Source organism: Streptomyces sp. SP18BB07 (assembly GCF_036322545.1).
Taxonomy (GTDB): domain Bacteria; phylum Actinomycetota; class Actinomycetes; order Streptomycetales; family Streptomycetaceae; genus Streptomyces; species Streptomyces deccanensis.
Window position 1 is genome coordinate 113267 of sequence record NZ_JAQYWT010000284.1, and the last position, 57671, is coordinate 170937.

The 57671-nt window shown below is 72.3% G+C and carries 44 protein-coding genes and 2 pseudogenes (2 of these 46 running past the window's edge); 22 read left to right on the plus strand and 24 right to left on the minus strand.

Going from position 1 to position 57671, the window contains the following annotated elements:
* On the minus strand, positions 1 to 917 hold the 5' end (the start) of the coding sequence (locus tag PUR53_RS15740; RefSeq protein ID WP_329898048.1) for a SpoIIE family protein phosphatase. The gene continues 1498 nt to the left of window position 1, outside the view; 917 of the gene's 2415 nt are visible here — the first part of the coding sequence; its start codon is at positions 915 to 917; its stop codon lies off the left edge, out of view.
* A gap of 261 nt (positions 918 to 1178) precedes the next feature.
* Between PUR53_RS15740 and PUR53_RS15745 the strand changes: the two genes are divergently transcribed.
* The 5 genes from PUR53_RS15745 to PUR53_RS15765 all read left to right on the plus strand — a co-directional run bounded on the left by PUR53_RS15745 (position 1179) and on the right by PUR53_RS15765 (position 9875).
* On the plus strand, positions 1179 to 4268 hold the full coding sequence (locus tag PUR53_RS15745) for a glycoside hydrolase family 2 TIM barrel-domain containing protein (protein WP_329908639.1): 3090 nt from the start codon (positions 1179 to 1181) through the stop codon (positions 4266 to 4268).
* Positions 4269 to 4468: 200 nt separating this feature from the next.
* A complete protein-coding gene (locus tag PUR53_RS15750; protein WP_329908641.1) occupies positions 4469 to 6712 on the plus strand; it encodes a glycoside hydrolase family 9 protein in 2244 nt (747 codons plus the stop codon).
* Between the two features lie 136 nt (positions 6713 to 6848).
* A complete protein-coding gene (locus PUR53_RS15755) occupies positions 6849 to 7094 on the plus strand; it encodes a hypothetical protein (protein WP_329898051.1) in 246 nt (81 codons plus the stop codon).
* A gap of 3 nt (positions 7095 to 7097) precedes the next feature.
* Entirely contained in the window at positions 7098 to 7475 is a 378-nt protein-coding gene (locus PUR53_RS15760; RefSeq protein WP_329898052.1) for a toxin Doc, read from the plus strand.
* Positions 7476 to 8027: 552 nt separating this feature from the next.
* A complete protein-coding gene (locus tag PUR53_RS15765; RefSeq protein WP_329908642.1) occupies positions 8028 to 9875 on the plus strand; it encodes an RICIN domain-containing protein in 1848 nt (615 codons plus the stop codon).
* A gap of 236 nt (positions 9876 to 10111) precedes the next feature.
* On the opposite strand, the gene PUR53_RS15770 is transcribed toward PUR53_RS15765, so the two are convergent.
* Positions 10112 to 11281 carry a lactate 2-monooxygenase gene (locus PUR53_RS15770; RefSeq protein WP_329898161.1) on the minus strand — a complete coding sequence of 390 codons (1170 nt, stop codon included), beginning with the start codon at positions 11279 to 11281 and terminating at the stop codon, positions 10112 to 10114.
* Between the two features lie 143 nt (positions 11282 to 11424).
* Positions 11425 to 12195 (minus strand): carbonic anhydrase, encoded by a 771-nt coding sequence (locus tag PUR53_RS15775; RefSeq protein ID WP_329898054.1) that lies wholly within the window; start codon positions 12193 to 12195, stop codon positions 11425 to 11427.
* A 541-nt stretch (positions 12196 to 12736) separates the two neighbouring features.
* Between PUR53_RS15775 and PUR53_RS15780 the strand changes: the two genes are divergently transcribed.
* Entirely contained in the window at positions 12737 to 13180 is a 444-nt protein-coding gene (locus tag PUR53_RS15780; RefSeq protein ID WP_329898055.1) for a protease inhibitor, read from the plus strand.
* 194 nt (positions 13181 to 13374) lie between these two features.
* Here PUR53_RS15780 and PUR53_RS15785 read toward each other — a convergent pair whose 3' ends face one another.
* From PUR53_RS15785 to PUR53_RS15800, 4 genes are all read right to left on the minus strand, one after another.
* Positions 13375 to 13566, minus strand: a complete 192-nt coding sequence (locus PUR53_RS15785; protein WP_329898162.1) for a hypothetical protein — start codon at positions 13564 to 13566, stop codon at positions 13375 to 13377.
* A gap of 98 nt (positions 13567 to 13664) precedes the next feature.
* Positions 13665 to 14108: an STAS domain-containing protein gene (locus PUR53_RS15790; RefSeq protein WP_329908643.1), complete on the minus strand. Its 444-nt coding sequence runs from the start codon at positions 14106 to 14108 to the stop codon at positions 13665 to 13667.
* A gap of 174 nt (positions 14109 to 14282) precedes the next feature.
* Complete coding sequence (locus PUR53_RS15795; protein ID WP_329908645.1) at positions 14283 to 14486, minus strand: hypothetical protein; 204 nt, start codon at positions 14484 to 14486, stop codon at positions 14283 to 14285.
* A 90-nt stretch (positions 14487 to 14576) separates the two neighbouring features.
* On the minus strand, positions 14577 to 15599 hold the full coding sequence (locus PUR53_RS15800) for a Ppx/GppA phosphatase family protein (protein ID WP_329898058.1): 1023 nt from the start codon (positions 15597 to 15599) through the stop codon (positions 14577 to 14579).
* A gap of 168 nt (positions 15600 to 15767) precedes the next feature.
* On the opposite strand from PUR53_RS15800, the gene PUR53_RS15805 reads away from it, so the two are divergent.
* From PUR53_RS15805 to PUR53_RS15825, 5 genes and pseudogenes are all read left to right on the plus strand, one after another.
* Positions 15768 to 16322 carry a GNAT family N-acetyltransferase gene (locus tag PUR53_RS15805; RefSeq protein WP_329908646.1) on the plus strand — a complete coding sequence of 185 codons (555 nt, stop codon included), beginning with the start codon at positions 15768 to 15770 and terminating at the stop codon, positions 16320 to 16322.
* Between the two features lie 79 nt (positions 16323 to 16401).
* Positions 16402 to 17893, plus strand: a pseudogene (locus PUR53_RS15810) (ABC transporter substrate-binding protein).
* Positions 17894 to 18192: 299 nt separating this feature from the next.
* Positions 18193 to 19662: an ABC transporter permease subunit gene (locus PUR53_RS15815; protein ID WP_329908667.1), complete on the plus strand. Its 1470-nt coding sequence runs from the start codon at positions 18193 to 18195 to the stop codon at positions 19660 to 19662.
* Positions 19659 to 21059, plus strand: coding sequence for an MDR family MFS transporter (locus PUR53_RS15820; RefSeq protein ID WP_329908647.1), 1401 nt, complete (start codon positions 19659 to 19661; stop codon positions 21057 to 21059). The genes PUR53_RS15815 and PUR53_RS15820 overlap by 4 nt, the downstream gene beginning before the upstream one ends.
* 9 nt (positions 21060 to 21068) lie before the next feature.
* Positions 21069 to 21563, plus strand: a complete 495-nt coding sequence (locus tag PUR53_RS15825) for a GNAT family N-acetyltransferase (RefSeq protein WP_329908649.1) — start codon at positions 21069 to 21071, stop codon at positions 21561 to 21563.
* A gap of 91 nt (positions 21564 to 21654) precedes the next feature.
* Here the strand turns inward: PUR53_RS15825 and PUR53_RS15830 are convergent, their stop codons facing one another.
* The 4 genes from PUR53_RS15830 to PUR53_RS15845 form a co-directional block, all read right to left on the minus strand.
* Entirely contained in the window at positions 21655 to 24501 is a 2847-nt protein-coding gene (locus PUR53_RS15830) for an NHLP bacteriocin export ABC transporter permease/ATPase subunit (protein ID WP_329908651.1), read from the minus strand.
* Between the two features lies 1 nt (position 24502).
* Positions 24503 to 26740: an NHLP family bacteriocin export ABC transporter peptidase/permease/ATPase subunit gene (locus tag PUR53_RS15835; RefSeq protein ID WP_329898064.1), complete on the minus strand. Its 2238-nt coding sequence runs from the start codon at positions 26738 to 26740 to the stop codon at positions 24503 to 24505.
* Entirely contained in the window at positions 26737 to 27543 is an 807-nt protein-coding gene (locus PUR53_RS15840) for an HlyD family efflux transporter periplasmic adaptor subunit (RefSeq protein WP_329908653.1), read from the minus strand. Before PUR53_RS15840 ends, PUR53_RS15835 begins: the two co-directional genes overlap by 4 nt.
* Before the next feature lie 116 nt (positions 27544 to 27659).
* On the minus strand, positions 27660 to 27875 hold the full coding sequence (locus PUR53_RS15845; RefSeq protein ID WP_033528587.1) for a hypothetical protein: 216 nt from the start codon (positions 27873 to 27875) through the stop codon (positions 27660 to 27662).
* Between the two features lie 708 nt (positions 27876 to 28583).
* Here PUR53_RS15845 and PUR53_RS15850 point away from each other — a divergent pair.
* Positions 28584 to 30062 (plus strand): S1 family peptidase, encoded by a 1479-nt coding sequence (locus PUR53_RS15850; RefSeq protein WP_329898066.1) that lies wholly within the window; start codon positions 28584 to 28586, stop codon positions 30060 to 30062.
* Positions 30063 to 30227: 165 nt separating this feature from the next.
* On the opposite strand, the gene PUR53_RS15855 is transcribed toward PUR53_RS15850, so the two are convergent.
* A complete protein-coding gene (locus tag PUR53_RS15855) occupies positions 30228 to 32372 on the minus strand; it encodes a SpoIIE family protein phosphatase (RefSeq protein WP_329908655.1) in 2145 nt (714 codons plus the stop codon).
* Between the two features lie 185 nt (positions 32373 to 32557).
* Between PUR53_RS15855 and PUR53_RS15860 the strand changes: the two are divergent.
* Positions 32558 to 33172 (plus strand): annotated as a pseudogene (locus PUR53_RS15860) (response regulator); the annotation flags it as partial.
* Here the strand turns inward: PUR53_RS15860 and PUR53_RS15865 are convergent.
* The 4 genes from PUR53_RS15865 to lanKC form a co-directional block, all read right to left on the minus strand.
* A complete protein-coding gene (locus tag PUR53_RS15865; protein WP_329898068.1) occupies positions 33095 to 34897 on the minus strand; it encodes an ABC transporter ATP-binding protein in 1803 nt (600 codons plus the stop codon). The pseudogene PUR53_RS15860 and the gene PUR53_RS15865 sit on opposite strands and share 78 nt — an antisense overlap.
* A gap of 326 nt (positions 34898 to 35223) precedes the next feature.
* Positions 35224 to 36993, minus strand: coding sequence for an ABC transporter ATP-binding protein (locus PUR53_RS15870; RefSeq protein WP_329908657.1), 1770 nt, complete (start codon positions 36991 to 36993; stop codon positions 35224 to 35226).
* 216 nt (positions 36994 to 37209) lie between these two features.
* Positions 37210 to 37326 carry a SapB/AmfS family lanthipeptide gene (locus PUR53_RS15875; RefSeq protein ID WP_005483995.1) on the minus strand — a complete coding sequence of 39 codons (117 nt, stop codon included), beginning with the start codon at positions 37324 to 37326 and terminating at the stop codon, positions 37210 to 37212.
* An 86-nt stretch (positions 37327 to 37412) separates the two neighbouring features.
* On the minus strand, positions 37413 to 40199 hold the full coding sequence (gene lanKC / locus PUR53_RS15880; RefSeq protein WP_329908658.1) for a class III lanthionine synthetase LanKC: 2787 nt from the start codon (positions 40197 to 40199) through the stop codon (positions 37413 to 37415).
* Between the two features lie 263 nt (positions 40200 to 40462).
* On the opposite strand from lanKC, the gene PUR53_RS15885 reads away from it, so the two are divergent.
* The gene (locus PUR53_RS15885) at positions 40463 to 42925 is read left to right on the plus strand and encodes a SpoIIE family protein phosphatase (RefSeq protein ID WP_329908659.1); all 2463 of its coding nucleotides are present in this window, start codon (positions 40463 to 40465) and stop codon (positions 42923 to 42925) included.
* 12 nt (positions 42926 to 42937) lie between these two features.
* Complete coding sequence (locus tag PUR53_RS15890) at positions 42938 to 43441, plus strand: metallophosphoesterase family protein (protein WP_329898072.1); 504 nt, start codon at positions 42938 to 42940, stop codon at positions 43439 to 43441.
* Positions 43442 to 43493: 52 nt separating this feature from the next.
* Here the strand turns inward: PUR53_RS15890 and PUR53_RS15895 are convergent, their stop codons facing one another.
* Positions 43494 to 44603, minus strand: a complete 1110-nt coding sequence (locus PUR53_RS15895) for an XdhC/CoxI family protein (RefSeq protein WP_329898073.1) — start codon at positions 44601 to 44603, stop codon at positions 43494 to 43496.
* A gap of 260 nt (positions 44604 to 44863) precedes the next feature.
* Between PUR53_RS15895 and PUR53_RS15900 the strand changes: the two genes are divergently transcribed.
* On the plus strand, positions 44864 to 45337 hold the full coding sequence (locus PUR53_RS15900; protein ID WP_329898074.1) for an allene oxide cyclase barrel-like domain-containing protein: 474 nt from the start codon (positions 44864 to 44866) through the stop codon (positions 45335 to 45337).
* 72 nt (positions 45338 to 45409) lie between these two features.
* Positions 45410 to 45913 (plus strand): hypothetical protein, encoded by a 504-nt coding sequence (locus PUR53_RS15905; protein WP_329898075.1) that lies wholly within the window; start codon positions 45410 to 45412, stop codon positions 45911 to 45913.
* 78 nt (positions 45914 to 45991) lie between these two features.
* Here PUR53_RS15905 and PUR53_RS15910 read toward each other — a convergent pair whose 3' ends face one another.
* Positions 45992 to 46555, minus strand: a complete 564-nt coding sequence (locus PUR53_RS15910) for a hypothetical protein (protein ID WP_329898076.1) — start codon at positions 46553 to 46555, stop codon at positions 45992 to 45994.
* 630 nt (positions 46556 to 47185) lie between these two features.
* On the opposite strand from PUR53_RS15910, the gene PUR53_RS15915 reads away from it, so the two are divergent.
* The gene (locus PUR53_RS15915) at positions 47186 to 49069 is read left to right on the plus strand and encodes a cellulase family glycosylhydrolase (RefSeq protein WP_329898077.1); all 1884 of its coding nucleotides are present in this window, start codon (positions 47186 to 47188) and stop codon (positions 49067 to 49069) included.
* Here PUR53_RS15915 and PUR53_RS15920 read toward each other — a convergent pair.
* Complete coding sequence (locus PUR53_RS15920) at positions 49062 to 50327, minus strand: YncE family protein (RefSeq protein ID WP_329898078.1); 1266 nt, start codon at positions 50325 to 50327, stop codon at positions 49062 to 49064. The two genes, PUR53_RS15915 and PUR53_RS15920, sit on opposite strands and share 8 nt — an antisense overlap.
* 174 nt (positions 50328 to 50501) lie before the next feature.
* Between PUR53_RS15920 and PUR53_RS15925 the strand changes: the two genes are divergently transcribed.
* A complete protein-coding gene (locus tag PUR53_RS15925; protein ID WP_329898079.1) occupies positions 50502 to 51179 on the plus strand; it encodes a TetR/AcrR family transcriptional regulator in 678 nt (225 codons plus the stop codon).
* A gap of 99 nt (positions 51180 to 51278) precedes the next feature.
* On the opposite strand, the gene PUR53_RS15930 is transcribed toward PUR53_RS15925, so the two are convergent.
* Positions 51279 to 52508, minus strand: coding sequence for a glycosyltransferase (locus tag PUR53_RS15930; protein WP_329898164.1), 1230 nt, complete (start codon positions 52506 to 52508; stop codon positions 51279 to 51281).
* A gap of 116 nt (positions 52509 to 52624) precedes the next feature.
* Positions 52625 to 52990, minus strand: a complete 366-nt coding sequence (locus PUR53_RS15935) for a nuclear transport factor 2 family protein (RefSeq protein WP_086801068.1) — start codon at positions 52988 to 52990, stop codon at positions 52625 to 52627.
* A 201-nt stretch (positions 52991 to 53191) separates the two neighbouring features.
* On the opposite strand from PUR53_RS15935, the gene PUR53_RS15940 reads away from it, so the two are divergent.
* Both PUR53_RS15940 and PUR53_RS15945 read left to right on the plus strand, forming a co-directional pair.
* Positions 53192 to 53488 carry a hypothetical protein gene (locus PUR53_RS15940; protein ID WP_329898080.1) on the plus strand — a complete coding sequence of 99 codons (297 nt, stop codon included), beginning with the start codon at positions 53192 to 53194 and terminating at the stop codon, positions 53486 to 53488.
* 184 nt (positions 53489 to 53672) lie between these two features.
* Positions 53673 to 55133, plus strand: a complete 1461-nt coding sequence (locus tag PUR53_RS15945) for an aldehyde dehydrogenase family protein (protein WP_329908661.1) — start codon at positions 53673 to 53675, stop codon at positions 55131 to 55133.
* Positions 55134 to 55163: 30 nt separating this feature from the next.
* On the opposite strand, the gene PUR53_RS15950 is transcribed toward PUR53_RS15945, so the two are convergent.
* The 3 genes from PUR53_RS15950 to PUR53_RS15960 form a co-directional block, all read right to left on the minus strand.
* Positions 55164 to 56924 (minus strand): ABC transporter ATP-binding protein, encoded by a 1761-nt coding sequence (locus PUR53_RS15950; RefSeq protein WP_329898082.1) that lies wholly within the window; start codon positions 56922 to 56924, stop codon positions 55164 to 55166.
* 87 nt (positions 56925 to 57011) lie between these two features.
* A complete protein-coding gene (locus PUR53_RS15955; RefSeq protein WP_329898083.1) occupies positions 57012 to 57140 on the minus strand; it encodes a hypothetical protein in 129 nt (42 codons plus the stop codon).
* Between the two features lie 48 nt (positions 57141 to 57188).
* Entirely contained in the window at positions 57189 to 57344 is a 156-nt protein-coding gene (locus PUR53_RS15960) for a hypothetical protein (protein WP_329898084.1), read from the minus strand.
* Positions 57345 to 57603: 259 nt separating this feature from the next.
* Between PUR53_RS15960 and PUR53_RS15965 the strand changes: the two genes are divergently transcribed.
* The coding region annotated (locus PUR53_RS15965) for an S-(hydroxymethyl)mycothiol dehydrogenase (protein WP_329908662.1) crosses the window boundary (this coding region is incomplete at its 3' end): on the plus strand, positions 57604 to 57671 show 68 of its 870 nt. 802 nt of the annotated region lie beyond the right edge of the window.

Sequence of the window (57671 nt, forward strand, 5' to 3'; positions counted from 1 at the left end):
AACGGCGCGGAGAGCGGGCCCTCGTGCGGTTCGTCGCCGTGGTCGAGGGACTGCATCAGGTCGACGCTGACGAAGTCGGCGAGGACCGGGACGCACACATCGGCCAGCTCCTGGGCCGTCCGCCGCACGTCGAGGGTGGTGCCGATGCGGATGCTCGCCTCGTTCACCAGCTGCAGCCGCTGCCGCGCCAGGTACTGCTCGGTGATGTCGTGCCCGGTGACGCAGACCCCGATCGGCACCCCGGACTCGTCCGTGAGCGGGGCGATCGCAGCCGACCAGGCGTGGGCGCGGTTCTCGTCGGCGGCCCGCAGGAAGGTCTGCACGTCCTTGCGCCGGCCCAGGGCCAGCACCTCGCGCAGGTCCTGCTCCAGCTTCTCGCCCTGGCGGCCGCCGATGATCTCGGACATGTGCAGGCCCCGGATGTTCTCCTCGGGCATCCCCACGGCGTCCGCCATCACGTCGTTGATGCCGCGCAGCCTGAGGCGGTCGTCGAAGACGGCCATGGCGCACGGTGACTGGACCATGACGGCCGCGGCGAGCGGATCGTCCCGCACCAGGGGGCCGGGATCGTCCAGCGGACAGAGAACCAGCCAGCTGCCGCCGCCGTCGGTGTTCTTCAGGCCCCGGTGGTGGGCGAGCAGCCACGCGGTCACCGTACGGCCGTCGCGGTGACGCAGCGCGAGCTTCCCGTTCCAGTTGCGGCTGCCCGCGGGGGGCGGCAGAAAGGCGCCGCCGGGGGCGAGCAGCTCCTCGGCGGGCCGGCCCACGACCTCCGTCGCGTGCCAGCCCAGCAGACGTCTGGCGCCCTCGTTCCACTCCACGATCGTGCCGTCGCCGTCCATGGCCGCCCGCGCGGTGGCGGCACCGTCCAGGGCGTACGCAGGGGTGTCACCGTGCGTAACCTTGCGGCTCCTCATCGTCGCGAGTTCCATTCCGCCGGACCGAACGGGCTTACGGGCGAATTCCAGCCTATGCGCTCCGCCGGAAAAGCGGACGGGAAACCGTACCTCCGCGCGATTTGCTGAACGGGTGTTCGCCAAGTGGCGCGAGGGGCCCTTGACGATCCTGGGGCGGGTCGTCAGATTCTGTTCGGTCACGATCGCATGTGATGGCTTGTGGGGTCTTGTGCTCCACGGCTCCCCGGAACGTCCACCCGCACGTTCGACGAAGGGAACACCATGACCGTCACCCGCAGATCCTTACTCGTCGCGGGCACCTCCGCCCCGATGGTGGGAGCTCTGACGGGCACCGCGACCGCCGCCCCCCGGTCGGGACCCGCCGCCACCCGCCGGACCGTCCCGCTCCGCGACGGTTGGCGCTTCGCCCTCGTCAACCCCGGCGGCATCACCGACCCCACCGGCGAGTACGCCGACGCCGCGCGCCCCGGGTACGACGACTCCGCCTGGCGGCAGGTCGCCGTCCCGCACGACTGGTCCATCGAACTCGCCCCGACCACCGAGCACGGCACCACCAGCGGCACCGGCTTCTTCCCCGGCGGCCTCGGCTGGTACCGCACGGCCTTCACCCTGCCGCCCTCCCTCGCGGGCAAGCGGATCTCGGTCGAGTTCGACGGCGTCTACATGGACTCGTACGTCCACTGCAACGGCACCGAGGTCGGCCGCCACCCCTACGGCTACACCGGCTTCGCCTTCGACCTCACCGACCTGCTGCACACCGACGGCACCACCGAGAACGTCATCGCGGTCAAGGTCCAGAACCGCCTGCCCAGCAGCCGCTGGTACTCCGGCAGCGGCATCTACCGCGAGGCCCGACTGGTCGTCACCGACCCCGTGCACGTGGCCCGTTGGGGCACGTACGTCACCACGCCGGACATCACCGCCAAGCGCGCCCTCGTCCGCGTCCGCACCTCCGTCGTGAACGCCTCCGGCGGCCCGGCGGACGTCGACGTCGTCTCCCGCGTCGTCGACGCCCGTGGCCGGACGGTCGCCCGTACTTCCTCCACGGTCGCCGTCACCGGCACCGCGACCGAGACCCACGAACTGACCGTCCGCGAGCCGAGGCTCTGGGACTTCGCGGACCCGCACCGCTACACCCTCACCACCGAACTCCGCGTCGGCGGCAGGACCACCGACACCCACCGCACCCCCTTCGGCATCCGCACCTTCCGCTTCGACCCCGACGAGGGCTTCCACCTCAACGGCACCCCGCACAAGATCAAGGGCGTCGACCTCCACCACGACCTCGGCGCGCTCGGCGCCGCCGTCCACGCCGACGCGATCCGCCGGCAGATGGCGATCATGAAGTCGATGGGTGTCAACGCGCTGCGCACCTCCCACAACCCGCCCTCGCCCGAGATGATCGAGGTCTGCGAGGACCTCGGCATCATGATGACGGTGGAGGCCTTCGACTGCTGGCGCAGCCCCAAGACCCGCTACGACTACGGCCGTTTCTTCGACGAGTGGGCCGACCGCGACATCACCGAGATGGTGCTCGCGGCCCGCAACTCGCCCGCCGTCCTGATGTGGTCGATCGGCAACGAGGTCTCCGAGTTCACCTCCACCTCCGGCCTCGCCATGGCGGACCGCCTGATCGCCGCCCTCAAGGCCTCCGACGACACCCGCCCCGTCGTCATCGGCTCCCACCGCCACCGCAGCGTCCCCGCCCCCGGCACCCCCGGCGACCTGATCCTCGCCAAGCTCGACGGCCTCGGCCTCAACTACAACACCGCCAAGTCGGTGGACGCCCTGCACGCCCGCTACCCGCACCTGTTCCTCTTCGAGTCCGAGTCGTCCTCGGAGACCTCCACGCGAGGCGTCTACCAGGAGCCCGAGCGCCTCAACACCGGCGAGAACCACACACCGGGCCGACGGGGCGTCTCCTCCTACGACAACAACCTCGCCTCCTGGACCATGAGCGGCGAGTACGGCCACAAGAAGGACCGCGACCGGAAGTGGTTCGCCGGGCAGTTCCTCTGGTCGGGCATCGACTACCTCGGCGAGCCCACGCCGTACGACGTCTTCCCGGTGAAGGCATCCTTCTTCGGCGCGGTCGACACGGCCGGCTTCCCCAAGGACATGTACCACCTCTTCCGGAGCCAGTGGACCAGCGAGCCCATGGTCCATCTGCTGCCGATGACCTGGAACCACCACGAGGGCGACACGGTCGAGGTGTGGGCCTACTCCAACGTCGCCACCGTCGAGCTGTTCCTCAACGGGAAGTCCCTCGGGACGCGGAGGTTCGACGAGAAGAAGACCGTCGACGGGCGGCCCTACCTGGAGACCACCGAACCCACCGGCGACGACAAGACCTTCACCGACGGCCCGTACCCGGGCAGTTACACCAGCCCCAACGGCAGCGCGGGAAAACTCCACCTCACCTGGAAGGTGCCGTACACCCCCGGTGAGTTGAAGGCGGTGGCACGGCGCGACGGCAGGATCGTCGCCACCGACGTCCTGCGCACGGCCGGTGAGCCGTACGCCGTCCGGCTCACCGCCGACCGCAAATCCCTGAAGGCGGACGGGCGTTCGCTGGCCTTCGTCACCGCGGAGATCGTCGACACCCGGGGCGTGGTGGTCCCCGACGCCGAGCACCTCATCAGCTTCGACGTCCGGGGAGGTTCCCTCGCGGGCCTCGACAACGGCCGCGAGGAGAGCGCGGAGCGCTACCAGGCATCCACCCGAACCGCCTTCGGTGGCAAGGCGCTCGCGATCGTCCGGTCGGGCGTCGAGGCGGGCGCGGTGCGGGTGACGGCACGGGTGGCGGGCCTGCGCACCGGGAAGGTGAGCCTGCGCGCCACGCCGGCGCGCGATAGGTCGACGACCCCGGCCGCCGCGTTCGGGCCCGACCATCCGGCTCCCGTCACCCACCCCCGCGCCGACGCGAGTTACTCCGGTCGCCCCGACACCCTGCCCGCCGCCATGCTCGACGGCGATCCCGCCACCGGCTGGTCCAACGCGTTCTTCAAGGCCGCCACCGCCCTGCTGCCCGCGTTCAGCGGGGCGCGGCCCGAGGACTGGGTCTCGGTCGACTGGGGGCGGCCCGGGACGCTCGACCGGGTCGAGGTCTCCTTCACCGTCGACGCCGGGCACACCCTGCCCGAGGCCGTCGGGGTCGAGGTGTGGGACGGCGGGCGGTACGTCCCCGTGGAGGGCGCGAAGATCGACTGGGCCGCCGTCTCCGACGCCCCGACAGCGATCACGTTCACCCCGGTGCGCGGCTCCCGCGTCCGGCTCACACTGACGAGCCGTCATCCGGGCGAGACGCGCGGCGCGATGCGGATCAGCAGGCTGGACGTGCTCGCGGTCTGACGCCCCGGCCTCGTCGGCGAGCCGCTCCGCTCCGGTCCGGACGGAAACCAGTCCCGTCCGGACCGTTGACGGGCTGTCATGTCTCTAACAGCATGGCCAAGGTCCGCATCTGGGAGCGCTCCCACGTCTCTGCCCGCACACGCGCCACCCGGTACCACCCGTCACCGACTGCGCCCCCACCTCCCCCGAGGAGCCCAGACGTGAAACGACGCAGAACCACCCTGCTCGCCCTGACGACCCTCCTCGCGGCAGCGCTCACCGCGCTGCCCACCGGCCCGGCCCAGGCCGAGGAGGTCGAACAGGTAAAGAACGGCACCTTCGACACCACCACCGCCCCCTGGTGGACCACCGGCAACGTCACCGCAGGCCTCACCGACGGCCGCCTCTGCGCCGAGATCCCCGGCGGCACCACCAACCGCTGGGACGCCGCCGTCGGCCAGAACGACATCACCCTGGTCAAGGGCGAGTCGTACCGCTTCAGCTTCTCCGCCTCCGGCACGCCCCAGGGCAACGTCCTGCGGGCCATCGTCGGCCTGTCGGTGGCTCCGTACGACACCTACTTCGAGGTCAGCCCGCAGCTGAACGTCTCGGGCGACTCCTACACGTACACCTTCACCTCGCCCGTCGACGCCACCCAGGCCCAGGTCGGCTTCCAAGTGGGCGGCAATGCGAACCCGTTCACGTTCTGCATGGACGACGTGTCGCTGCTCGGCGGGGTGCCGCCGGAGGTCTACGAGCCCGACACCGGGCCCCGGGTGCGGGTCAACCAGGTCGCCTATCTGCCCGCCGGGCCCAAGAACGCCACCCTGGTGACCGACGCGGCGGAGCGGCTGCCCTGGCAGCTGAAGAACGCCTCGGGCGCCGTGGTCGCCCAGGGGCGGAGCGCCCCGCGCGGTCTCGACGCCTCCTCCGGGCAGGACGTCCACTCGATCGACTTCGGCGCGTACCGGGGGCGCGGCACCGGCTTCACCCTGGTCGTCGACGGCGAGACCAGCCGCCCGTTCGACATCGACCCGGCCGCCTACGAGCGCCTCCGGCTGGACTCGCTGAAGTACTACTACACCCAGCGCAGCGGCACCCCGATCAGCGACGACCTGCGTCCCGGCTACGGCCGCGCCGCCGGCCACGTCGACGTGGCGCCCAACCAGGGCGACGGGAACGTGCCCTGCCAGCCCGGCGTCTGCGACTACCGGCTCGACGTCACCGGCGGCTGGTACGACGCCGGCGACCACGGCAAGTACGTCGTCAACGGCGGCATCTCCACCTGGGAGGTGCTGAGCACCTACGAACGCGCGCTGCACGCCCGTACCGGCAAGGCCGGCAAGCTCGGCGACGGCGCGCTGAACATCCCGGAGAGCGGCAACAAGGTGCCCGACCTGCTGGACGAGGTCCGCTGGGAGCTGGACTTCCTGTTGAAGATGCAGGTGCCGCAGGGCCAGCCGCTGGCGGGCATGGCCCACCACAAGATCCACGACGAGCAGTGGACCGGCCTGCCGCTGATGCCCGCCGACGACCCGCAGAAGCGTGAGCTGCACCCGCCGAGCACGGCGGCGACCCTCAACCTGGCGGCGACGGCCGCCCAGGCGGCCCGCCTGTACCGCCCCTACGACCGGGCCTTCGCCGCGAAGGCCCTCACCGCTGCCCGTACGGCGTGGGCGGCGGCCCTGGAGCACCCGGCCGTGTACGCCTCCGAGAGCGACGGCATCGGCGGGGGCACGTACGCCGACAACAACGTCACCGACGAGTTCTACTGGGCGGCCGCCCAGTTGTACCTGACCACCGGCGAGAAGGCCTTCCAGGACCACGTCCTCGCCTCGCCCGTGCACACCGCCGACATCTTCGGACCCATCGGCTTCGACTGGGCCCGCACGGCCGCCGCCGGCCGCCTCGACCTCGCGACCGTGCCGAACAAGCTGCCCGGCCGCGACAAGGTCCGCCAGTCCGTGGTCAAGGCCGCCGACCGCTACCTGGCCACGCTGAAGGCCCACCCGTACGGCATGCCGTACGCGCCCGAGAACAACCTCTACGACTGGGGCTCCAACCACCAGATCCTCAACAACGCGGTCGTCGTCGCCACGGCCTACGACATCAGCGGGGCGTCCAAGTACCGGGAGGGCGCGCTCCAGAGCATGGACTACCTCTTCGGCCGCAACGCCCTCAACATCTCCTACGTCACCGGCTACGGCGAGGTCGACGCCCGCAACCAGCACGCCCGTTGGTACGCCCACCAGCTCGACCCGGACCAGCCCAACCCGCCGGCCGGCACCCTCGCGGGCGGCCCCAACTCCTCCATCCAGGACCCCTTCGCGCAGAGTAAACTCCAGGGCTGCGTCGGCCAGTTCTGCTACATCGACGACATCCAGTCCTGGTCGACCAACGAACACACGATCAACTGGAACGCGGCGCTGGCCCGCATGGCCTCGTTCGTGGCGGACCAGATCTGACAGCTCACCCCACCTCACCTCGCATGCGTGCGGCCGATGCCCTCCGGGGCGTCGGCCGCCTTGCTTCGGTACCGCCCTGCCATAGCATTGACCTGCGATTATTTACGAGTAAGTACCCTCGCGGTACCGTGGGCGCATGCCAGCTCTGAATGTGGAGTTCAGTGACCGCGAGCTAGAGGACCTGCGGCAGATGGCCAGGGAACGCGGTACGTCGATGAAGGCGCTCGTGCGCGAGGCGGCCGCGGCCGACATCGTGCGACACCGGGCGCTGAAGGAGGGCGCGGAGGCCTTCCGGGAGTTCTTCAGCGCGCACGCCGACGAGTTCGCCGCCGCCTTCCCGGACGACGAACCCGCCGCCAAGGCGGGGGGACGGGCCGTCTGACCGATGGCTCCCGTCATCCACATCGACGTGCCGTGGCTGCTCCAGCGACACGAAGAGGTCATGCCCGAGCAGCCCACCGTCAGCGACTTCTCGGCACTCGTCGCCGCCGTGGCCCGGCATCGCGTCGACCCGCCGCGCCTCGGCGTCGACTCCGACCCGGCCTGGCGGGCCGCCGCGCTGCTGCACACCCTCGCCCTGCTCAAGCCCCTGCCGGCCGCCAACGCCCGTTTCGCCTGTGCCACGGCCGTGGCCTACATGTATGTCAGCGGCGTCGGAATCGACCCGCCCTACGGAGCCCTGGTGGATCTCGCGCGTGACCTGATCTCCGGGAAGACCGATGTCTACGGGGCGGCGGACCGGCTGAGGTCCTGGCAGATCTGAGCGGGCCGGAGAGGGCGGTCCCACCCCGGGGCCGCCGACCGAGGGCGGGAGGATCAAGGTCGGCGGCCCGTTTCGCGCGGGAGAGCCGCCGTTCCGCGCGGGGCCTTCCGAGGTGGCCGGCCTCAGTGAACAACGAACCACCGGCGCGGCGGGAGCGTGCGCGGACCACCGGGGTGTGCGTACGGTTCACACGGGGTGCTTGAAGCCTTGAGGATTTCGGGAACCGGAAGGGTTCGTTCTGCGAAGCGGAATCATTCGTACCGGTCATCTGACCTGCTTTTAGTGATGCGGATGTTGCACAAGTGCCTTGTTAGCCATGAGTAACTTGTGCAAGGGTGAACTTCCTGCGCAGGGGCAATGGCCCGGCCGGAAAGGCCATTTGGCTTTCGCCGGTCCCCGAAGGGCCCAAAAGGCTCAAGGAACACGGCCATCGTGCGGCTCGGTCCCCAGCCGCTTTCCCGGCGCCCGCCAAAAAGGTACGCACCAATCCAGGGCCCTTTTCGGCGGTCACCACTCCGTGTGCCATCTTGCGCCTTGGAAGGAACCCGCTCTGTGCACACCCCCCACCCTCCCCGCCCCACTTTTCCGCCCGCGCCCGGCCCGGTGCCCGGAGAGTCCGACGAGACTCTCGCCGCCCGGCTGAGGGGATGGCCGGAGGGCGGCGGTACCGGCGACCCCGTCGCCCTGTTGATGGCGCGGCACTGGCAGTCGGCCTATGACTACGCGGCCATTTGTCTCGCCACTCAGTCGCAGGTCGCCTCGATGGTCACCGCGACCGCCTTCCATCGGGTGCTCGACGGGCTGATGCGGGGCGAGTCGGGTGTCGCCCTGCGGCCCCGGTTGCTGGTGGCCGCGCGTGACACCGTCAAGGAGTGGTCCGCGGAAGGGGGTGTCTCCGGTGTGCTGCCGGATCTGCGCAAGCCCGCCGGAGGGCGCGGTATGCGGGCGGCGAAGTCCATGACACCCGAAAACCGCAAGCTCGTCGAGCGCTCATTCCAGGCGCTCCCGGCGGTCGCCCAGTGCCTGCTGTGGCACACCGAAGTAGAAGCCGAAACGATAACCATACCCACTGGTTTGCTGGGGCTGGACGCCGACAGCGCGGTCGCCACCCTGGAGCAGGCGCGGGACAAATTCCGTGAGGGCTGTGTCCGCGCCCACCGGGAACTCGCGCCGTCCAAGGATTGCCGCTTCTACAACCGCCTGCTGGACGTGCCCATTCGCCGCGGTGGCGCGCTGCTGCCGGACGTCCAGCAGCATCTGCTGGAGTGCCGCTACTGCCGTTACGCGGCCGAGCAACTCAGCCATTTCGAGGGCGGACTCGGCGGGGTCATCGCCGAAGCCGTACTCGGCTGGGGCGCCCGGCGCTACCTCGACTCCCGGCCCGGCCGGATGCCGCAGAAGGGCACGTCGAGACGTCCGGGGAGCGGCGGACGCCACCGACTGCTCTCCCAGATCCCCGCGCAGCGCCGCCGGATCACCTCCGGCGCACGCAACCCCCGGGCCCTGCTCACCGTCGGCGTCTCCTCCGGCGCGCTGCTCGCGGCCATCCTGGGTGCCGCGTTCCTCTCGGACGACGGCAGCGGCGCCGACCCCACCGCCTCCACCAGCGCCTCCGGGGGCGTCGCCACGGCGCCGGACACCGGCAACGAGGCCACCAGGGGCAGCGCTTCGCCGACCCCGCCGGCCTCGGACGGTCGGCCCACGGCACCCCAGCAGACCCGGCTGCGCAACCAGGCCGCCGACCTGTGCCTCGACATCGCCGGCGGCAAGGCCGTCAAGGGCGCCTCGACCGAACTCGCCGTGTGCGACTCGGGCTGGACGCAGAAGTGGTCCTACGAGGAGGACGGGTTGCTGCGCAGTGTCGCCAACCCCGAACTGTGCCTGGACTCCCAGGTGGACGCCGGGGTCGTCGTCCTCGGCAGCTGCGCGGGCGAACACTCCAAGCGAAGCGACGACGTCCGCTACGACTTCACCGGCCAGGGCGAGTTGCTGCCCCGGTGGGGCGAAGGGCTCGCCATGGCCCCCATCGACTCGGAGCCCAAGTCGGACGTCGTCGTCAAGGTCCGGGACGACTCCACCAAGCAGCGCTGGCTCACCGACGGGGTGACCGCGAGCCCCGAGTCCCTCTCCGTTTCCGGATCCGAGGCGCCCACGCCCGAGACCGAGCCGGTCTCCGAGGAACCGGAGGCGGATGACGCGTCCCCGGCGCCGGACCCGAAGAAGTCCGGCACACCGACGCCGAACGCCAGGCCAGAGGCCGAGGCCGGGCAGGGCGGGTCCGTCCTGTCGGTGGACGACGGGGAAGAGGACGGGGAAGAGGACGGCACGGGGTCGGTGACGCCCCTGACACCGCTGACTTCGGTGGACGTACCGACTCTGCTGACGGGTCTCGGGTTGTAGGGGCCAGGAGAGGTCGTCGTTCGGGTGCGGGTCCGGTGGGGGCTACTCGCGCAGTTCCCCGCGCCCCTGAAAGCTCCAGGCCCTGCGGGCCTGGAAAAAGCCGGGGCGCAGCCCCGCATTTTCCAGGGGCGCGGGGAACTGCGCGACCAGCCCCCACCGGACGGACGCCTGGGGGTCAAAGGGGCGCAGCCCCTTCAGGATGGGACGGGTAGGGGCGGCGGGGGCGAAAACCCGCGTCAGGAACCCCCACCCACCAGACTGCCGCCATCCACGGACCCCGGCCCCCGATGCCCCGCCAACGCCAGCGTGAGATCCAACTCGGCGAGCAGACAACGAACGACGTGCTCCACCCCCGCCTGCCCGTCCAGCGCCAGCCCGTACACATACGGCCGCCCCACCAGCACGGCCTCCGCCCCGAGCGCCAACGCCTTGAAGACGTCATCACCCGTACGCACCCCACTGTCGAAGAGCACCGTCACCCGATCACCCACCGCCCGGACCACCCCCGGCAGCGCGTCCGCCGCCCCCACACCCCCCGCCACCTGCCGCCCGCCGTGGTTGGACACGACCACCCCGTCCATCCCCGCGTCCGCGGCGAGCCGCGCGTCGTCCGGGTGGAGCACCCCCTTCAACACGATCGGCCCGTCCCAGTGTTCACGCAGGAACGCCAGGTCGGGCCAGGTCTTCCCGGGGTCGCCGAACATCCCCGCGAAGTGCAGCACGGCCGCGTTCGGATCCTCGTGGACCGGCTTGGCGAGCCCCGCCCGGAACGCCGGGTCGGAGAAGTAGTTGGCGGTGCCGACGCCGTGCAGGAACGGCAGGTACGCCCGCTCCAGATCACGGGGCCGCCAGCCGAGCAACGGCGTGTCGAGGGTGACGACGAGTACGGAGTACCCGGCGGCCTGCGCCCGTTCCAGGAAACTCCGGGTGACCTCACGGTCCTTCGCCCAGTACAGCTGGAACCAGCGCTCCGCGTCCCCCATGGCTTCCGCGACCTGCTCCATGGGTGTGCTGGACGCCGAGGACAGGATGTACGGCACGCCCTGCGCGGCGGCGGCCCGCGCCGCCGCCGGCTCCGCCTCCGGGTGCACGATCGACAGCACGCCCACCGGGGCGAGGGCCACCGGCGCCGGCAGCGCCCGGCCCAACACCTCGACGGACAGATCGCGTTCGCTCACGTCCCGCAGCAGCCGGGGCACGATACGGTGCCGCTCCAGTGCGTCCCGGTTGGCGCGGGCCGTACTGCCGTTGCCCGCGCTGCCCGCCACGTAGCCGACCGGACCGGCGCCGAGCCGGTGCTCGGCCAGCTCCTCCAGCCGGGTCAGGTCGGTGGGCAGCCGGGGTACGGCTCCGCCCATCCCGCCCAGGTAGATCTCGTACTGGAAGTCCGCCCAGTGCTTCGCCATCCGCCCGCCCTGCCTCTCACCGTCGAGAACACCCCGCATCGCCGACGATCCTGACGATCCAGCAGCCGACCGTCCACCACACCGCACGGCGTGGCCCAGGACGGTGCGGGCGTCCTGGGCCACGCCGGTCCCGCCGAGGGCGGTCAGGCGGAAGGGGCTCCTGTGAGGGTTTCCACGCGGCCCGTGTCGAGTGAGTAGTAGGCGCTGACCACGCTCAGGTCGCCCTTCTTCACCAGGGGAGCGAGGGAGGCGTTGGACCGCAGGTCGGCGGCGGTCCGGTTGGCGTGGGCGCGGATCATCGCGTCGACGGGGTCGGCGTGCTTGGCCTTGGCGATGTCCTGGTAGGCGGGGCGCAGGGCCTCGACGATCGACTGCAGGTTGCCCGGCAGGTCCTCGTCGTCCTTGATCGCCTTGTACGCCGCCTTGATGGCCCCGCAGTTCTGGTGCCCCAGCACGACGATGAGCGGGGACCCGGCGGTGAGGGGCCCGTACTCGACGGAGCCGACGACCACCGGCTGCACGACCTGCCCGCCGGTGCGTATCACGAACAGGTCGCCTATGCCGGTGTCGAAGACGAGCTCCGGCGGCACGCGGGAGTCGATGCAGGAGACGATCACGCCGTAGGGCTTCTGCTCGGGCGCGACCGCCGCGCGCCGCGCGGGGTCCTGGTCGGGGTGCTGCAGCTTGCCGCTCACCCAGCGCTTGTTGCCGTCCATCAGCCTGGCGTACGCCGTCCGCGCGGAGTCGGGGCGCGGAGCGGCCTTCGGGGCGGGGGACGCCGCTGCCAGGTTCGCCGCCTTCGCCGTACCGGCACCGCCGGACTGCGACGAACAGGCGGTGAGCAAGGCCGCGGAGGCAGCCGCGAGTCCTCCGGTGAGAATGGCCCTGCGTTGTGGCCGCACAGCGTTACCCATGAGTCTGTCCCTTACGTTCCTGAGCGGAATCCGCCCGGGAAGTCGGGAAGCGCGGGTACGCCGACACCGGCTCTCTGCTCCCGTTCTCCCAGGTGGAGTTGGTGATTCCACCCTCGCGGGAGGCCGGTTAGCGGCCGTCCAGCACTCATGCAGCGCAGGGCAAGCGCCCGTCCAAATCACGCGGTGCAGCAGGGCGGATCCGGTTGCGGAACCCCCTCATGCAGGGTCGCGTCGGGGGCCGTTCGGGCGGTCGTAGCGCGTCGAAGCGGAATGTTTCAGGCCGATTGCCCAGCCATGGAGATCCGGCCATTCATGATCATGGGGCGATCGCGAACCGCTCAGAATCGGGGTTTGCATGTTCGAACTCTGTGACTTCGAGCCACTGATTCAATACTCAAAGTTACCGAAACCTGTGGGGTCGATGTGTGTTCCGCCCCGGGACCCGGCAGACTCGCGCTCGCCGAACCGGCACCGTCCGGGCCGGCTTCGTACACGCGACCGATGTGACGGAGCCGTCCGGGCACACCCGCAGAGCGGAAGGATGCACACCATGCCGAAGACCGCGCGCCTGGCAGCGACTCTCACCCTGACGGCGGCCACCGTCTGCGGTCCCCTCGCGGGGCCCGCGCTCGCGGCCCCCGAGCCCGCCGCGAAGGGGCTGTACGCCCCGTCGGCCCTGGTGCTGACCATGGGCCACGGCGAGACCTCGGCCACCGTCACGCCCGAGCGGGCGGTCACCCTGAGCTGCGCGCCGAAGCCCGCCGGCACCCATCCGGCACCCGTCGACGCCTGTGCCGAACTCCGCGACAGCGGCGGCGACTTCGAGGCCCTGAGCGGCAGCGTCGGGGTGATGTGCACCAAGCAGTACGACCCGGTGATCGTCACCGTGCACGGTGTCTGGGAGGGCAAGCGCGTCGCGTACGAGCGCACCTTCGCCAACGAGTGTCTGAAGGACTCCGCCGCGAGCGTTCTCTACTCCTTCTGACCTCCCGTACGACACGGCCGCCGGACGGCGGCCGGAAGACCGGGGGTTGCGTGGCCCCGTGAGTGATGAGCGAGGGCCCGTGGCTGGGGAGCGCGAGCCCTGTCGCGGTGTGCCATGCGATCCCCGTCCGGGGGCCGGCCGAAGCGGAGTGGGGCCGCGGGCCGGCCCCCGGCATCATGCCGGGGCCCGGTGGGTCACTCGGACGTGACGGTCCAGCGGCCGACCTGCTGGTGACCGGAGTCGTACAGGGGCTGTGCGTCGCCGGGGCCGATCTCGCAGTGCCGGAGGTTACCGCCCCAGTAGCGCAGGATGCGCTCCAACTCCTGGACGGTGGTGCCCTCGTCCCAGTCCGTGCTGTCCAGGTCGACTTCGAGAAGGAACTTCACTTCGCGCGTCTCCACTTCTATGTCCTTCGGATTCCGCGCCGGTGTCCGCCGGAACGGTGTGTGCCTGCCGCAGGTCCTTCAATCGTTTCATTGAACTGCTACTTGAGACTTGGCCGTTGCGGCGGGGGCGGGGGCGGGGAAGACGCGGACGGGACGTCGGGTAACGGCGGGAAGCGGCCCAGCAGTCCGGCGGCGCGCAGCAGCCGGTGTATCCGGGGCTGGTCGGAGACGAGACGGAGCCGCCCGCCGCGTGACCTGGCCGTGGCCTCCGCTCTGCACAGCACGCGCAGCCCCGAGCAGTCGAAGAAGGCGACGTGACGCAGGTCGACGAGCACGTCCGGCGGGGCTGCCCCGGTGGCGGCGGCCGTCAGATGCTCGGCGAGGGAGCCGGCCGACGCCATGTCGATCTCGCCCGAGACCTCGATGACGACGAACGGCCCGACCTGACGGGTGCGGGCATACGGGTTGGCCACCACCGACCCGGACTCGGGGGCCGTGCCCCCGGGGCGAGGGGCGGCGCGGTCATGGGCATCCGGACTCATGGCGGCTCCACCTTGTCAGGGGTAGGGCGCATCGGATCCGGTTAGCTACCCCGGCGCGGAGCAGACCATCCCTTTCGCGCCCCGGCGCAAGATCTACGACACACGAAAAGGTGAATTGCCGCCCCGTGTATTGACTTTCGGCAACGTGCCGCCTGCCCCCGAGTCCCAGGCGCTCTAGTCGTGGTGGGACTCCTCCTGGGCCCGCTCATTGGGCGTGATCGCGTCGCCCGCCTCTCCACGGTGACGACGGCGCCCCTCGGAGTCGGTGACGTCCGTCTCGGCCCGCTCCGCCTCGCGCAGGACCTCGTCGAGGGCGGTGTCGCGCTTGTCGTCCGGGCTGTGCTTGTCCTTCGGGTTCCTCTTGTCCTGGTGAGTCATGGGGGGCTCCTTCCTGCCTGTGAGGTGCGGTGCGGTGAGATGGGGTGACCATGGGGTGAGTTGGAGGGAGATCGGGTCGACCGGGTGCGGTCAGCGGGCCGGTGCCGCGATCCGCAGCGGCACCGCCCCCGGCGTGCTCGAACCGGCCGACCCGGGGGCTTCGACGTCCCGGGTCACCTCCGACCACCACGCCGGGCCGTCCTCGATGTGCCGCAGCAGGACACCCTCGCGGATCGCCCAGGGGCAGATCGTCACGCTCTTCAGGCCGGAGAGCTTCATCGTGGTGTGCCCGACCAGCGCCCCGGCGAGGCTCTGTGTCGCCCGGGGCGCGGAGATGCCCGGCAGGGCGGCCCGCTGGGCCGCGGGCAGGGCGGCGAGACGGGTGATGGCCTCGCCGAGGTCCGCGCACCGCAACTCCCGTTCCACGAAGGGCCCATGACGGCCAGGCGCGGATCCGCACAGCCGGGAGAGCTGCTGGAACGTGCGTGAGGTGGCCACGGCCGTGCGCGGCCCCTCCCACCGGATGCGGGCCGAGACGTCCCGGAGTTGATGACGGACCTTGCGGCGCAGCGCCTTGATGCTCTCCAGCGACGGCGGGTCCTGCCCGTGGAAGAACTCGTGCGTCAGCCGGTTGGCGCCCAGCGGCAGCGAGGCCACGAAGTCCGGCAGCCGTCCCCGTCCGAAGGCCACCTCCAGCGAGCCGCCCCCGATGTCCAGCAGGGCCAGCGGCCCCGACCGCCAGCCCATCCACCGCCGCGCCCCGAGGAAGGTGAGTTCGGCCTCCACCTCGCCGGGCAGGGTACAGATCAGGACGCCGGTCTCCGCGCGCACGGTGCGCAGCACCTCCCGACAGTTCGGCGCCGACCGCACCACGGCGGTCGCGAACGCCAGTGGTGTCGACGCCCCCCATCTCTCCGCCGTCCGCGCCGCGGCTGTGACCGCCTGGCACAACCGCTCCACGGCCTCGTCGGGCACATCACCCCCGGGCGGCACCTGTTCGGACAGCCGCAGGCGCCACTTGGCGGTGTGCACCGGCAGCGGCACGCCCCCCTCGGCGTCCGCCACCACCAGCCGTACGGTGTTCGATCCCACATCCACCACACTCATCCGCATGACCTCCGGAGTACCCGGTCGTCGCCTCAACACGCGTGTCTTGTACGGCGAGCGGTGGCGCACGGTCGCATCCAGGCCGACCGCGCGCCGCGCAGTACCACCCCGCCGAGGGCGCGGCGATCCGAACCCCTGATCGGAATGATCAGACTTATTGCATATGATGTGCAGGTGCAGCACTACGACATCAGAGTGGCAGGGCCCGAGGACCTCGACGGTGCGCGGACGGTGATGCTCGACACCGTCTACCGGGACTTCGGGACGGGCTATGTGCCGCGCTGGCACGGCGACATCATCGATCTGCGGGGCGCGTACGTCGTTCCGGCTCGCCATGTGCTCCTGGTGGCGGTCGACGAGCGGGACGGCGCGGTCGTCGCCACGGGTGCGCTGGACTCCCGGGGGCCCGCGCATCCGCCCAACCCCCGTTGGCTGGCCGAGTGTTACCCGTCCGGGGAGACCGCGCAACTGCGTCGCGTGTACGTCCGCGCCGAGCATCGACGGCGAGGGCTGGCTCGGCGGTTGGTCGCCGCGCTGCTGGACTTCGCGGCGGCCGACGGCGGTTACCGCTCCGTGTACCTGCACACCGACCCCGGGGTGCCCGGCGCCGAGCACTTCTGGCGTTCGCAGGGGGTGGCCGTGTGCGACGAGCGCGAGACGACCGGGGAGCGGGTGGTGCACTTCGAGGTCCCGGTGCCCGCGACCGTCGCCCCCTCGCCGATTACATGAAAATCATTCTCATGTAGGCTGCGTCGCGCCCCCCTCGTTCTGTCCCCGCCGCCCCGTCCCCCACAGAGAACCAAGGACCATGCGCACTCCCCGTCGCCGTCGCGCCGTCGCCGGCCTGCTCCTCGCCCCCCTGCTGGCCGGCTGCTTCGCCTCGGACGGAGGGGCCACCGACGACGCCTCAGGCGACGGCTCCCGACTGCGCGTGGCCCTCGCCTTCCCGCCCGTCGAGAACTTCTCGCCGTACGGCGCCGACGCGACCCTCCTCAGCCGGCTCGGCGTCACCGAGGGCCTGACCAAGCTGGACGCCAACGGCGTCCCGGCCCCCGCGCTCGCCGAGTCCTGGACCCGCGAGAACGACCGGAACTGGCTCTTCTCCCTGCGCGAGGCCACCTTCCAGGACGGCACCGAGGTCACCCCGGCCACCGTCGCCACCGCCCTCACCCGGGCCACCGAGGCCGAACCGGTCACCCCCGCGCTCTCCGGCATCAGCCTCACCGCGAAGGCCGAGGGCGACCGCCAGGTGCGCGTCACCACCGAGGACCCGGACCCCGCCCTGCCGCTCAGGCTCACCAGCCCCGGCCTCGCGATCCTGTCCGCCAAGGCCTACGGCGCCGAGCGCGTGAACCCGGTCGGCACGGCCACCGGCCCGTTCGAGCTCACCAAGGTCACCGGCACCACCGCGGCCACCCTGGACCGCTTCGAGGAATGCTGGGGCGGCCGCGCCCAGGCCGGCGGCATCGACGCCAAGTTCATAGCCGACGGCTCCGCGCGCACCAACGCCCTGCGCACCGACCAGGTCGACATCGCCGAGGCCGTCCCCGTGTCGCAGGCCTACCCTCGACAAGGCCACCCGCCGCGAGACGGCCACCACCCGCACCACCAGCCTCCTGCTCAACACCAGGACCGGCGCGTTCAAGGACCCGAAGCTGCGGGCCGCCGCCCGCGAGGCCGTCGACGGCTCCGTCCTCGCCAAGGACGTGTACGAGGGACACGCGGACGCCGGAGTCGGCATCTTCGGCCCCGCCGTGACCTGGGCCGGCGGCAAGCGCGTCGCACCGGCCGGCCGCGCGAAGGCCGCCGACCCCGACGGCACCTCCGTCACCCTCGCCACCTACGACAACCGGCCCGAGCTGCCCGAGGTCGCCCAGGTGCTGCAACAGCAGCTCAGGGAGGCCGGGTTCGAGGTGAAGCTGGAGGTCCGCGAGTACTCGCGGCTGGAGAGCGACGCCCTCGCCGGCAAGTTCGACGCGTTTGTCGGCGCCCGCAACTCCCTCCTCGACACCGGCGACCCCGTCACCATCCTGGCCGGCGACTTCACCTGCGACGGCAGCTACAACCTCGCCCTGCTCTGCGACAAGAAGGTCGACCGGGCCGTCGCCGCCGCCGCGAAGGAGTCCGACACCGCCAAGCGGCAGCAGGCGGCGATGACCGCCGAGGCGGCGATCCTCGCCACCGACGCCACCGTCCCGCTCGTCCACCAGCGGATCATCACCGGCGTCAGCACCTCCGTGCGGGGCGTGATCCTGGACCCGTACGAGCGCACGCTGGTCGGAACGGGGACCCGGCGCTGATACGGGCACTCTGGCGGGCCCTGCTCGCCGCCGGTCTGCTGTGCGGGATCGGCCTGCTGCCGTGGCTGTCGCGCACCGATCCGGCGCTCACCGTCCTCAAGGCACGCTCCGCCGAACGCGACCCGACGCCGGAGGTCCTGGCGGCCGTACGCGACGAACTCGGGCTCGACGCCGGTCCCTTGAGACTCCTGGGGGAGTGGTTCGGCGGGCTGGCGCGCGGTGACGCGGGCCGGTCGTGGATCTCCGGCGCCGAGGTCACCCCGTCCGTCGCCCAGGCCCTCGGCGTCTCCCTGCTGCTGATGGCCGCCGCGCTTCTCGTCGCGGCGGCCACGGCCGCGGCGGTCTGCGCCCGCACCCTCTGGCTCGGCGCGCACCGCCGTCTCGACGACCGCCGGGGCGGCGGCAGCGGTGCCGCGATGCTCGCCGCGCTGCCCGAGTTCCTCACCGCGTCCGTGCTCGCCGTCGTCGTCGGGGTGCACCTCGGCTGGCTGCCCGCGCTCGGCTGGTACGGGCCGCGGTGGACGGTGCTGCCCGCCCTCGCCCTGGGCCTGCCCGCCGGCGCGCTGCTCGGCCGGATGCTCGGCGACCTGCTGCCCGGCGTCTTCGCGGAACCCTGGGCACTGGCCGCCGCCGCACGCGGCATACCCGGCCGGGCCACCGCCCGCCACGCCGTACGCCGCTGCGTACCCGCACTGCTGCCGAACCTCGGCCTGTTCGTGGTCGGCCTCACCGGCGGTGCCGTCGCCGTCGAGCAGGTCTTCGACATACCCGGCCTCGGCCGCACCACCCTCCAGGCCGCCCTCGCCCAGGACCTCCCCGTCCTCCAGGCAGGCACCCTCGCACTCGTCCTGCTGGCCGCCGTGGCCGGGACCCTCGCCCGCCTCGCCGCCCACCGCCTCGTCGGCCCCGCCCTCCGCGACGGCGCGCTGCACTCCCTGCACCGCCCCACGCCACCGGCCCCGAGCCGCGCCCCCCTGCTGCACGGCGCCCTCCTGCTGGCGGTCGTCGCGCTCGGCCTGATGCGCGACCCGCTCGCCCTCGACACCGGCGCCCGGCTCCAACCCCCTTCCTGGGCACACCCGTTGGGCACCGACGCACTCGGGCGCGACCTCCTCGCCCGCATCGGTCACGGCGCCTTCACGACCCTCGCCCTGGCGGTCGCGATCAGCGCAGCCGCGCTGCTGACGGGCGTCCTGCTCGGGCTGCTGCCCCGCTTCTCCGGCCCCCTCGTCGACACCGTCAACGCCGTGCCCGCGGTCCTCGCGGGGCTCCTTGTCGCCGGAGTGGTCGGCGGCGGCGCGGCGACGCCCGCGCTGGCCGTGGCCGCCGTCGCCTGGGTGCCCCTGGCCGCGCACACCACCGCCCTGCTCGAACAGGAGCGGGCCACGACGCACATCACGGCCACGAGGGGGTTGGGCGCCGACGACGCGTATCTGCTCCGCCGCGAACTGCTGCCCGCCGTGCTGCCGCCCGTCGCCCGACACGCCCTGCTGCGCCTGCCCGGCGTGGCCCTCGCCCTGACCACCCTGGGCTTCCTCGGCCTCGGCGCGCAACCCCCGGATCCGGAATGGGGCCTCCTCCTCGCCGAGAACCAGCCCTACGCCGAACGCGCCCCCTGGGCCGTCCTCGCCCCCGCCACCGCCCTCGCCCTCCTCGGCGCCCTCGCGGTCACGGCGGCGGGCGGGGTACGCCTGCCGCGCCGTCCGCTCGCCGGGGCCCCACAGCGACCGAAGCCCGCCGCCGCCCCCACCGTCGGAGAGACCGGATGACCGAGCCCGAACAGCCCCCGACCGCGCCCCTCACGGGGCGGACGACGGAGGAGGGAGCCGGGAGGCCCGGGAGCCGGGCCGCCGAGAACGAAGCGGCCGGGCGTGCGGTCGTCGGTGGTGCGGCGGCCGCAGGCGTGGCCGGCAAGGTGTCGCGGCGCGGGACGTGGGGGCGGCTCAACCCCCTTCTGCGGCTGCTGATTCTCACCCAGCTCGCCTTCAACGTCGGGTTCTTCGCGGTGTTGCCGTTCCTCGCCGAGCACCTCGGTACGGCGATAGGCATGGCCGGCTGGATGGTCGGGTTCGTGCTGGGGCTGCGCACCTTCAGCCAGCAGGGGTTGTTCGTGGTCGGCGGCGCGCTGGCCGACCGGTACGGCGTACGGCCCGTCGTGCTGGCCGGGTGCGCCCTGCGGATCGCCGGCTTCGCGTGGCTCGGGTACGCGGACGAGGACTGGTCGGTCATCGGGTCGGTGCTGCTGATCGGGTTCGCCGCCGCGCTGTTCTCCCCGGCCGTCGAGTCGGAGGTGGCCCGGCAGGCGGTGGTCTGGGAGGAGTCCGGCGGCGGACCCCGTACGAGCGTGCTCGCGCTGTTCACGGTGGCGGGGCAGGCCGGGGCGTTCGTCGGACCGCTCATCGGCGCGTTGTTGCTGGCCGTGGACTACCGGGTGGTCTGCCTCGCGGGCGCCGGAGTCTTCGTCCTGGTCCTCGCCGGGCACGTCCGGCTGCTGCCGCAGCACATCCCGGGGCGGGAGCGGGTCGAGATGCGGGGTGGTCTCGGCGGGCTGCTGCGCAACCGGCGGTTCCTCGCGCTGTGCTGCGCGTACGGCGCGTATCTGTTGGCCTACAACCAGCTGTACCTGCTCCTGCCCGACGAGGTGGAGCGGGCCACGGGGTCGCAGACGGCGCTGGCCTGGCTGTTCGGGCTGTCGTCGCTGCTGGTCGTGGCGGCGCAGTTGCCGGTGACGCGGTGGGCGGCCGGGCGGCTCGACCTGCGGCGGTCCATGACCGGTGGGTTGCTCCTGATCGCCTCGGGGTTCGGGGTGGTGGGCCTGGCGCGGCCCGCGCAGTGGACGGGCACGGCCGGGCTGCTGCCCGCCGCCGGGTTCGTGGTCCTCCTGACACTGGGGCAGATGCTGGTGGCTCCGGCGGCTCGCGCATGGGTGCCCGATCTCGCCGTGGAGGGGCGCCTGGGGCTCTACACCGGGGCGATGTCCTCCGTCTCCGGCCTGATCGTGCTGGTGGGAAGCGCGGGGGCGGGCGCCTTGATGGACGCGGACCTGCCGGCCGCCGTGCCCTGGCTGGCCCTCGCCGCGGTGCCGATCGCCTCGGTCCTGCTCATCCCGGGGCCGGCGCCCACCGCGCGAGAGAAATCAGAAGCCCTCAACGCCCCCTCCGACTAGGGTCGAGCGATGCCCGAGTTGCAACGACTGCGTGTCGAACATGCCGCCGCCGTCCTGGACTTCGAACTGGCGAACCGTGCCTACTTCGCCGCCTCGATCCCCGACCGGGGCGATGCGTTCTTCACGCAGTTCACCGACCGGTTCCACGCCCTGCTGGCCGAGCAGGACGCCGGCGTCTGCGCCTTCCACGTGCTCGTCGCCGAGGACGGCTCGGTGCTCGGCAGGTTCAACCTGGTCGACATCGAGGACGGTTCCGCGCACCTCGGCTATCGGGTCGCCCAACTCGTCGCCGCCCAGGGCGTGGCGACCGCGACCGTACGGAAGCTGTGCGGGTGGGCGGCGACCGAGCACGGCCTGCGCACCCTGCGGGCGGCCGTGGCCCACCACAACACCGCCTCCCGGAAGGTGCTGATCAAAGCCGGGTTCGTGCCCGCAGGTCCCGCCGACCCGGACGACCTCAGCGGTGAAACGGGCACCTGGTACGAGCGCGACCTGTCGCTCTGAACGGCGCGGGTCCGGCCCTTTCAGGGGCGCGGGGAACTGCGCGAACGGGGTCCGGGGCGAAGCCCCGATGACGGACGGGCAGCGGGGCCGGTCAGGCCATCTGGCGGCGGACCAGCTCGTGCAGCCGCCCCGCGGGGTTCGCCAGCAGCTCGCCCGGTGCTCCGACCTCCGCCACCTTGCCGTCCTCCATCACCACGACCCGGTCCGCGTCCATCACCGTGGACAGCCGGTGGGCGATCACGATCCGCGTGGCGTTCAGGGCCCGCGTGCTCTCGATGACCGTGCGCTGGGTCTCGTTGTCGAGGGCGCTCGTCGCCTCGTCGAAGAAGAGGATGCGGGGGCGGCGGATCAACGCCTGGGCGATCATCAGGCGTTGCCGCTGCCCGCCGGAGATCGCGCCGTTGCCCTGGACGATGGTGTGCAGGCCCATCGGCATGCGCTGGATGTCCTCCGCGAGGCCCGCCATCGCGGCCGCCGCCATCGCCTCCTCCGGCGTGAACGGCTCGGTGCCGCAGATGACGTCCAGGATCGACCCGGTGAACGGCTGGGCGTGCTGCAGCACGACCCCGCACTGACGGCGTACGGCGGACTGGTCCAGGGCGCCGAGGTCCTGACCGTCGTACAGGACGCTCCCGGAGACCGGCTTGTCGAAGCCGATGAGCAGACGCAGCAGCGTCGACTTCCCGCAGCCGCTGGGGCCGACGACCGCCACGAACTCCCCGGGGGCGACGGCGAAGGACACGTCGTCCAGCACCAGCGGACCGTCGTCCGCGTAGCGGAAGGAGAGACGGCGGGCCTCCAGCGCGCCGGACAGCACGCCCGGCCGGGTGCTCGCCGTGCGGACCTCCGGCGTTGCCTCCAGCACCGGCTTGATCTCCTCGAACAGCGGCAGCACCGCCACCGCCGACACGAACGCCCCCGTCAGCTGGGTCACCGACGTCAGCAGCATCGTCACCGAGGTGTTGAAGGTCAGGAACTCCGCCGCCGACATCGACCCCCGTGCCGGACCCGCCAGCAGCATGAACATCAGCAGGGTGCACAGCGGCAGATACACCGCGCCCAGTACCGTGTTGAGGTTCTTGATGCCGCCGACCTTCTGCTGGAGCTCCCGGCTGCGCGCGAACTCGCCCGCCCAAGCCGCGTAGGCGTAGTTCTCGGCGGCCGCCACCCGGAGCTTCGGCAGCCCCCGCAGGGTCTGGAAGGCCTGGTTGTTCAGCTTGTTGCCCAGCACCACCAGCCGGCGCTGCCAGCGGACCTGCCAGAGACCGAGGCCCAGGAACACCGCCGCCACGACCACCAGCATGCCGATCGCCGCCAGGGCCATCGGAACGCTGAACCAGAGCAGCAGGGCGAGGTTCACCGCGCCGACCGTCACCGACTGCGCGACCACCGGGCCGACGCCGGCCAGCGTGCGCCGGATCGCGCTGATACCCATGGCGGCGCTGGCCAGTTCGCCCGTGGACCGCGAGGTGAAGAACTTCGTCGGGAGCCGCAACAGACGGTCCCAGACCGCCGGTTGCAGCGTCGCCTCGATACGGCCCTCCAGCCGGAGGATCGTCAGGTTCTGCAGCAGCATGAACGCCGCCGACACCACGCTCGCCAGCATGATCGCCAGACAGACCTGCACGATCAGGTTCTCCTGGGCCTTCGGCACGTACTCGCCGAGGATCCGGCCCGTCGCGATGGGGACCAGCGAGCCGAGCACGACGGTCACCAGCCCGCTGAGCAGCAGGCCCGTCATGTCACCGCTCGTCCCGTGCAGGCTGAACCGCATCAGGCGCAGCGGGCTCAGCACCCGTTCGGGCAACGGGCGGTAGAACATCACGGCACGCGGCTCGAACTCGGCCGCGTTCGCCTTCTCGACCGGTGTCTCCCGGCCGGACGACGGCTGGACGGCCACATAGCCGCCGCGCCGCCACAGCAGCGCCACCGGCGCACCCGACAGCGCCCGGTGCCCGACCAGCGGGCCGACGTTCTCCCGCCACCAGCTCCCGGCGAGGCGCACGGCACGGACGCGGACCCGGGAGGCGAGCGCGATGCGCTCCACCGGGTCGAGCCGGTCGCTCTCGGTTCCGCTCTGCGCCGGCTCGGACAGCGAGATCCCCGCCGCCCGGGCGACGAGCCCGCAGGCCGCGTACGTGGCGTCCGCGTCGGCCGCCGTCGTACGCCGGTTCCCGGACGACTTGCCGATGGACGCGAGCAGGGTGCGGTCGGCCTGGGCGCGCACCGCCTCACCGGCCTTGATCCCGGCGGCCGTGCGGTCCTCGTGGGTGCGTTCCAGCTGCTCGATCCAGCGGTCCAGCGTGGCCAGCAGCCGGTACTGCTGGTCGACCATGCTCTGCCAGACCCCCGGGTCCATCAGCAGATCGGCCGCCGCCTCCGCGCCGTACAGCGAGCCGTACTGGACGCTGCCGGGCGGCACCCGCATCCAGAACACGTCGTCGTCGGTGGGCGCGGCGGCCTGCTCGGTGGCCATCGGCGCCTGGAAGAGGATGGACAGGCCACGGCCGACGCCCAGCGCGAGGGCGTATTCGAGGGGACTCGTCTGCGGGGGCACGAGCTGCGGGTTGCCCCACTCGTCGTACGACCAGGTCTCGGTGCCCGCCTGCTGGTACAGCTCCCGCAGGCCGATGCGCCGGACCACGCAGTCGCGCAGCGGGCGGGCGACCAGCGTGTGCTGGGGCCCGGCGACCGGGCCGAGCAGCAGCGCACCCGCTTCGAGGCGGCCCAGATGGTGCCAGTGGCCCTGCTGGTCCGCGTCGACCGCGAACAGGTCCAGGGCACCGGAGGCCACCAGCCACAGCGTCTGCGGCCCTTCGAGGTCCAGCCGGGTGTGGCCGGCGCAGTCGAGGGGCGTGCCCATCGCGCCGAGCGCACCGAGGACGAGGTCGCCGTCGTAGCCGCCCTGACCGCTCTGCCCCTCGTGCACGGCAGTCATCTCAACGCTCCCTGACCAGCTGGGCGTACGCGCCGCCGCGTGCCACCAGCTCCTCGTGCCGGCCGCGCTCCACGATCGTGCCGTGCTGCAGGACGACGATCTCGTCGCTGTCGCGGACCGTGGAGAGCCGGTGGGCGATCACCACGCAGGCGCAGCCGCGCTTGCGCAGGTTGTCCATGACGGTCAGCTCGGTCTCCGCGTCCAGCGCGCTGGTCACCTCGTCGAGGACCAGGATGCTCGGCCTGCGCACCAACGCCCGTGCTATCTCCAGGCGTTGGCGCTGCCCGCCGGAGAAGTTGCGGCCGTCCTGCTCGACCCTGCTGTTGATGCCACCCGGGCGACGCGTCACCACGTCGTACAGGGCCGCGTCCCGCAGCGCCTCCACCACCGCCTCCTCCGGGATCGAGGGGTCCCACAGGGCCACGTTGTCGCGGACGGTGCCCTCGAAGAGGAACACCTCCTGGTCGACGAAGGAGACGGAGGCGGCCAGAGCCCCCCTGGGGATGTCCTCCAGGCGCCGGCCGTCGATGCGGATCACGCCCTCCCACGGGGTGTAGAGCCCCGAGATCAGCCTCGACACCGTCGACTTGCCGCTGCCGGAGCCGCCGACCAGCGCCACCTGCTGCCCCGGGCCCACGGTGAGGTCGAAGCCGGTGAGCAGGGGCTTGTCGAGGGGGCTGTAGCCGAACGTGATGTTCTCCAGCTCGACGTGCCCGTTCAGCCGACGGGTGGACTCGGCGGCGTCCGGGCGGGCGTACAGCGGGTCGGCCTGGAAGTTCTCCACGTCCTTCAGCCGGGCCACGTCCGCCGCGAAGTCCTGGATCCGGCCCGCCACCCCGTTGAGGCGGGTCAGGGGCGCCGTGAACCGGGTGACCAGCGCCTGGAACGCGACCAGCAGGCCCACGGATATATGGCCCTCGACCGCCCGCATGCCGCCGATCCACAGGATGAGCGCGCTGTTGAGCGTGGCGAGGGTCGGGGCGACGACCCCCAGCCAGGCGCTCGGCACCCCGAGCCGCTGCTGCTCCTCCAGCGTCGTGGCGTGCTGCCCGGCCCACTTGCGGAAGTAGCCCTCCTCGCCGCCGGTCGCCTTCATCGTCTCGATCAGCTGGAGCCCGGTGTACGCCGTGTTGGTGAGCCGCGCGTTGTCCGCGCGCAGCTTCGCCGTACGCGTCGCGCGCAGCCGGATCACCACCCGCATCGCCACCACGTTCAGCAGCGCCACCCCGATGCCGACGAAGGTGAGTTGCGGGTCGTACGTGTAGAGGAGCACGGCGTAGAGGACGACCACGACCGCGTCCACACCGGCCGCCGCGAGATCCCGGGCCAGGGTCTCGGCGACCGCGTCGTTGGACTGGAGCCGCTGGACCAGGTCGGCGGGGCTGCGCTGGGAGAAGAAGGTGACCGGCAGCCGCAGCAGGTGCCGCAGGAAGCGGGCGCTGGAGAGGGTGGAGGAGATCAGCCGACCGCGCAGCAGGTTGGCCTGCTGCAGCCAGGTCAGCAGGACCGTCAGCAGGACGCACGCGCCCATCGACGTGAACAGCACACCCAGCAGGGAGGTCTGGCCGCCGATCAGGAACATGTCGATATAGGTGCGGCTCAGCGCGGGGACGGCCGCGCCGACCGCCACCAGCAGCAGGCTGGCGAGGACGGCGGCGGGCAGGGTGCCGGAGGTGCCGCGCATCCGGGCGGGCATGGCACCCAGGACACCGGGCCTGCGTCCGCCCTTCTCGAAGGCGTCGCCCGGTTCCATGACGAGGACGACACCGGTGAAGCTGGAGTCGAAGTCCTCCATGGGCACGAACCGGCGGCCTTTGCCGGGGTCGTTGATGTGGACGCCACGCCGGCCGAAGCGGCGGCCCATGCCGTCGTAGACGACGTAGTGGTTGAACTCCCAGAAGAGGACGGCCGGTGCCTTCACCTCGGCGAGGGCGGCCACGTCCATCTGCATGCCCTTGGCGGTCAGACCGTAACTGCGGGCCGCCTTCAGCAGGTTGCTGGCGCGCGAGCCGTCCCGGGAGACACCGCAGGCGATGCGCAGTTCCTCCAGCGGGACGTGCCGCCCGTAGTGGCCGAGCACCATGGCGAGGGACGCGGCGCCGCACTCCACGGCCTCCATCTGGAGGACGGTCGGCGTACGCACGGTCTTCTGCCTGCCCTTGGGCACGGGGCGCTTCGACGGGGCCGCCTTGCGTCTGCCGCGTGCGGGCGGCCGGGCGGTGTCCTGGGACGCGGTCACGGCAGCAGCCAATCGATGGGGCGCTCGTCGGCCATCCGGATCGACGCCGTGGCCATGGTCATGGAGGTCAGCTCGAACGGCGGTCCGTCCTGCGAGGACCATTGGTAGCCCGACTCGGTCGACGCCGCGCGGTCCAGCCGTACGGTGACGGCCACGGGCCGGCCCTTCTTGGTGAACTGCTCGCCCAGCTGGGTGTCACCGAGGAACGCGCCGATGGACTGGGGGGTCTGCGCGGTGCGGTCCACCTTCTTCACATGGCCGCGCAGCACGCCGTACCGCTGGGTGGGCGCCGACTGCACGGTCAGGTCCACCTCGGCGTCCTTCGGGATCGAGGCCGCGTTCTCGGCGGGCACGTACACCGTCGCGTAGAGCGGGTCGTCGGCGTCGGCGACCTTCTCGACGGCCGCGACGTTCGCGCCGGTCTGGATGATCTGCCCGATGGTGGCGGCGAGCGCGGAGACCCGGCCGGCCGCGACGGACCGTACGACTCTCTCGCCGTCGGCGGTGGCGACCTTCAGGACGGGAGCCCTGGCGGGCAGCCGTTCGCCCTGTTTCGCGAGGACGGCGGTGACCTGCCCGGCGACCGGGCTCTGGAGGACGTAACTGCCCTGCCCGTGGGTGAGGACGGCGGGCGCGCCGACCGTGGAGGCGACGGAACCCGTGACGGCCCACACGGAGGCGGCGGCCATCGCGACCACCGTCACGGACAGCACCAGCCAGCCCTGGGGGCGGGCGAAGCGCACCGGAAGGTCGAGTTCCTCCGGTGACTGGAGCTTGGCGAGGGCCTGTTGGCGGAACTGCACGGGACTTCCCTCACCTGCGTGACAGGAGACGACAGAAGACTGGACGACGTCCAGGGCACCCCGAGAGTCCCGGAACCGGTCAGGTGGTTCCGGGACTCAGCGGCGTGAGGGCTCGATCAGAGACCGGCGACCAGGCTCGTGACCGGGGCGGTGTTCAGGCCGGTCACACCCTCGACGGTGCCGACGGCCGTGTTGACCAGGCCGGAGACCGGGGCGATGCCGTCCACCAGGCCGGTGACGGTGCCGACGGCGTTGACCGAGAGGCCACCGGAGACAGCGTCGAGGGCGGCGTCCGAGATCTCGGCGGTCTCAACCTGGGGGGTGGAGTTCATGATGGAACTTCCCTTCGTATAGCTATTCATAAGGGGGGAGCGGCCCCCTTCTGGGGACAGAACGACGGCCGCGCACGTGGGTGCCCACTTCTCGATCCGGAGAGCTGGCTGCTCCCCACTCCGAGAGCTCGGCGGCCCCCGCGGTGCGATGGATATAAGCAGATCGCCGCCGCCCGCTTCCAATCAACATGGCCTCTCACCAGCACAGTTGGTGACCATGACGGTTCATTGGTGCAGGCGTGCGCACCGCTTGGGGTCAGCTTCTTCACACGGATCGCGGCATCGTCATACGCCCTTCATTGCCAGCCGGAAAACGAATGGGACAGTCCCGCCTCAAAGGCGCGGCACGCGAGCGGCGCCTGTGCAGAACTCCCACCGGCCGTGACTCCGCTGAGCATTCGGTGTGGAGATTCCCTGAAGCCGGTTTCCCGATCACCGGCGTCGACGGACCGCTACCGGGTGGTAGCCGAGTGTGTCGAAGAGGGGGTGGGTCGCCCGGTGACACAGGGACCCCACAGGGCCCGCGGGCGGGAAGTCGTGAAATGGCAGGCGAACAGGGCTCGTAGCGCGCTTTGCGAAATGGAAGATCGGAATCTTTTTGCGGAGCGTTGAACACCCCCTCGGAACCATCCGTACCAACTGGCAACCAGGCGCCCCCAGTTCACCCGCCGGACGGCGGTACGGACCCCGTCCCCAGGAGGTCAAGAGTTGAGTCACAAACGAGCCACCAAGCGCAAGGCGTTCATAGCCGCAGGCGGCGTGGCGGCGCTCGGCGCGGCAGCCCTCATCCTGCCGAACGCGATGGCGTCGCAGACGGACGCCAAGGGCGCCGCCCCGAAGACGCTCGCCGCGAGTGACGCCTCGGATCTCGCCTCCCAGCTGCAGGACCTGCTCGGTGACGCGTTCGCAGGCGCGTATTACGACTCGGGCGAGCAGCGCCTCATCATCAACGTCATCGACGGCCTCGAGATCGACGGCGACGACAACAACGTGATCATCCAGGCCCAGGAGGCCGGCGCGGAGGTCCGTGAGGTCGAGAACAGCTGGTCCGAGCTGCAGAAGGGCGCGGCCACGCTGAAGGAGGAGGCCACCGTCCCGGGCACCGCCTGGGCGATCGACCCCCGCACCAACAAGCTCCAGGTCACCGCCGACTCCACGGTCACGGGCGAGAACTGGGACACCATCGAGTCGACCGTCAAGTCGCTCGGCACGGGCATGGCGACCATCAAGAAGTCCGCCGGCACGTTCAAGCCCTTCCTCGAGGGCGGCGACGCCATCTTCGGCGGCGGCGCCCGCTGCTCGGCCGGCTTCAACGTCGTCAACGCCGAGGGCGCCCCGGCCTTCCTGACCGCCGGTCACTGCGGTGTCGCCGAGGCCGAGTGGTCCGAGGAGGAGGGCGGCGCGCCGGTCGGCACCGTCGACGCGGCGACCGCCACGTTCCCGGGCGCGGGCGACTTCGCCCTGGTCAACTACAACGACCCGGCGACCCAGGCGGCCAGCACGGTCGACCTCGGCAACGGCCAGACGGTCGACATCAACGCGGTCGGCGAGGCCGCGGTCGGCCTCCAGGTCTTCCGCATGGGCAGCACCACCGGGCTCGCCGACGGCCAGGTCACCGGCCTCGAAGCCACGGTCAACTACCCCGAGGGCACCGTCACCGGTCTCATCCAGACCGACGTCTGCGCCGAGCCCGGCGACAGCGGCGGCTCGCTCTTCACCGAGGACGGCCAGGCCATCGGTCTGACCTCCGGCGGCAGCGGCGACTGCACCGTCGGTGGCGAGACCTTCTTCCAGCCGGTCAGTACCGCCCTCGCGGCCACGGGTGCCACCCTCGGCGACGCGGGCGCGGGCGCCGGTGAGGAAGCCGACGGCGGTGCCGCCGCCGGTGCGGGTGAAGAGGCCGACGGTGGCGCCGCCGCCGGAGCCGGCGAGGAGGCCGACGGCGGTGCCGTGGCCGGTGCCGGTGAGGAAGAGGGCGCCGCCGCGGCGGGCGCGGGCGAGGAAGAGGGCGCCGCAGCCGCCGGTGCCGGCGACGCGGGTGCCGTGGCCGGTGCGGGCGAAGAGGCCGCAGCCGCCGGTGCGGGTGACGCCGGTGCCGCCGCCGGTGCGGGCCAGGACCATGAGCAGGGCGCCGACGAGCAGGGCGCCGACGAGCAGGGCGTCCACGAGCAGGGCGTCCAGCAGTAGGCGAACGCCACCGAGTACGTGGACGACGGTCCGGGGATCAGCGGCCACTGACCCCGGCCGTCGCCCCACGACCCACCCGTCGGCCCCACCACAGCGGTTCCGGCCGACAGGTGGCACGGTCCGGCCCTCCGGCGGGAGGGCCGGACCCATGTGCGTGGGGCGGTGTCACCCCGCGGAGCCGGTGGCCCGGAGCAGCAGCAGCGCCACGTCGTCCGCCCGCTCCTCCGCCGCCTCGGTCTCCCTCACCAGACTGTCGGCCAGCGCGTCCAACGGCCGCTCCCCGGCCGACGCCAACCGCTCCCCGAGATCCGCCAGCGCGTCCTCGATGTCGACGCCCGGCGACTCGATCAGCCCGTCCGTGTACAGGACCAGCACCGAACCCTCCGTCAGCGCCACCTCCGTCGTCGGGTACGTCGCCGCCGCGTCGATCCCCAGCAGCGGACCACCCGCTAGGTCGAGCACCCGCACCTTCCCGTCCGGCCGGCGCAGCAATGGCGGCGGATGCCCGGCCCGCGCCATGACGGCCGTCCCGTGCTCCGGGTCCAGCCGCAGATACAGACAGCTGGCGAACAGTTCCGACCCCAGGTCGATCAGCAGCCGGTTGGTACTGCTCATCACCTCCTCCGGCGTCTGCCCGACGGTCGTGTACGCGCGCACCGCCGTGCGGATCTGCCCCATCAGCCCCGCCGCCGTCACGTTGTGTCCCTGCACGTCGCCGATGACGGCCGAGGCCCTCCCATGGGAGAGGACCAGGTCGAAGAAGTCGCCGCCGATGTCCATGCCACGGGTGGCGGGCAGATAGCGCGAGGCGGACTCGATGCCCGGGATCGAGGGCAGCGAGTGCGGCAGCAGCGCCTTCTGGAGCCCGTGCGCCACCTGGTGCTTGGCGTCGTACAGCAGCGCCCGTTCCAGCGCCTGGGCGATGAGGCCGCTGAGGCTGGTCAGCACCGCGCGCTCGTCGGCCGGGAACGGATGCGGCTCCGCGTACCCGAGCACCCAGGTGCCCACCGGCCGCCCCGAGGCGATCAGCGGGATGTACGCCCACGCGCCCAGCCCGTCCGGGGTCTCCTGGCGCAGCGGATAGAGGTGCTCCAGCTGTTGCCGGGACTCGAAGAACGCGGGTACCCCGGTGGTCAGCGCGTGCGCCCCGGGCATCGCCGCGGTGAGCGGCATCCCGTCGAAGCGTTCCACGAGGTGCGGGTCGGCGTAGCCGCGGTGCCCGAGCACATGCAGGCGCCCCGCGCGGGAGCCGAGCATCACCAGGGCCTGGCTGCCGATGGCCGGGGCGATCTCGTCGGCGACCAGATCCACCACGTCCTGCACCCCGACCGCCTCCGTGAGCGCGCTCGCCAGCGCCAGCACATGGTGGATGGTCACCAGCCGGCCCGGCCCGTCGTGCTCCTCCCGCGCAGGGTGCTCGGCCTCCGCGACCGCGCGGGCCCGCGCGATCCGCACGCTCAGGCCGTTGGACCCCGGGTACAGCCGGAACGACAGCCAGTCGCTCGGCGGTCTCAGCGCCACGAACGAGGTCACGTGCTGGCTCATCAGGGCCGCCCGGTACCGGTCCTCGTACGCGGGATCGTTCAGCCACGGCACGGACACCCACAACTGGGTGCCCAGCAGCCCGCTCACCGGGATGCCGAGTAGTTCGGCCGTGGCCGCGTTGGCGAAGGTGATCCGCCCGTGCAGATCGAGCGCGCACATCCCGTACGGCAGCCGCGCCACCATCCGCGCCGCCTCCACCGTGCCGAGGGTCCCCGCGACCGTCGTCGTCGACGGCGCCGACAGGTCCGGCTCCGGCCGCACCGGCCGGCCCTCCTCCTCGGCGCGCCTGAGCCGCATCGCGAGCCGTTCGCAGGCCGAGGTCAGCTGGTCCCGTTCGCGCTCGCTCAGCTCCGGCGGGTGGGAGCCGGGCCAGGTCAGGAAGACGGCGCCGTAGGTGGTGTCGCGGGTCGCCACCGGCAGCGCGGCCAGGGCGAACGGGTAGGGCAGGACCACGGCGATCCGGGGATAGCGGCGGGCCATCTGCTCCTCGCCGTTGACCCACACCAGCCGCCGCCCCCGCACGGCCTCGGAGACCGGGATCGGCGAGTTCAGCCCCACCCGTTCCCAGGGCGCGGCGAACGACCTCGGCAGCCCCGCCATGACCGCCATCTCCAGCACCGGCTCGTCCGGCGTCAGCAGGTACACCGCGCCGGAGTGGGCCTGGACGTCGTCCATCATCGCGGCCAGCGCCAGCGACAGCAGCGGATGGCCGACGCGGGCCGTCTCGACGGTCGTCCGCGCGCCGGACATGTGGACGTCGGACATGCCGACCACCTCCTCGCACGACCGTGCGACACGCCCCAGGGTCAAGGCTCCCCCCTGGGGGCCGCACCCGCACGGCGAGCACCGTGCCGGGACACACCGCCGTACCCCCTCTCGCCCACGCCATGCCCCCTCGCTGATGCGCGGCATCGCGCACGGGCGCCGGGAGTGCGCCCCCACGCACCCCGATGGCTGGTTCTTCGCGCCCGGGCGTGGTCGGGGGCGCCAACAATGGGCACGCGCTGAGCGGAGGACATCGGTGGCCGGCAGGCGGAGGGGCGAACGTGATCCGGGTACTTCTCGTGCACGACGAGTGTCTGGTCAGATCGGTGCTGGCGGAGTGGCTCCGCCGGGAACCCGACCTGGCGGTGTTCGACGCGTCCTGGCGCGCCGCGCCGGGGCGGGTGCGGTCCCTGCGCCCCGACGTCTGCGCGGCGGACCTGGACTGCGCGGACGCGGTCGGCATCCCGCCGCTCGCCGATCTGCGCGCCACGGGCGGCCCGAACCCCGGCCTGCTGGTCCTCGCCCACGCCGGCAGACCCGGCCTGCTCAAGCGCGCGGCGGAGGCCGGTGCCCTCGGCTACGTGGACAAGGAGGGCTCCCCGCAGCGGCTGGTCTCCGCGATCCGTGAGGTCGCCCGGGGGAGACGTTTCATCGACGACTCCCTCGGCTTCGGCTTCCTCAAGGCCGCCGAGATGCCGCTGACCCGGCGGGAGTTGAGCGTGTTATCCCTGGCTGCCGAGGGAGCCTCCGTCGCGGAGATCGCCGGCAGCCTGCACCTCTCCCACGGAACCGTGCGCAACTACATGGCCGCGATCACCCGCAAGACGGGGGCGCGCAACAGGATCGACGCGATCCGGATCTCGCAGGGGGAGGGATGGCTCTGAGGCGTCGGGGGAGCGGACCGGCGTAGGGGCCGGGGACCACGCGCCGACCAGGTCCCGGTAGAGCGGTGAGCGGGCCAGGAGGCCGTCGTGGTCCCCGTACGCCACGGACCTGCCGTCCATGACCAGCACCCGGTCCGCGCGGCGGGCCGAACTGACGCGGTGCGCGACCACCACGAGGGTCGTGCCCGGCCGCCGGGCGAAGGCCCGCTCCGCGCGTTCCTCCGCCTCCGCGTCCAGGTGACAGGTCGCCTCGTCGAGGATCACGACCGACGCGTACGACAGGTACGCCCGCGCCAGCGCGACGAGTTGCCGCTCCCCGGCGGACAGCGCGCGCGGGTCGACCTGGGCGGCCGGTCCGCCCAGCCGCACCATCACCTCGGTGAGCCCCACGGCCTCGGCGGCGGCCCACAACTCGTCCTCGGGCACGGGTTTCGGCCGTAGCTCGCCGAGGTTTTCTTCGAGGGATCCCCGGAAGACGTACGCCTCCTGTGGGATGAGCACGCGGTGTGCGCGGGATGTGGCACCAGGTACCGGCTGCCCACACAAGTGGACGGTGCCCTGCCGGGGGCGCAGGAGACCCGCGACGACCCCGGTGAGCGTGGACTTGCCGACGCCGCTGGGACCGACGACGGCCAGGTGCGTGCCGTGGGGGAGACGGAGGTCGAGTCCGTCGAGGACGGGGGCCGCGGAGGCGCCGTAGGCGAAGGTGACGGAGGCGAGGGAGAGGGCGTCCCGGGAGGCCCCGGCGTGGGGGAGGGCAGCTCGGGGGAGGGCGGCGCGCGGGACGGTCTCGCCGGGGACTGTGGGGTCCACCGGCGGCGGGGTGGGAGCCGGGGACAGTCGGCGGAGCACCACCGCGAGTCGGGAGCCGCTGGTGCCCAGGCCGAGGACCAGGTTCTGCAGGGCGGGCAGGAGGGACTGGGTGACGTAGGCGAGGGCACCGATCAGGGCGCCCGCCGTGACGCCCTGGTCCAGGAGCCAAGGGGTGGTGAGCAGGAGCAGCAGGACGGGCAGTTGCCCGCCGATCGCGAGGGAGGCGACCCGTACGACGCCCCAGCGGGCCAGGGAACGCGCCGCCCGGAACTCGGCGTCGACGCACCGGCCGGTGTCGGCGGCGACCGAGTCCTCCGCACCGGCCGCCGTGATGTCCCGCAACCCCGGGCAGACGGCACCGAGCCGGTCGGCGAGCGCCTCGTCGGCGACGAGGAAGCGCTCCTGGCGGCGGGCCAGAGGCCTGAGCGTCACCAGGAAGAGGGCGACGCCGACGGCCAGCGGGGGCGCGACGACGAGCAGCAGGGGCGGGGCCAGCGAAAAGAGTCCTACGAGCGCCCCGGCGGAGGTGAACAGGAACGAGCGGGACACCATGACCAGTCCGGCGAAGGTGTCCCGGGCGATCTCCACCTGCTGGGTCAGCCCGGACAGGGCCCCGCCGTCCGCCTCCCGGACCCCCCGCCCGACCACCCCGCGCACCAGCCGGTCCCGCAACGGCTCCACGAGCCCCGCCACGCACCCGTACACCCGCCAGGTCCCCAGCGCGCCCAGCACCACCGCCCCGGCGGCGGCCCCGAGCCACCCCAGCCCGACCCCGGCCCGCCCCGCGAGGAACCCGTCGTCGAGGGCCCGAGCCAGCGCGTACCCCATCAGAAACGTCTGCCCCGTCTCCAAGACAGACCACAGAACCAGCCACGCGACGACCGGCGCCCGCCCCCGGAGGAAGCGAAGGCCCCGGCGGAGGAGGCCGGGCGGGGGGAGGACCGGGGAACCGCAGAGCGGGGGGACGCCCGGGGGGCCGAGGGCCTGCGGCGACCCGTCGGCCCGCCCGGCCCGCGGCCCGCTCCCCGCCAGGCGGTTGGCCTGCCCGGCCCCCGCCCCTGCGCCGGGCGTGCCCAGCGACGCGGTGGTGTGCTCGGTCCGGGTCGACTCGGGTTCGTCTCCTCCGGTGGACCCTCGTCCTTCGCCACCGTCCTTCATCGGCCCCCTCCGCCCGACGTGTCCCCCCGGCCCGTGGCGGCCGGCTCCCGCGTGCCGAACAGCTCCCGGTACTCCGCCGAGCGCCACAACTCCGTGTGCGGCCCCACCGCTCGCACGCTCCCCCTCTCCAGCCACACCACCGTGTCCGCGCGGGCGGCCGTGGTGACGCGGTGGGCGATGAGGAGGCGGCTGCCGCCGGTCGTGGGGCGCAGCAGCGCGTCGGTGATGTCGTGCTCGGTGAGGGTGTCGAGGCTGGAGAGGGCGTCGTCGAGCACGAGCAGACGACTGTCGCGGGCGAACGCGCGTGCCAGGCCCAGGCGTTGGGCCTCGCCACCGGACAGGGGTGCTTCGACGCACAGAGTGGCGTAACCCTCGGGAAGGCGGCGGACGAAGCCGTCCGCGTGCGCGGCGCGGGCCGCCTCCCGGACCCGGGCGGGGGAGGGGCGGGAGAGGCCGAAGGCGATCGTGTCCTCCACCGACTCGCCCAGCAGGGCGGGGCGTTCGAAGGCGTGGACGATCGCCCGGCGCAGCTCGCGACGGTCCAGCTCGCGAAGGGGCACCCCGTCGAGCCGTACCTCTCCCTCGTCCGGGTCCACCAGCCGCCCGGCCACCGCCGCGAGCAGCGACTTGCCCGCGCCCGACCGGCCCACGACGGCGACCGTGGCACCGGCCGGGACCACCAGATCGACGCGGTCCAACACGGCGCGCCCGCCCCGGCGGACGGTCACGGAGCGCAGCTCCAGCCGCCCCGTGCCGGAGGGCGGCAGCGCGCGTTCCCCGTACACGGTCGGGGGTTCGCCCTCCAGCTCGTCCAGGCGCTCGGCGGCCGTCCGCGCGCGGACCAGGCCCGAGAGCTGCCCGACCAGGACGCCGACACCCGCGGCCAGTACGGCGTACCGGGACACGGCCAGCAACTCGCCGACGGACAGCTGCTGTCGGGTCAGCAGCACCCCGGCCGTGGCCACGACGGCGAGCTGCAGGAGCGGGGCCACGGTCGCCGCTCGGGCGGCGGCGCGGCCCTGGACGTGCCACATGCGGTGCCCCTCGCGGGAGAGTTCGGGCAGGGGGCGCAGGACACGGGCGACGGTGCGGTCGGCCGTGCCGGCGGCCGCGATCGTACGGTGCCCGGCGACGGCCTCGGCCAGTCCGCCCGCGATACGGCCCTGGGCACGCTGGTAGCGCGTCACGCAGTCGGAGGAGTCCCGCGCGAGGGCGCGCAGCACCAGGGCGAGCAGCGGGGCGCCGATGAGGAAGACCGCCACGAGCCGGGGGTCGATCAACGCGAGGGCGACCACCGCGCCCAGGGGCCCCGCGAGCGCGGCGAGCAGAGCGCCGGCCGTCGCGGGGGCCGTACCCGCCTGGGCCGCGTTCCCGACGAGCCGGGCCACCAGGTCCCCCGGGCCGAACCGGGTGACGGCGCGTGGCCCCACTGCCAGGACGTGCCGGACCAGACGGTGGCGCAGCCACGCGGTGGCCCGGGCGTTCGTGGTGCCGCCGAGCACGGTCTCGACCGCGTCGAGGACGGCCACCGCGAGGACCAGCGCGGCGCACCACAGCACCCGGCGCGTGGCGTCCGGGTCACCGGCCAGCAGCAGGTCGAGGGCCCCGCCCAGCGCGATCGGCAGCAACAGGTTCGCCCCCGTCGAGACCATGGACACGAACGCCAGGGCCGTACAACGGGGGCCGGAGTGCCGGACGGTCGAGCGCAGCAGGGGGACGGACACGGCCGCCGGGCCGCGGGCACCGCCTTCGGTGAGGGTCGTCATACCCGTCCTCACGTGGGACGACCGGATGAACGGCCGGATGAACGGCAGGGAGAACGGCCGGATGAATGGCCTGATGAGTGACCGGAAGAAAGTCGGATGGGCCCCGGACGGCCCCTCCCCGGACAGGGGAGGGGCCGTCCGGAGCCGTCGGCGCGACTCAGCCGCCGTGCCGGTCCGACGGGCGTCCGGGGTGGCCCGGACGCCCCGCTCGGACGATCAGAGGCAGAGCGTGATGCTGGCCGCGCTCACACAGGACAGCACGCTCAGGGAGCTGGGGCCGCCGGTGCCGGTCGTCTCGTCGGCTTCCATCGTCTGCAGGTCGAGAAGTGCCATGTCGCTTCCTTTCGATCGATGGCCCGCGAAGGGCCCTTGTGGGGACGGGATGGTGCGTCACGACTCCGCCGGACGGCGGAACCGCGTCATTGGGGCCGCCGTCGTGGCGGCGGCAGGAACGGAAGGTGCGCCGTGGTGTCGTCGGCGGCGGCGTGGGCCGCGCCGAGTGCCAGCAGGCACCCCGCCGTTCCGGTACCGAGGTCCATGGAGAGCCGCATCAAGTGGTTGCCGGGGAAGGCCAGTTGCCCCTGGTAGGGCATCGAGTGCCAGCCGAGGGCGGCGATCTGCTCCGCCAGCCGCTCGCGCGGGGCACCCGTCCGGGCGAGGTGCAGGATCATCCCGGCGCGGCCCTCGAACAGCCCCGGCTGGGCGTAGAAGCGGTAGGTCGCGGCGGTCAGGACGCCCGCACGGACCCGGGCGGACTCGTCCGTCAGGCGGGCGAATTGGACGCCACCGTCATCGGCACGGGCACTGTCACCCTCACCGGCACTGTCACCCTCACCGGCACTGTCACCCTCACCGGCACTGTCACCCTCACCGGCACCGGCACCGGCCCCGATGCCGCCGACCGCCGCCACGTAATCGTCGAGCACCATCGCGACGCCCACGCTCCCGTCGCCGAGGTACGGCATCGTGCGCCACCCCTCGTCGACGGCCAGCCCGCCGTTCTTCTGCTCGACGAGGCACTCCAGGTCCTGCCGCAGCGCCTCGCCCGCCGCGTCGAGCGCCGCGCGGTCGCCCGTCGCCTCGTACCGGCGCAACAGGAACAGCGCGGGTCCGCTCGCGCCGCGCAGCAGGCCGGCGCGCCGGCGGGGCGGTGCCGGGCGGGGCTCGGCGAGACGGTGCACGAGGAGGTCCGCGGCCCGCGCCGCGTGGTCGCGCAGCGCGGACTCACCGGTGGTCCGCGCCAGCTCGTCGAGGACCAGTCCGAGGCCGGCCATCCCGCCGCGCAGGTCGGACGACAGCTTGTGCCACTTCTCGCCGAGGATCTGCTCGACCAGGTCCAGGGCCCGCTGCCGGTGCCCCAGCCGCTCCAGGGTGTGGGCGACGCCCGCGAGACCGTCGTACAGGCCGAGCGGAGTGCCGATCGGCACCGGGTCGGTGTGGTCGAGCAGCCAGCGCTCACCCTCCTCGTAGCGTTCGGCGCCGACCTCCGCGAGCGCGTACAGGACGCCGGCCGCGCCGTGTGCGAGCCCGAGGCCGCCGCCGTCGGAGAACTGGGCGACATCGCCGGGGAAGAGCCGGTCGTCGCGCTCGGGCGTCGCGGAGGCCAGGATCGCCTTGACCATGGAGTCACGGCTGTAGGGCCAGTCGCCGGGCTCGGCGAGGGACCAGTCGGCCGCCACGCCGCCCGCCCCGGCCGCGGGCGCCCGGGTCCGCGCCACCCGTGCCGGTGCCGATGCCGGTGTCGGCCCCGTCGCCCCGATGTCACGGGAGATCTCGGCCACCGCCTCGTCCAGGAACGCGGGCGGCACCTGCGGGAACTGCTCCGCGATCACCGCCGCCAGATGCGCGGCCTTCTCCCGCTCCACCACCAGCAGCGAGGTGACCGGCAGGAACAGAGCGAGGCGCAGACACGCGAGGGCGTAGCGGTCGACGGCAGGGCCCGTGCGGTCCGGGGGCGCGAGGAAGCCGGGGTGGGCGACGACCTGGCGGCCGTTCTCCTCGGCGGGCGCCGCCGCCTCGAAGTCCAGCAGCGACACCGAGTGCTCGTCGGGCGCCACCATGATGTTGAAGACGTGCAGGTCGTTGAAGACGATCCCGCGCGCGTGCACCGCCTCGACCGCCTCCTCGACGGCCCGGTGGACGCGTAACGCCCACGCCGTGTACGCGGCGACCGCGTCCGGTCCGGGGTCCGGGGCGAGCAGCGGGTGGCGTTCGGCGACGTAGGAGTTGAGCGGGCGGCCCTCGACGAAGTCCATGACCAGGAAGCGGTGGTCGCCCAGGGTGAACCAGTCACGCACCTCGGGCACCACCCCGAGGCCGGAGAGCCGCTCCAGCGCCGCCTTCTCCCGCTCCAACCGGGTGACCGCGTCGGCCCCGTCGGCGGCCAGCCCGGCGTGCGGGCGCCCCTCCTTGAGGACCACCCGTCGGCCGTCGCGGGTGTCGGTGCCGACGTACACCCCGCCGCCGTTGGAGAAGTGCAGCGCCTTCTCGATGCGGTACGGCAGCTCGCCGACCGTGGTCGTGTTGCGTGCCGCCAGCTGCGGCTCCAGGAACGCGGGCAGGGTCACCCAGTCGGGCACATGGAAGGTCGGCTTGCGCTGGTCCGGCACCAGGATGCCCGCGCCGTCGCGGACCGCCGGGACGAGCGTGCCGCGCTCGTCGACGACGAAGGAGCGGGCGAAGGCGCCGTAGCGGACGTACAGCGGTCCCTCGTTCCAGCGCAGGTCGGTGAGGATGTACGGCCCCTCGAAGCCCTCCAGGAGCGCCCCGAGCTCGCGCAGGACGAGGTGCAGCTGCTCCTCGTCGGCCGGGTAGACGGTCACGAACTTGCCGCTGGTGTCGCGGGCCGCGTACTTCGCGTTGCGCAGGTGCAGCAGGTGCGGGCCCGGGACGAACTTGAACGGGATCCGCCGGGGCACGCAGTAGTCCCACACGATCGCCGCGACACGGTCCGCGTTCGCCCGGGTGGCGGAGGCGTGCACCTTCCATCCCTGGGTGGGTCCGGGACGGGGCCGCCCGCCGTCGTCGACCGGGGTCAGCGTCAGCCAGTCCCCGATCCGGGCGGCCCGCCAGCCCTCGGGGACCGCGCGCCCGGCCGTCTCGTAGCCCGGCGCCGCCGTGCCGGCGCGGTCACCGGCCGACAGCCGGTCCGGTGTCTCGTAGAAGTGTCGGTCGGCGAGCGCGTACGCCTCGTACCGCTTGTCCATGCGCGTCCCCCGGGTCGTGTGCCGTCACTGCCGTCGCCCCCTGGGCCGGGTGAGGACGAGCCTTCCAGCCCGCCCCGGTGCCCGACAGTCACGGCTGTCACCAGTGACCCGTCACGCCTGTCACGCGACCACCGTGCGGAACGCATACGTAAAGATCTGTTCGGCTGCTTTCGAACCCGACGGCGCCCCGCGGCGAGGCCCCCGGCCTCGCCGAACGGTCCCAGGGGCTGCGCGAGCGGGCCGGAAGCGCTGTAATTGCGGACGTGGTCAGTGAGGGCGCTGCGGAACACGGAACGAGGACGCTGCGTGCCGAACTCGCGCTCAAGACGCTCGGCGGCGATCTCGATCCGCACGAGCGGCTGCACGCCATCCTCGAACAGGTGCTCGTGTTCACCAGCGCGACCGTCGCGGCCGTGTACCTCCCCGACGGTGAGGGCGAGGCCCTGTCCCTCACCGCCTCCGCCGGCGTGCCGAGGAACCTCTACGGGCTCTCCGACAGCTACCCGGCCTCGGGCACCGCTCCGGTGGCCGAGACGTGCCGTTCGGGCCGCCCGCGCTGGCTCGCCTCCGCGGACCTGCAGCGGGACGCCGGCGCCGACGTCGACCGGGACGCCGGCCTCCCCGAGGACGCCGACGCCAGCCGTGCCCCGGCCGAGGGCTTCACCCTGGGCGTGCTGCCGCTGCGCGAGCGCGGCTGTCTCGTGGCCGTCGGTGACGGCACGGACGCCTTCGACACCGAGGACCGGCACTGCCTCGACCTGCTCGCGGAGGCGGCCGCCGGTGCCACCCCCGCCCCGGCCGCCGGGTCCGGTGCCTCGTTCGACCTCGCCATGGACACCGGGCGGGTCGAGGTCGACGACGGGCTGCTGGAGCTGTTCGGCATGGGCCCGGACGACTTCGACGGCCGCGTCGAGACCCTGATCGCGCTGACCGTGCCCGAGGACCTGCCGGCGCTGATGTCCGTCGTGGAGGCGGACCACATGTCCATCGGCGACCGGGAGCTGGAGTTCCGCATCCTCCAGCCGTCAGGCGAGCAGAAGTGGCTCCGGCTGCGCGGCCGGATCCTGCCCGGCGGCGAGCTGCGGCCAGCCCGTCTCGTCGGCACCGTCGCCGACGCCTCCACCCTGCGCACCGGACGCGGCGACGTGGCCCGCATCCAGCGCCTCGCCGCCGCCCTCGCCACCGCCGGCACCGTCCGGGACGTCAGCCAGGCCGTGGTGACCGCCCTGCGCAAACCGCTCCAGGCCGACCGGATCGCCCTCGCCGAGCTGGAGGGCGACCGCCTCGTCGTCACCGTCCTCGATCCGCCGCAGCCGGAGGTCTGGCCCGAGGTGTGGCGCTCCGAATGGCGCTCAGAGTGGCCGGACGCGCCCGTGCGCACCATGCCGACCCTCGCCAACGCGCTGCGCGAGGGACGCGCAGGCATCTGGCCCGCCGGAGCCGATCTGGAGCCGGCCCTCGCCGACGTCGGCCCCGGCGGCCTCGCCGTCCTCCCGCTGCCCGCCGGCGGCCGCATGGCCGGGGCCTGTCTGATCGGCTGGGACAACCCCCACGACTTCGGCCCCGAGGAACGCGCCCTGCTCACCGCCGCCTCGGGCCTGGCCGGGCAGGCCCTGATGCGGGCCCACGCCTTCGACGCCGAGCACGAACTCGTGGGCATGCTCCAGCGCACCCTGCTCCCGCGCCGACTGCCCCAGCTGCCCGGCGCGGTCGCCGTCGCCCGCTATCTCCCCACCACCGCAGGGCTGGAGGTCGGCGGCGACTGGTACGACGTCATCCCGCTGCCCGACAACCACGTGGCCCTCGTCATCGGCGACGTCCAGGGCCACAACGCGGGCGCCGCCACCCTGATGGGCCAGATGCGCACCGCGCTGCGCGCGTACGCCGTCGAGGGGCACCCCCCGGACGTCGTCGTCTCGCACGCCAACCGGCTCCTCATGGACATGGAGACCGACCTGTTCGCCACCTGCTGCTATGTCGACATCGACATGGAGGAGGGCTCCGCCTGGTACGTCCGCGCCGGCCACATCCCGCCCGTGCTGCGTCACCCGAACGGCAGCACCGAGATCAGCGAGTCCGAGGGCGGCCCGCCGCTCGGCGTCGTGATGCAGGCCGACTTCCCGATGAGCCCCCTGCGGCTGACCCCCGGCACCCTGCTGGCGCTCACCACGGACGGCCTCGTGGAGTCCGCCGACGTCGACGTCGAGGACGGGCTCGACCACCTCGCCGCCGAACTGTCCGCCGCCGACCCCGCCCACCTCGGCGTGGTCGCCGACACCCTCCTCGGCGGCGCCAACCGCGACGACGACGTGGCCCTGCTGCTCGTCCGCTACGACGGCATGGCCCTGCGCCCCCAGCGCGAGAACTGGAGCGTGTGGCGCGTGCCCCAGGCGGTCGGGCAGGCCCGCCGCTACACCCGGCGCGTCCTGCGCCGCTGGAGCGTCGACTCCGTGGCCGACAGCGTGCTCCTCGTGGTGTCCGAGCTGGTCACCAACGCCCTCGTGCACACCGACGGCCGGGTCCGCCTCGACCTCACCCTGCTCGCCGACCGCCTCCGCGTCTCCGTCGCCGACTCCTCCCCCCGCACCCCGATGAAACCCACCGTCATCGGCTGGGAGGCCACCGGCGGCCGCGGCATCCTGCTCGTGGAGGCCATGTCCTCCGCGTGGGGCACCGTCCCGGTCAGCGGCGGCAAGCAGGTGTGGGCGGAGATCCCCATCGAGTGACACCCTGTCCGGGTGCGACTGCTGCTCCTCTCCGACACCCACCTGCCCAAGCGCGCGAAGGCGCTGCCCGCACCGCTCCTCGCGGAACTGCCGCGCGCCGACGTGGTCGTGCACGCCGGCGACTGGGTCGACGAGGACACCCTCGACCTCCTCCAGGCCCGCTCACGCCGACTGATCGCCGTGTACGGCAACAACGACGGCCCCGGCCTGCGCGCCCGCCTCCCCGAGGTGGCCCGCGCCGAACTGGCCGGGCTGCGCCTCGCCGTCGTCCATGAGACCGGCCCCGCCCAGGGCCGCGAAGCCCGCTGCGCCGCCCGCTTCCCCGACACCGACGTCCTCGTCTTCGGCCACAGCCACATCCCCTGGGACACGACCGCCTCCACCGGCCTGCGCCTGCTCAACCCCGGCTCCCCGACCGACCGCCGCCGCCAGCCCCACTGCACCTACATGACGGCGACGATCACGGACGGCACCCTGACGGAGGTCCACCTGCACCGACTACCGCCCAGGACCTGAGCCGGGCCCCGCCGCCACCCCCTCACCGGCACCAGGCCGCGCCACCACCCCCTCACCGGGGCGGGGCCGGCGGATGGATCACCCCGGTCGTCGCCGTCAGCGGCGCCCCGCTGCCGCCCCACCGCAGCGCCACGATCTCCGCCGCGACGGACACCGCCACCTCCTCCGGCGTACGGGCACCGAGGTCCAGGCCGACCGGGGAGCGCAGCCGGGCCAGTTCTGCCGGGTCGAGCCCGGCCTCCCGCAGTCGCCGAGCGCGCTCCTCGTGCGTCCGGCGGCTCCCCATCGCCCCGACGTACGCGGCCGGCCGGCGCAACGCCTCCTGAAGGAGCGGCACGTCGAACTTGGGGTCGTGGGTGAGCACGCAGACGACCGTGCGGTCGTCGGTGACGGTGCCGCGCAGATAGCGGTGCGGCCAGTCGACCACCACCTCGACGGCGGCGGGAAAACGCTTCGGGGTGGCGAAGACCGGGCGGGCGTCACACACGGTGACCCGGTACCCGAGGAAGTCACCGATCCGGGCCACCGCCGCCGCGTAGTCGATCGCGCCGAAGACCAGCATGCGGGGCGGCGGCGCGAAGGAGTGCAGGAAGACGGTGACCGAATCCTCGCGCCGCTCCCCGTGCGGACCGTAGTGCCGCGCTCCGGTGACGCCCTGGGCCAGCTCCCCGCGCGCGTCGGCGGTGACCGCGGCGTCCAGGCCCGCCGTGCCGAGGGTGCCGAGGGTCCGCTCCGGCCACACCGCCAGCGTGGCGCCGAGCCGGCCGGGGCCGTCGACCACGGTCGCCACCGTCACCGGACGCCCGGCGCCCACCGACGCGACGACCTGCCCGAACGACGGGTCCTCGGCCGCCGTCACCCGGCGCACCAGGAGCGTGATCTCTCCGCCGCAGGTCAGCCCCACCGCGAACGCGTCGTCGTCGCTGTACCCGAAGGTCGCCGACCGTGCCTCGCCGGACGCCACGACCTCCTGGGCCAGCTCGAACACCGCGCCCTCCACACAGCCGCCGGACACACTGCCCACGACCTCGTCACCGGGCCCGACCGCCATGGCCGCCCCCGGCCCGCGCGGCGCGCTCCGGCTGACCGCGACGACGGTGGCGAGGCCGAAGGGGGAGCCCGCCGCGTACCACGCGCCGAGCGCCGGGAGGATGTCACGCATCGCCCGCTCCTCTCACGTCCCCTCCATCCAAGTACGAGGGCCGGGGTACGGCACACGGGGCGGGCCCCCGCGCAGCCGTGCGCCCGCGTGGAAGCGGCCGACCGGGTGCGCGAACGCCCAGGGGGACGAAGGCCCGCGCCCCTGTTCGGGTGGCCTGCGCCCCTCGCCGCGCCAGGCGTGTTGCCACGGGAGGCCCAGGTACATGAAATGACCATGCTCCTGACCCGAGCACCCACCGTCACACACACCTGGGAGGACGCATGCCCTCTGCCACTGCCCGCGGCGCCGTGACCCTCGGCGCCCTGGCCGCAGCTCTCACCACGTCGCTCTCCGCGCCGGCCGCCGCGGACGTCGGGGACGAGGACGTCGTGCGGGTCAAGCTCGTCGGCCACGCCGCGTACGACACCGCCCCGGCACACCCCGCGCCGGGCGACAGCTGGACCACGTATCTGCAGCTGCACGACCCCAAGGGCAAGTACGTCGGCGACAGCGGCTCGCGCTGCACCGTCGTCGAAGCGGACCACCACCGGTTCACCGCCCAGTGCACGCGGGTGCTGCGCCTCAAGGGCGGGGAGATCACCCTCCACGACATGATCAGCCGCACGGGTCACAAGCCCGTCACCGCCAAGACCGCCATCGCGGGCGGCACTGGCATCTACAACGACGCCGAGGGCGAGGGCTACATCACCTTGCTGCGCAAGCGCGTCGTCTTCGACCTCTACGTCGATGACTGACCGGTGTTCACCCGCCGACGGCACGTCGGCCGTTCCGCCGCCTGAGTGCACCCTGTCCGACCTGGAGGTTCTGTGATCACATCGGCTGTCCGCGGGGTGGTCGTCACCGCCCTCGCCACCACGCTCGCCCTTCTTCCGACGTCGGCGCACGCCGAGCAGAAGGACGAGGACAACGACATCGAGAAGGTCGAACTCGTCGGCATCAACCGGGTCGCCACCTGGCCGTCCCTGGACGGTGTGGTCGGCAGCACCTGGACCACCCCGCTGGCCCTCTACACCAAGCACAAGGCGAAGAAGTCGGGGAAGACCGAGCTGCGGTACGCCGGTGACGGCGAGTCGGAGTGCGATGTGGTGCAGGCCCGGGCCCAGGCGGTCACCGCCCAGTGCACTCGCGTACTGCGCCTGAAGAAGGGCACGCTGACCCTCAGCGACATGGTCGACTACCGGCCTCTGCGACCCGTCACGGCCAAGACCGCCATCGTCGGCGGCACCGGCCACTACCGCTCCGCCTACGGAGACGGCTACATCACCCTGGACGGGCACCGGACCCACATCGTGCTCAACGTCGACGAGTGACACGAGGCCGAACCGACGACCGGTGCGGGAGACGCGGCGCGCGTCCCCGCACCGGTGCCGTTCGGTTCCGGGCCGTCCTCAGTCGTTCACACCTGAGGTCTTCTCGATGAGGCGGGTGAAGACGATGAGCGCCCCGAGGGCGGGCAGCAGACCGGCCAGGGTCCACAGGACGCAGAAGCCCGCCGACGCGCTGACCGTCATCAGCAGCAGCGTGGGCGCGTCCTCGGAGATTCCGGCCATCAGCAGCAGGAAGACGATGGACAGGATCCCCATGCCGATGATGGTGAAGAACGGCCACAGGTAGTTGACGACGGGGAGGAGCCGGGCCTTTCTCGCCCTGCGCAGAAAGGTGTTGTCGCAGGCACGGGTGATCATCGCGAGGACGGCGAACACGGACCCGATGACGACACCCACCATGGAGACGGCGACGCCCAGCACCTCGTCCATCGGCAGGTCGTCGTCATGCCCGATCCAGGCGCCCCCGAGACCGCCGGACGTCGCCGCCAGCGGCTCCCCCCACCACCAGCTGCGCAGGCTCACGTGCACGACCCGCATGAACTCCTTGACGTACTTGTTGCCCATGGTGCGTCCCGCGGGCTCCTCGGGGGACGAGCCAGTGTCGGTCCGCGGTTCTGTGCCCATGCAAGCCCAGCCCCATGGTGGTCGGTCTCGCCGAGCCCCTCACACGCGGCTCGGCCTTGGCGGCTTCACGTCGTCACGGGCCGGGCAGGAGGTCGTCACCGCCCTGCCGGCGTCTCTCCGCCTCCACTGCCGCCTCGTACCGGCCCATGTCCCGTATCGCGTCGTACAACGACGCGCAGCGCTCGTTCCGTGCGTCCGACCGCTTCTGCCCCTCCGGGGCCCCGAGGCGATCGAGACGGGGCAGGGCGCTCCTCGGGTCGAAATCACGAGTGCCTGGCGTGTGTTCGCGGAGCCCGCGAGCAGAGCTGTCCACCGCTCGTACCACCTTTCCTGTACGCCGGACGGAGTACCGAACAAATCGGCTCAAACTGCGCTCAACCATAGGCCGGTTCCGTCGGCAGGGCCCTTCATGGTGACGTTCGGGTGAACATCGGCTGAATTCCGGGCGCCTTCGATCGGTGGCGTCCTCCGTCCGATCCGGACGCCCCCGCGGTCGGTGCGCGAGGCCTCGCGCGGCCGCCCATGGGCAAAGAATCGGTCGTGGCAGGTGAACTGTCTTGCGAAAAAGGGTACTTACTCGTGCGTCAGTTGCTATTGACGGCTCGCCTGCCCATTGGGACGGTAGTGCACATGTCGAATGTGGCGGACATGTCAAGATTGCGCACTAGTCTGCTCGGTGTCCTGGTACTCGTCACCGGCTTCCTGACCACGGCGGGCCCCACCCAGCCCGCCTCCGCATCCACGGACGAACTCTGGTTCGACGCCCAGGCCGCGACCACCCTCACGGTCGACGGCGGCACCTTCAAGGACGGCCTCGGCCGCGAGGTCGTCCTGCGCGGCTACAACGTCTCGGGGGAGACGAAACTCAAGGAGAACAACGGTCTGCCCTTCGCCTCGGTCGCCGACGCGAAGAAGTCGGCGACCGCGCTCAGGGCGCTCGGCGGCGGCAACTCCGTCCGCTTCCTGCTCTCCTGGGCCTACGCGGAACCGGTGCGCGGGCAGGTGAGCACCTCCTACCTGGCGGCGGCCACCGCGCAGATGGGCGCTTTCCTGGACGCCGGGATCAAGGTCTACCCCGACTTCCACCAGGACCTGTACTCCCGCTGGCTGTTCGACTCCGACAGCTGGTACACCGGCGACGGCGCCCCCAAGTGGGCCGTCGACCTCGGCGACTACCCGGACGAGTACTGCGGGATCTGCCCGTTCTGGGGCCAGAACATCACCTCCAACGCGGCCGTGACGGAGGCGACGTACGACTTCTGGCACAACACCTATGGACTCCAGGACTCCTTCCTGGACACCGCGCAGAAGACGATGACGTACCTGAAGGCGAACCTCTCGGCCGCCCAGTTCCAGGGTCTCGTCGGCTTCGACCCGTGGAACGAGCCCCACTTCGGGACCCTCGACTCCGGGCAGACCAGCAGGACGTGGGAGAAGGACGTCCTGTGGCCGTTCTACGTCAAGTTCCGTGCCCGGATGGACGCGGCGGGCTGGCAGTCCAAGCCGGCGTTCGTCGAGCCGAACCTCTTCTGGAACGCCAACATCGACTTCCAGAAGCAGGAGGGCGGACTCCTCGACGCGGGCACCATCGGACCGCGCTACGTCTTCAACACCCACTTCTACGACCAGAAGGCGATCTCCGGCGTCTTCATGTGGGGCAAGGCGGAGAACGGCCAGTACGTGAACGACTTCGGGACCGTCCGTGACCGGGCCGCCGCCGGCGGCACCGCGGCCATCATCAGCGAGTTCGGACACCCGCTCAGCGGCTCGGTCTCCGACAAGGCGCCCACGGTCTACAAGGCCATGTACCAGGCGCTGGACTCCCGGGTGAAGGGCGTCGACTGGTGGTCGAACCCGACCGCCTCCGGCCCGGTCCTCTCCGGCTCCCAGTGGCAGTGGGACATCTACTGGGGCCGCCACCACGAGCTGATGAACGACAACCCCGACAAGGTGCAGGCCGAGGCCGACGGCTGGAACGGAGAGGACCTCTCCGCCGTACGCCTCGACGACTCCGGCACGGCCGTGCTCCGGCAGGACGCCCGGATGCTCGACCGGATCTACCCGAGCGCCACCGCGGGCCGCACGGTCGCCTTCACCTACGAGGACCGCTCGCGCGACGGCTCCACGACGCTCACCTGGAACCCGGTGCCCGGCTCGCTGCCGAACGTCTCCTCGCTCGTCGGCTCGGGCCAGTACTCCCTGCTGGTCTGGCGCTCGGACGGCAGCACGGAGCCGACCGAACTGCACCTCCCGGCGTCCTTCCCCACCGCGTCCACCACGGTGGTGTCCGACCTCGGGGTGACGGCCGCGCCGCCGGCGTACACCACGTCCACGCCCATCGCCGCCGCCAAGGAACCCGGCGGCACCGGCAGCCGCCGTCTGCTCCTCACCGCCGCCGACTCGGGCAAGCTGCACTACGCCCTGGTCACCAACGGCGCGACAGCCCCGACCGCGACGCGGCTGAGCGCGGCGCGGACGGAGCTGTCGAACTGGCTGACCGCCAGGTTCAGTTAGCCGAGGGTCCGGTCCAGTCGGCGGGCACCTGTGCCACGCGCACCCGCTGGGGGTGGTCGCCGACTGCGACGGACACGGTCTTCTTCCCGGTGGCGAAGTCGATCGCCGTCACCTGATCGGCGCCGCTCTCGGAGACCACACAGGACTTGCCGTCACCGCTGACGGTCGACCAGTACGGCTTGGAGACGGGGACCAGCGGGCCCTCCTGGAGGGTCGCGCGGTCCACGACGGTCGCGTAGTCGTCCATCGTGCCCGCGACGCACAGCTTGGTGCCGTCCGGCTTCATCGTCAGACCGTGGTGGCGGGAGTCGTTGACGAAGGTGGTGCGGTCGTCGCTGACCCCCGGGGTCTTCGGCAGGGTCTTGGTACGGGTGATCTTGTCGGTGGCGATGTCGTACTCGAAGAAGCCGTTGAAGAACGACACCTGGAAGTACAGCTTCGTCTCGTCCGGCGAGAACGCGGCGGGACGGACCGCGTCCGAGTAGTCGCTCAGCCCGATGGCGTCGAGCCGCTCCCGCATGTCGATCACCTTGACCTGCTCGAAGGTGTTCGCGTCGGCGACCGTGATCTTGCGGTCGCCCTTCGTCCAGTCCAGCCAGGGCGCGTCGGTCTGGGTGTTCACATCGCCGATCGCCATGTTCCAGACGTACTTGCCGTCCTTGGTGAAGATGTTCTCGTGCGGCTTGTCGCCGGTCTTGAACGAACCGACCTGCTTGCCGGTGACGATGTCCAGGACGTGCACGGTGTTGCCGGTCGACGCCGACACCGCCACGCGCTTGCCGTCGGGGGAGACCGCCATGTGGTCGGAGCGGTAACCCGACACGGGGAAGCGCCAGTTGATGGCGCCGGTCCTGATGTTGATGGAGACCACGTCGGCGAAGCTCGGGCGGGAGACGACCATCGACGAGCCGTCCGGCGTGGAGTACATGTCGTCCACGTACTGGTCGTGGCCCTCGCCCACGCTGTTCCGGATCGTCATGTAGGCGATCCATCGGATCGGATCGGCGTTGATCTCCGCCATCCGGGCGTCCTTGTCGGGGATGACGTTGATCCGGCCGATCTTGGCGAAGTCGCCGGAGGCCTTGATGACATCCGCGGTGCCCTCCCAGTTGTTGCCCACGAACATCACCTGCCGCAGGTCGGCGGCGGCGCTCGCCGGGGTCGCGGTCGCGGCGGCGGACGTGGTCAGCGCGAGCGCGACGGCGACGGCACCGAGGTGCCGGGTTCTGCGGCTACGGGGGGTGGGGGAGAGGGGCATGTCGGATCCTCCTGCGCGGGCGGAGTCTGAACACACCTGTGTTCAGAACAGACTTACTGGAAAGTAAGGAACGGTCCCGCTTCACCACAAGAGCAGGGACACGACAAAATCGAGCGACGGCCGCATCGGCTGCCGTACGGGTGAGGTCCGTGAGGTTCCGTCGGGAGGAGAAACGTGTCGGGCAGGCTCAAACAGCCCACCGGCCGTTACGGGGGCAGAACCGCCGCGGAGCGCCGGGCCGAGCGCCGGGACCGCTTCCTCGACGCGGGGCTGCGGCTCTTCGGCGACGGCCCCGGCTTTCGGGGGACCACGATCGCGGCGCTGAGCGAGGCCGCCGGGTTGTCGACCCGCCAGTTCTACGAGGAGTTCCGCTCCCTGGAGGACGTGCTGGCCGCCCTTCACCTACGGGTCAACGACTGGGCCGAGGAGGCCGCGCTCGCCGGACTCGCCACGGCGGAGGGGCGGCCGATCGCCGAGCGGGCCACCGCGGCGTTCCTCGCGTACGCCGGCAACGTCACCGGCGATCCGCGCCGACTGCGCATCACCTTCACCGAGATCGTCGGCGTCAGTCCCCGTCTGGAACGCCAGCGCCTCGAACGGCGCGCCCGCTGGATCGACTTCATCTGCGCCGAGGCCGACGCGGCGGCGGAGCGCGGCGAGGCGGTGCGTCGTGACTACCGCATCGCCGCCACCGCCTTCATCGGCAGCGTCAACGGACTCCTCCACGACTGGCAGGCCGGCTGGGTCGACGCCCCCCTGGACGAGGTGGTCGACGAACTGGTCCGACTGCTGCTGGGGATACTGCGACCGGCGGAATGGAGACCGGAGGAGGACGGAGGGGCGGAACGGTAGGGGGCGGCAGGGTGGTTCTTCGGGTGCGGGACCGGTGGGGGCTTGTCGCGCAGTTTCCCGCGCCCCTGAAAAGCCTGGGCTGCGCCCTGTGCTTTTCATTCAGCCCGCCAGTCGGTTCACCGCCGTCAGGACCGGGGCCACTCCGTCCTCCGCGCGCAACTCATCGGCCAGGGCGCGGGCGCGACGGCCGTACGACGGGTCGGTGGTCGCCCGGCGCAGGGCGGCCGTCAGGGCGGCGGCGGTGAAGCCGCGCAGCGGGACGGCGGCCGGGGCCACCCCGAGGGCGACCAGGCGGGCCGCCCAGAAACCCTCGTCGAACTGGACGGGCACCGGCACCGCCGGGACCCCGGCGCGCAGGCCGGCGCCCGTCGTGCCCGCGCCCGCGTGGTGGACGACGGCCGCCGTCCTCGGGAAGAGCAGGGAGTGCGGCACCTCGCCCACGGTGAACATGTCGTCGCCCTCGCCCCGCAGTTCGCCCCACCCCCGCTGGATCACCCCGCGCAGCCCGGCCGCCCGCAGGGCCCGTACGACCTCGTCGCTCATCCGCTCGGGATCGGGCACGGTGGCGCTGCCGAGGCCCACGAAGACCGGGGGCGGACCGGCGTCGAGGAAGTCCAGCAGCGGGGCGGGCAGCCGGTCCTCGCGGTCGTACGGCCACCAGTAGCCGGTGACGTCCAACTCGGTCGGCCAGTCGCCGGGCCGTCGCACCACCCGGGGGCTGAAGCCGTGGAAGACCGGCCGGCCCAGCCGCTCCCGGGCCCGACGGGCGGCCACCCGGCCGGTGCGCGGCAGCCCGAACTCGGCGCGCAGCCTGCGCACCTCCTCCGTGAAGATCCACTCGACGGCCGTGTTCACCGCGTGCCCCGCCGCCCGGTTGCCGAGCGGCCCCCAGGAGCGCACCCCGGTCATCGGAGGCGCGAACTCCCTTGTGGGCGCGAGGGGTTGGAGGTTCACGCCGAGCGTGGGGATCGACAGGCCCTCGGCGATGGTGTGGCCGAGGGGTGCCAGGGTGCCCGCCAGGAGCAGGGCGTCACTGGCACGGGCGGCGGCCACCAGTTCGCCGGCCATCCGTCCCACCAGGCTCCGGGCCATCTCCGCCGCCCGGTACAGCTTCCCGGCGCCGGTGGCACTCCGGTGCAGCCCCTGCCCTCGCTCCGACTCCAGCTCCGCCCGCGGGTCCACGGGCAGGGCGTGGAAGACGACCCCCGAGCCCGCCACCAGGGGTTCGAACCGGGTGTGGGTCACCAGCGTGACCTCGTGCCCCGCCCGCACCAGCCCGTGTCCGAGCCCCGTGTACGGCGCCACGTCACCCCGGGAGCCCGCCGTCATGATCGCTACACGCACGCCCGCCAGTATGGCGCCGCGACCACGCCGAGTCAGGGGGCCCGCACGGGGATGACCCGAAAGAGCCCCCGCCCCCGGCGCGTTCGACGGCGACCGACCGGCTACTCGTCCCAGGCCTGGATCATCGTGTGGTCGACGATCTTCCCGTCCTTCAGGGAGATCATCGAACTCGCCAGGACCCGCACCCCGTCGGGGTACTCGCAGGACTCGGTGAACGCGACCTGGTCGCCCTGGACCAGGCACTGCTCGACCTTGTGGGTCATCTCCCGGCTGCAGACGTCGTCGAACATCGCGCCGATCTCGGACCGGCCGTGCAGGACCTTGGGGTGGCTGGGCTGGGTGTTGCGGTCCACGACGCGCAGCTCGGCGTCGTCCGCGTAGAGCGACGTCAGTGTCGCCGCGTTCGCTTCCTCCGTGCCTCTGCGCAGCGCTTCGACGTCGAAGGCGGGGCTGGTCGAGGTGCCCATGGGTGACCTCCTTCGAAGGCCGTGGCCCGGCATGGGTGAACGGGCCGCGGACGGCCTCTCCTCCGAGGCTCCTCCGCCGGGCGGGACCCGGCAAGCGGGAAGCGCGGGCAGACGCCGCGCGGGGCGCGCGCCCCACGTCCGGCATGCGCCTCACGGGTGAGCGGCCGTGACCGTCGGGGGCCGGGGAGCGTTGCTGAGGGCATGATCTCAACTCGACGTATCGTCGCCGCCGTGGGTCTCGCCGTCGGTGTCACGGGACTGGCCGCACCGATGGCGAACGCGGACGCCGTCGCGGAAGCGACACAGCTCAACCCGATGACCACGCTGGACCAGCTCGCCGTCAGCGATCTCCCCGAGGAGCACCGGGCGGCCCTGCCGCGCCCCTCACAGCAGCTCAAGAGCCTCAACCAGGTGCACGAACTGAACCGGCTGGGCGAGTTGCACCAGGTCACCGACATGGCCGCCCCCGCCCTCGGCCTGCTGGGCGCCATCGAGTAGCGAGGCCGGTCACGGACGACAGGAGCCCCGCCGCGAACATCGTGGTGGGGCTCTTGACATGCCCGGGAGTCGGGCAGAGCATCACGGAACAGTAACGTAATTGAATTTCGCACTACGAACGCTCATGAGCGATCATGCTCGATCACGTACCGTCGTCGATACGTACCCCTGAGGAAGCCGCATCATGGCCATCACTCGTGACCTTCTGATCGGCGGCAAGGACGTGCCCGCCACGTCCGGCCGCACCGCCGAGGACCTCGACCCGTACACGGGGGAGGTGTACGCGACGGTGGCGGCGGCCGGTCCCGAGGACGTCCGGCGGGCCGTGGACGCCGCCGACGCCGCGTTCGAGGAGTGGGCCGCGCTCACCCCCTTCGCCCGGCGGGCGATCTTCTTCAAGGCCGCCGATCTGCTGGAGGGCCGGGGAGACCAGGTCGCCGACATCATGGCCCGCGAGGCGGGCGGCACCCGGCCGTGGGCGTACTTCAACGTGGCGCTCGCGGCGAGCATCCTGCGCGAGGCGGCGGCCGCCATCACCGCGCCGCGCGGCGAGGTCCTCAGCAGCCAGAAGGAGGGCGCGCTCAGCCTCGCGGTACGCGAACCCCTCGGCGTGGTCGCCGCGTTCGCCCCGTGGAACGCGCCCGTCATCCTCGGCGTACGGGCCGTGGCGGCGCCGCTGGCCGCCGGCAACACCGTCGTCGTCAAGCCCAGCGAGGACGCGCCGATCGCCTGCGGGCTGCTGGTCGCGGACGTGTTCCGGGAGGCGGGACTCCCCGACGGCGTGCTCAACGTCGTCACCAACGCCCCCGAGGACGCGGCGGAGATCGCCGAGGCGCTGATATCCGACGAGCGGGTGCGCGCGGTGAACTTCACCGGCTCCACCGGCGTCGGCCGGATCATCGGCGAGCACGCCGCCCGTCATCTCAAGCCCGTCGTACTGGAGTTGGGCGGCAAGAACTCCGTGATCGTGCTCGACGACGCCGACGTGGACTACGCCGTCGACGCCGTCACCTTCAGCGTCTTCATGAACGCCGGGCAGATCTGCATGTCCGGCGACCGCATCCTCGTCCACGAGTCGCTGGCCGAGGAGTTCGCGCAGAAGTTCACCGCCAAGGTCGCCACGCTCCAGGCCGGCGACCCCAACCACCCGCACACGGTGGTCGGCCCCCTGGTCAGCGCCGACGCCGCCCAGCGGATCGCCGCCCTGGTCAAGGACGCCGTCGCCAAGGGCGCCACGGTGCTCACCGGGGGCGGGCAGCCCGAGGGCGCGGTGCACCCGGCGACCGTGCTCACCGACGTCCCCAAGGACGCCGACCTCTACTACCAGGAGTCCTTCGGCCCGCTCTGCGTCCTGCAGTCGTTCGCCGACGACGCCACCGCCGTGGCCCTCGCCAACGACACCGACAACGGCCTGAGCTGCGGCGTCATCACCGAGAACGCCACCCACGGACTGGCCGTCGCGCGCCGGATCCGTACCGGCATCGTGCACGTGAACGACCAGTCGGTGGCGGACGAGCCGATGGCCCCCTTCGGCGGGGTGAAGGCCTCCGGCTACGGGCGCTTCGGCGGCCGCTGGGGCATCGAGGCGTTCTCCAACACCCGCTGGGTGACCATCGCCGGCCAGCAGTCGCACTTCCCCTTCTGACCGCCCACCGGCCCGCTGCGACGGCCGGGATCAGCCGGCCGTCGCGAGGAACTGCGTGGCCGCCAACTCCGCGTACAGCGGGTCGGCGGCCACCAGTTCTCGATGGGTGCCGACCGCCCGGACCCGGCCCGCGTCCATGACCACGATGCGGTCGGCCATCGTCACCGTGGACAGTCGGTGGGCCACGACCAGCACCGTCGTCGTACGGGCCACGTCGGCGACCGTGTCGCGCAGCGCCGCCTCGTTCACCGCGTCCAGCTGGCTCGTCGCCTCGTCGAGCAGCAGCAGCCGGGGCCGGCGCAGTAGGGCCCGCGCGATGGCGACCCGCTGACGCTCACCGCCGGAGAGCTTGGTGCCCCGGTGCCCGACTAGGGTCTCCAAACCCTGCGGGAGCTTGGCGACCAGGCCGTCCAGCCGGGTCGTCTTCAGCACCCGGCTGACATCGGACTCGTCGGCCCGCGGGTTGCCGAGCAGCAGGTTGTCCCGCAAGGTCCCCGACAGCACGGGCGCGTCCTGCTCGACGTACCCGATCGCGGACCGCAGCCGGGACAGCTCCCACTCGGCGACATCGCGGCCGTCGACCGTGATGAGGCCCGCCTCGGGGTCGTAGAACCGCTCGATCAGCGAGAAGACCGTGGTCTTGCCGGCGCCCGACGGGCCCACGAACGCCGTCATGCCCCGTGCCGGGACCTCGAAGGTCACCCCGTGGTGGACGTACGGCAGATCATCGGCGTAACGGAAGCGGACCTCGTCGAAGGCGAGCGCGGCGGGCGCCGCGTCCGGCGACGGCAGCGGCGCCGGTTCGGAGGCCGGTTCGGCGGGCAGCCGCAGCGCCTCCTGGATGCGGGCGAGCGCGGCGGCACCGGTCTGGTACTGGGTGATCGCGCCCACGACCTGCTGTATCGGCGACATCAGATAGAAGACGTACAGCAGGAACGCCACCAGTGTGCCCACGTCGATGGCGCCGGTCGCGACCCGCGCGCCGCCCACCGCCAGCACGGTGATGAAGGCGATCTGCATGGCGAGTCCGGCCGTGTTGCCCGCCGCCGCCGACCACTTGGCCGCCCGGACACTCTGCCGCCACGACTCTTCGGCCGCCGCGTGGATCGTCTCCTCCTCGCGGTGCTCGGCACCGGACGCCTTCACCGTGCGCAGCGCGCCGAGGATCCGCTCCAGCGAGGCGCCCATCGCGCCGACCGCGTCCTGCGCCGCCCGGCTGGCCTTGTTGATACGCGGCACGATCACCCCGAACACCAGGCCCGCGCCCACGATCACGCCCAGCGTCACGGCCAGCAGCACCGGGTCCACCAGACCCATCAGCACCACCGTCGCCACCAGGGTGAGCCCGCCGGTGCCGAGGCCCACCAGGGTGTCGGTGGTGACCTCGCGCAGCAGGGTGGTGTCGGAGGTGATCCGTGCCATCAGGTCGCCCGGCTCGCTGCGGTCCACCGCAGTGATCCGCAGCCGCAGCAGATACGACGACAGGGCACGCCGCGCACCGAGCACCACCGACTCGGCCGTGCGCCGCAGGACGTACGAACCCACCGCGCCCACCGCCGCGTTGCCCACCACCAGCGCGGACATCAGCACCAGCGCCCAGGTGATCGTCCGGTCGTGCGACAGGTCGTCGATCAGCTCCCGGGCCACCAACGGCAGCGCGAGGCCGGTGGCCCCGGTGAGGAGGGACAGCAGCGCGCCCAGCAGCAGTGTCCACCGGTGGGGTCGTACATAGCCGAGCAGCAGCCGCCAGGTGGGCGGCTGCTGCTCGGCTTTGGTCTCAGGGGTGCTCACGAGGCTCCTCGGCAGGTCGGTCGGGGAGTGGGGACCGGGCGCGGAGCTTCAGCCTACGTCGGGGGCGCGCAGCACCGGGCACGAGTTTCAACCGCCCGGCAGCGCCCTCCAGTCCCGGTCGCCCGAGACGACCAGCGCCCGGAATCCGTTGACCGCCGCGACCACCACTCCCGGTTCCCGCTCCAGCTCCTCGGGGTCCACCTCCAGCGCCGCCATGGCCCGCCGAGTACCCGAACAGCACGTCCGGCGTGCGGCCCAGGCTCACTACGGCAGCATGCGGCGCGGGACCACGCAGGTCACCGCACCCCCGCCCGCCAGGGCGGCGTCCGCGACCGCCCCCATGCCGAAGTGGGCCCGCCAGTCCTCCGGCGTCATCGGGCGCGGGCGGTTGTGCGGCAGTCTGCTGAGGACCGCCGTCATGCCGCAGGTGTCGGTGACCGCCGAGAGGACCGCCGGAGGGTGTCCCCGGAGAGCGTGGCGGCCGGCCGCACGTAGCAGGAATGCCCGGGGGAGTATTCGTCCCGGTCGTGGCGACGCAGGGTGCGGTGCGCGCACAGGTGTCGCGGGCAACCTTTTCGGCCAGGGCTCCGCCCACTCGGGAGGCCCTACTCGCTGGTCAGTCCGTAGGGTGACCATGGGCGGGCGACCGCTCTCTCATGGATCGACGGAAAGGTTCACCATGGCGCAGGAAGTACGCGGCGTGATCGCACCGGGCAAGAACGAGCCGGTGCGGATCGAGACGATCGT

Coding starts and splice junctions, on each gene's coding strand:
- PUR53_RS15790 (WP_329908643.1), bottom strand. CDS start 14,108: ATGAGTCCGGATGCCCATGACCGCGCCGCCCCTCGCCCCGGGGGCACG.
- PUR53_RS15825 (WP_329908649.1), top strand. CDS start 21,069: ATGCCCGAGTTGCAACGACTGCGTGTCGAACATGCCGCCGCCGTCCTG.
- PUR53_RS15935 (WP_086801068.1), bottom strand. CDS start 52,990: ATGGGCACCTCGACCAGCCCCGCCTTCGACGTCGAAGCGCTGCGCAGA.
- PUR53_RS15870 (WP_329908657.1), bottom strand. CDS start 36,993: ATGACGACCCTCACCGAAGGCGGTGCCCGCGGCCCGGCGGCCGTGTCC.
- PUR53_RS15875 (WP_005483995.1), bottom strand. CDS start 37,326: ATGGCACTTCTCGACCTGCAGACGATGGAAGCCGACGAGACGACCGGC.
- PUR53_RS15770 (WP_329898161.1), bottom strand. CDS start 11,281: ATGGCGAAGCACTGGGCGGACTTCCAGTACGAGATCTACCTGGGCGGG.
- PUR53_RS15845 (WP_033528587.1), bottom strand. CDS start 27,875: ATGAACTCCACCCCCCAGGTTGAGACCGCCGAGATCTCGGACGCCGCC.
- PUR53_RS15775 (WP_329898054.1), bottom strand. CDS start 12,195: ATGGGTAACGCTGTGCGGCCACAACGCAGGGCCATTCTCACCGGAGGA.
- PUR53_RS15920 (WP_329898078.1), bottom strand. CDS start 50,327: ATGCCCCTCTCCCCCACCCCCCGTAGCCGCAGAACCCGGCACCTCGGT.
- PUR53_RS15940 (WP_329898080.1), top strand. CDS start 53,192: ATGATCTCAACTCGACGTATCGTCGCCGCCGTGGGTCTCGCCGTCGGT.
- PUR53_RS15755 (WP_329898051.1), top strand. CDS start 6,849: ATGCCAGCTCTGAATGTGGAGTTCAGTGACCGCGAGCTAGAGGACCTG.
- PUR53_RS15830 (WP_329908651.1), bottom strand. CDS start 24,501: ATGACTGCCGTGCACGAGGGGCAGAGCGGTCAGGGCGGCTACGACGGC.
- PUR53_RS15855 (WP_329908655.1), bottom strand. CDS start 32,372: ATGTCCGACGTCCACATGTCCGGCGCGCGGACGACCGTCGAGACGGCC.
- PUR53_RS15915 (WP_329898077.1), top strand. CDS start 47,186: ATGTCGAATGTGGCGGACATGTCAAGATTGCGCACTAGTCTGCTCGGT.
- PUR53_RS15955 (WP_329898083.1), bottom strand. CDS start 57,140: ATGGCGGCGCTGGAGGTGGACCCCGAGGAGCTGGAGCGGGAACCGGGA.
- PUR53_RS15900 (WP_329898074.1), top strand. CDS start 44,864: ATGCCCTCTGCCACTGCCCGCGGCGCCGTGACCCTCGGCGCCCTGGCC.
- PUR53_RS15895 (WP_329898073.1), bottom strand. CDS start 44,603: ATGCGTGACATCCTCCCGGCGCTCGGCGCGTGGTACGCGGCGGGCTCC.
- PUR53_RS15745 (WP_329908639.1), top strand. CDS start 1,179: ATGACCGTCACCCGCAGATCCTTACTCGTCGCGGGCACCTCCGCCCCG.
- PUR53_RS15780 (WP_329898055.1), top strand. CDS start 12,737: ATGCACACCATGCCGAAGACCGCGCGCCTGGCAGCGACTCTCACCCTG.
- PUR53_RS15945 (WP_329908661.1), top strand. CDS start 53,673: ATGGCCATCACTCGTGACCTTCTGATCGGCGGCAAGGACGTGCCCGCC.
- PUR53_RS15795 (WP_329908645.1), bottom strand. CDS start 14,486: ATGACTCACCAGGACAAGAGGAACCCGAAGGACAAGCACAGCCCGGAC.
- PUR53_RS15815 (WP_329908667.1), top strand. CDS start 18,193: ATGGCCGCCGCGCTTCTCGTCGCGGCGGCCACGGCCGCGGCGGTCTGC.
- PUR53_RS15800 (WP_329898058.1), bottom strand. CDS start 15,599: ATGCGGATGAGTGTGGTGGATGTGGGATCGAACACCGTACGGCTGGTG.
- PUR53_RS15910 (WP_329898076.1), bottom strand. CDS start 46,555: ATGGGCACAGAACCGCGGACCGACACTGGCTCGTCCCCCGAGGAGCCC.
- PUR53_RS15930 (WP_329898164.1), bottom strand. CDS start 52,508: ATGACGGCGGGCTCCCGGGGTGACGTGGCGCCGTACACGGGGCTCGGA.
- PUR53_RS15960 (WP_329898084.1), bottom strand. CDS start 57,344: ATGACGGCGGTCCTCAGCAGACTGCCGCACAACCGCCCGCGCCCGATG.
- PUR53_RS15865 (WP_329898068.1), bottom strand. CDS start 34,897: ATGGGGTACGCGCTGGCTCGGGCCCTCGACGACGGGTTCCTCGCGGGG.
- PUR53_RS15820 (WP_329908647.1), top strand. CDS start 19,659: ATGACCGAGCCCGAACAGCCCCCGACCGCGCCCCTCACGGGGCGGACG.
- PUR53_RS15760 (WP_329898052.1), top strand. CDS start 7,098: ATGGCTCCCGTCATCCACATCGACGTGCCGTGGCTGCTCCAGCGACAC.
- lanKC (WP_329908658.1), bottom strand. CDS start 40,199: ATGGACAAGCGGTACGAGGCGTACGCGCTCGCCGACCGACACTTCTAC.